52 protein-coding genes (2 of these 52 cut by a window edge) are annotated in these 56,554 nt (G+C 61.6%); 23 read left to right on the top strand and 29 right to left on the bottom strand.

All coding sequences use genetic code 11. The features are described from left to right. Positions 1–508 carry the 5' portion of a carboxymuconolactone decarboxylase family protein gene (locus ACCO56_RS16035; RefSeq protein WP_433641783.1) on the bottom strand. 68 nt of this gene lie to the left of the window's left edge, so 508 of the gene's 576 nt are visible here — the first part of the coding sequence; the start codon lies at positions 506–508; its stop codon lies off the left edge, out of view. A gap of 437 nt (positions 509–945) precedes the next feature. On the opposite strand from ACCO56_RS16035, the gene ACCO56_RS16030 reads away from it, so the two are divergent. After that, positions 946–1,266 carry a DMT family transporter gene (locus ACCO56_RS16030; protein WP_433641782.1) on the top strand — a complete coding sequence of 107 codons (321 nt, stop codon included), beginning with the start codon at positions 946–948 and terminating at the stop codon, positions 1,264–1,266. Positions 1,267–1,731: 465 nt separating this feature from the next. Here ACCO56_RS16030 and ACCO56_RS16025 read toward each other — a convergent pair whose 3' ends face one another. From ACCO56_RS16025 to ACCO56_RS15990, 8 genes are read right to left on the bottom strand one after another with little or no spacing between them, the layout of a single operon-like run. After that, positions 1,732–2,478, bottom strand: a complete 747-nt coding sequence (locus ACCO56_RS16025) for an SDR family NAD(P)-dependent oxidoreductase (protein ID WP_433641781.1) — start codon at positions 2,476–2,478, stop codon at positions 1,732–1,734. A gap of 3 nt (positions 2,479–2,481) precedes the next feature. After that, positions 2,482–3,321 (bottom strand): SMP-30/gluconolactonase/LRE family protein, encoded by an 840-nt coding sequence (locus ACCO56_RS16020; RefSeq protein ID WP_433641780.1) that lies wholly within the window; start codon positions 3,319–3,321, stop codon positions 2,482–2,484. Continuing rightward, positions 3,318–4,604: an acetyl-CoA hydrolase/transferase family protein gene (locus ACCO56_RS16015; RefSeq protein ID WP_433641779.1), complete on the bottom strand. Its 1,287-nt coding sequence runs from the start codon at positions 4,602–4,604 to the stop codon at positions 3,318–3,320. Before ACCO56_RS16015 ends, ACCO56_RS16020 begins: the two co-directional genes overlap by 4 nt. Then, the gene (locus ACCO56_RS16010; protein ID WP_433641778.1) at positions 4,597–6,243 is read right to left on the bottom strand and encodes a class I adenylate-forming enzyme family protein; all 1,647 of its coding nucleotides are present in this window, start codon (positions 6,241–6,243) and stop codon (positions 4,597–4,599) included. The genes ACCO56_RS16015 and ACCO56_RS16010 overlap by 8 nt, the downstream gene beginning before the upstream one ends. Continuing rightward, entirely contained in the window at positions 6,240–7,202 is a 963-nt protein-coding gene (locus ACCO56_RS16005; protein ID WP_433641777.1) for a hydroxymethylglutaryl-CoA lyase, read from the bottom strand. Before ACCO56_RS16005 ends, ACCO56_RS16010 begins: the two co-directional genes overlap by 4 nt. A 23-nt stretch (positions 7,203–7,225) precedes the next feature. Further along, positions 7,226–8,119 carry an HpcH/HpaI aldolase/citrate lyase family protein gene (locus tag ACCO56_RS16000; protein WP_433641776.1) on the bottom strand — a complete coding sequence of 298 codons (894 nt, stop codon included), beginning with the start codon at positions 8,117–8,119 and terminating at the stop codon, positions 7,226–7,228. A gap of 3 nt (positions 8,120–8,122) precedes the next feature. Then, positions 8,123–9,100, bottom strand: a complete 978-nt coding sequence (locus ACCO56_RS15995; protein WP_433641775.1) for a TRAP transporter substrate-binding protein — start codon at positions 9,098–9,100, stop codon at positions 8,123–8,125. 20 nt (positions 9,101–9,120) lie between these two features. Next, on the bottom strand, positions 9,121–10,419 hold the full coding sequence (locus ACCO56_RS15990) for a TRAP transporter large permease (protein WP_433641774.1): 1,299 nt from the start codon (positions 10,417–10,419) through the stop codon (positions 9,121–9,123). A 146-nt stretch (positions 10,420–10,565) separates the two neighbouring features. On the opposite strand from ACCO56_RS15990, the gene ACCO56_RS15985 reads away from it, so the two are divergent. Continuing rightward, positions 10,566–11,615 (top strand): LysR family transcriptional regulator, encoded by a 1,050-nt coding sequence (locus ACCO56_RS15985; protein WP_433641773.1) that lies wholly within the window; start codon positions 10,566–10,568, stop codon positions 11,613–11,615. A 45-nt stretch (positions 11,616–11,660) separates the two neighbouring features. Here ACCO56_RS15985 and ACCO56_RS15980 read toward each other — a convergent pair whose 3' ends face one another. Continuing rightward, on the bottom strand, positions 11,661–12,152 hold the full coding sequence (locus ACCO56_RS15980; protein WP_433641772.1) for a TRAP transporter small permease subunit: 492 nt from the start codon (positions 12,150–12,152) through the stop codon (positions 11,661–11,663). A 375-nt stretch (positions 12,153–12,527) separates the two neighbouring features. Between ACCO56_RS15980 and ACCO56_RS15975 the strand changes: the two genes are divergently transcribed. The 8 genes from ACCO56_RS15975 (at position 12,528) to ACCO56_RS15940 (ending at position 20,530) form a co-directional block, all read left to right on the top strand. Continuing rightward, complete coding sequence (locus ACCO56_RS15975) at positions 12,528–13,319, top strand: IclR family transcriptional regulator (protein ID WP_433641771.1); 792 nt, start codon at positions 12,528–12,530, stop codon at positions 13,317–13,319. A gap of 52 nt (positions 13,320–13,371) precedes the next feature. Continuing rightward, positions 13,372–14,508 (top strand): ABC transporter substrate-binding protein, encoded by a 1,137-nt coding sequence (locus tag ACCO56_RS15970; protein WP_433641770.1) that lies wholly within the window; start codon positions 13,372–13,374, stop codon positions 14,506–14,508. Between the two features lie 8 nt (positions 14,509–14,516). After that, complete coding sequence (locus ACCO56_RS15965; protein ID WP_433641769.1) at positions 14,517–15,410, top strand: branched-chain amino acid ABC transporter permease; 894 nt, start codon at positions 14,517–14,519, stop codon at positions 15,408–15,410. Positions 15,411–15,414: 4 nt separating this feature from the next. Then, the gene (locus tag ACCO56_RS15960) at positions 15,415–16,410 is read left to right on the top strand and encodes a branched-chain amino acid ABC transporter permease (RefSeq protein WP_433641768.1); all 996 of its coding nucleotides are present in this window, start codon (positions 15,415–15,417) and stop codon (positions 16,408–16,410) included. Next, positions 16,407–17,213: an ABC transporter ATP-binding protein gene (locus ACCO56_RS15955; protein ID WP_433641766.1), complete on the top strand. Its 807-nt coding sequence runs from the start codon at positions 16,407–16,409 to the stop codon at positions 17,211–17,213. Before ACCO56_RS15960 ends, ACCO56_RS15955 begins: the two co-directional genes overlap by 4 nt. Further along, positions 17,200–17,943, top strand: coding sequence for an ABC transporter ATP-binding protein (locus ACCO56_RS15950; protein WP_433641765.1), 744 nt, complete (start codon positions 17,200–17,202; stop codon positions 17,941–17,943). The genes ACCO56_RS15955 and ACCO56_RS15950 overlap by 14 nt, the downstream gene beginning before the upstream one ends. A 23-nt stretch (positions 17,944–17,966) precedes the next feature. Continuing rightward, the gene (locus tag ACCO56_RS15945; protein ID WP_433641764.1) at positions 17,967–19,148 is read left to right on the top strand and encodes a M24 family metallopeptidase; all 1,182 of its coding nucleotides are present in this window, start codon (positions 17,967–17,969) and stop codon (positions 19,146–19,148) included. Between the two features lie 134 nt (positions 19,149–19,282). Beyond that, on the top strand, positions 19,283–20,530 hold the full coding sequence (locus ACCO56_RS15940; protein WP_433641763.1) for a threonine synthase: 1,248 nt from the start codon (positions 19,283–19,285) through the stop codon (positions 20,528–20,530). Between the two features lie 29 nt (positions 20,531–20,559). Here the strand turns inward: ACCO56_RS15940 and ACCO56_RS15935 are convergent, their stop codons facing one another. The 3 genes from ACCO56_RS15935 to ACCO56_RS15925 are packed head-to-tail and all read right to left on the bottom strand — an operon-like array spanning position 20,560 to position 24,224. Beyond that, positions 20,560–22,695: a xanthine dehydrogenase family protein molybdopterin-binding subunit gene (locus tag ACCO56_RS15935; protein ID WP_433641762.1), complete on the bottom strand. Its 2,136-nt coding sequence runs from the start codon at positions 22,693–22,695 to the stop codon at positions 20,560–20,562. Next, the gene (locus tag ACCO56_RS15930; RefSeq protein ID WP_433641761.1) at positions 22,692–23,690 is read right to left on the bottom strand and encodes an FAD binding domain-containing protein; all 999 of its coding nucleotides are present in this window, start codon (positions 23,688–23,690) and stop codon (positions 22,692–22,694) included. Before ACCO56_RS15930 ends, ACCO56_RS15935 begins: the two co-directional genes overlap by 4 nt. Before the next feature lie 3 nt (positions 23,691–23,693). Next, positions 23,694–24,224: a (2Fe-2S)-binding protein gene (locus ACCO56_RS15925; RefSeq protein WP_433641760.1), complete on the bottom strand. Its 531-nt coding sequence runs from the start codon at positions 24,222–24,224 to the stop codon at positions 23,694–23,696. A gap of 908 nt (positions 24,225–25,132) precedes the next feature. On the opposite strand from ACCO56_RS15925, the gene ACCO56_RS15920 reads away from it, so the two are divergent. The 6 genes from ACCO56_RS15920 to ACCO56_RS15895 all read left to right on the top strand — a co-directional run bounded on the left by ACCO56_RS15920 (position 25,133) and on the right by ACCO56_RS15895 (position 34,467). After that, on the top strand, positions 25,133–26,272 hold the full coding sequence (locus ACCO56_RS15920) for a D-alanyl-D-alanine carboxypeptidase (RefSeq protein WP_433641759.1): 1,140 nt from the start codon (positions 25,133–25,135) through the stop codon (positions 26,270–26,272). 574 nt (positions 26,273–26,846) lie between these two features. Continuing rightward, on the top strand, positions 26,847–29,063 hold the full coding sequence (gene glf, locus ACCO56_RS15915; protein ID WP_433641758.1) for a UDP-galactopyranose mutase: 2,217 nt from the start codon (positions 26,847–26,849) through the stop codon (positions 29,061–29,063). Continuing rightward, positions 29,060–30,145 (top strand): glycosyltransferase, encoded by a 1,086-nt coding sequence (locus ACCO56_RS15910; protein WP_433641757.1) that lies wholly within the window; start codon positions 29,060–29,062, stop codon positions 30,143–30,145. The genes glf and ACCO56_RS15910 overlap by 4 nt, the downstream gene beginning before the upstream one ends. Beyond that, positions 30,142–31,149 carry a Gfo/Idh/MocA family protein gene (locus tag ACCO56_RS15905; protein WP_433641756.1) on the top strand — a complete coding sequence of 336 codons (1,008 nt, stop codon included), beginning with the start codon at positions 30,142–30,144 and terminating at the stop codon, positions 31,147–31,149. The genes ACCO56_RS15910 and ACCO56_RS15905 overlap by 4 nt, the downstream gene beginning before the upstream one ends. Then, entirely contained in the window at positions 31,142–32,236 is a 1,095-nt protein-coding gene (locus tag ACCO56_RS15900) for a zinc-dependent alcohol dehydrogenase (RefSeq protein WP_433641755.1), read from the top strand. Before ACCO56_RS15905 ends, ACCO56_RS15900 begins: the two co-directional genes overlap by 8 nt. Continuing rightward, positions 32,233–34,467, top strand: coding sequence for a glycosyltransferase family 4 protein (locus ACCO56_RS15895; protein ID WP_433641754.1), 2,235 nt, complete (start codon positions 32,233–32,235; stop codon positions 34,465–34,467). The genes ACCO56_RS15900 and ACCO56_RS15895 overlap by 4 nt, the downstream gene beginning before the upstream one ends. A 16-nt stretch (positions 34,468–34,483) precedes the next feature. Here the strand turns inward: ACCO56_RS15895 and ACCO56_RS15890 are convergent, their stop codons facing one another. Together ACCO56_RS15890 and ACCO56_RS15885 are read right to left on the bottom strand one after the other, a co-directional pair. Continuing rightward, a complete protein-coding gene (locus tag ACCO56_RS15890) occupies positions 34,484–35,176 on the bottom strand; it encodes an HD domain-containing protein (RefSeq protein WP_433641753.1) in 693 nt (230 codons plus the stop codon). Between the two features lie 409 nt (positions 35,177–35,585). After that, positions 35,586–37,976 carry a transketolase gene (locus ACCO56_RS15885; RefSeq protein ID WP_433641752.1) on the bottom strand — a complete coding sequence of 797 codons (2,391 nt, stop codon included), beginning with the start codon at positions 37,974–37,976 and terminating at the stop codon, positions 35,586–35,588. A 127-nt stretch (positions 37,977–38,103) separates the two neighbouring features. Between ACCO56_RS15885 and ACCO56_RS15880 the strand changes: the two genes are divergently transcribed. Next, a complete protein-coding gene (locus ACCO56_RS15880; RefSeq protein WP_433641751.1) occupies positions 38,104–38,580 on the top strand; it encodes an Lrp/AsnC family transcriptional regulator in 477 nt (158 codons plus the stop codon). Between the two features lie 62 nt (positions 38,581–38,642). Here ACCO56_RS15880 and ACCO56_RS15875 read toward each other — a convergent pair whose 3' ends face one another. From ACCO56_RS15875 to ACCO56_RS15845, 7 genes are all read right to left on the bottom strand, one after another. Then, positions 38,643–39,497 carry a fumarylacetoacetate hydrolase family protein gene (locus ACCO56_RS15875; protein WP_433641750.1) on the bottom strand — a complete coding sequence of 285 codons (855 nt, stop codon included), beginning with the start codon at positions 39,495–39,497 and terminating at the stop codon, positions 38,643–38,645. An 88-nt stretch (positions 39,498–39,585) separates the two neighbouring features. Then, positions 39,586–40,881 (bottom strand): TRAP transporter large permease, encoded by a 1,296-nt coding sequence (locus ACCO56_RS15870; RefSeq protein WP_433641749.1) that lies wholly within the window; start codon positions 40,879–40,881, stop codon positions 39,586–39,588. Further along, complete coding sequence (locus tag ACCO56_RS15865) at positions 40,878–41,372, bottom strand: TRAP transporter small permease (RefSeq protein WP_433641748.1); 495 nt, start codon at positions 41,370–41,372, stop codon at positions 40,878–40,880. The genes ACCO56_RS15870 and ACCO56_RS15865 overlap by 4 nt, the downstream gene beginning before the upstream one ends. Before the next feature lie 85 nt (positions 41,373–41,457). Beyond that, entirely contained in the window at positions 41,458–42,540 is a 1,083-nt protein-coding gene (locus ACCO56_RS15860; RefSeq protein ID WP_433641747.1) for a TRAP transporter substrate-binding protein, read from the bottom strand. Between the two features lie 328 nt (positions 42,541–42,868). After that, the gene (locus ACCO56_RS15855; protein WP_433641746.1) at positions 42,869–43,291 is read right to left on the bottom strand and encodes a cupin domain-containing protein; all 423 of its coding nucleotides are present in this window, start codon (positions 43,289–43,291) and stop codon (positions 42,869–42,871) included. Further along, the gene (locus tag ACCO56_RS15850; protein WP_433641745.1) at positions 43,288–44,454 is read right to left on the bottom strand and encodes an alkene reductase; all 1,167 of its coding nucleotides are present in this window, start codon (positions 44,452–44,454) and stop codon (positions 43,288–43,290) included. Before ACCO56_RS15850 ends, ACCO56_RS15855 begins: the two co-directional genes overlap by 4 nt. Further along, the gene (locus ACCO56_RS15845) at positions 44,454–44,837 is read right to left on the bottom strand and encodes an EthD domain-containing protein (protein WP_433641743.1); all 384 of its coding nucleotides are present in this window, start codon (positions 44,835–44,837) and stop codon (positions 44,454–44,456) included. Before ACCO56_RS15845 ends, ACCO56_RS15850 begins: the two co-directional genes overlap by 1 nt. Before the next feature lie 95 nt (positions 44,838–44,932). Between ACCO56_RS15845 and ACCO56_RS15840 the strand changes: the two genes are divergently transcribed. From ACCO56_RS15840 to ACCO56_RS15830, 3 genes are read left to right on the top strand one after another with little or no spacing between them, the layout of a single operon-like run. Continuing rightward, entirely contained in the window at positions 44,933–46,093 is a 1,161-nt protein-coding gene (locus tag ACCO56_RS15840) for an acyl-CoA dehydrogenase family protein (protein WP_433641742.1), read from the top strand. 8 nt (positions 46,094–46,101) lie between these two features. Beyond that, complete coding sequence (locus tag ACCO56_RS15835) at positions 46,102–47,463, top strand: acetyl-CoA carboxylase biotin carboxylase subunit (protein ID WP_433641741.1); 1,362 nt, start codon at positions 46,102–46,104, stop codon at positions 47,461–47,463. A gap of 17 nt (positions 47,464–47,480) precedes the next feature. Then, positions 47,481–48,593, top strand: coding sequence for a CaiB/BaiF CoA transferase family protein (locus tag ACCO56_RS15830; RefSeq protein ID WP_433641740.1), 1,113 nt, complete (start codon positions 47,481–47,483; stop codon positions 48,591–48,593). A 41-nt stretch (positions 48,594–48,634) separates the two neighbouring features. On the opposite strand, the gene ACCO56_RS15825 is transcribed toward ACCO56_RS15830, so the two are convergent. Then, positions 48,635–49,207 carry a DUF2889 domain-containing protein gene (locus tag ACCO56_RS15825; RefSeq protein ID WP_433641739.1) on the bottom strand — a complete coding sequence of 191 codons (573 nt, stop codon included), beginning with the start codon at positions 49,205–49,207 and terminating at the stop codon, positions 48,635–48,637. Between the two features lie 16 nt (positions 49,208–49,223). Further along, positions 49,224–49,997, bottom strand: coding sequence for an enoyl-CoA hydratase/isomerase family protein (locus tag ACCO56_RS15820; RefSeq protein WP_433641738.1), 774 nt, complete (start codon positions 49,995–49,997; stop codon positions 49,224–49,226). Between the two features lie 121 nt (positions 49,998–50,118). On the opposite strand from ACCO56_RS15820, the gene ACCO56_RS15815 reads away from it, so the two are divergent. After that, complete coding sequence (locus ACCO56_RS15815) at positions 50,119–51,069, top strand: hydroxymethylglutaryl-CoA lyase (protein ID WP_433641737.1); 951 nt, start codon at positions 50,119–50,121, stop codon at positions 51,067–51,069. A 12-nt stretch (positions 51,070–51,081) separates the two neighbouring features. Then, complete coding sequence (locus tag ACCO56_RS15810; RefSeq protein WP_433641735.1) at positions 51,082–51,540, top strand: MaoC/PaaZ C-terminal domain-containing protein; 459 nt, start codon at positions 51,082–51,084, stop codon at positions 51,538–51,540. Here ACCO56_RS15810 and ACCO56_RS15805 read toward each other — a convergent pair. The 5 genes from ACCO56_RS15805 to ACCO56_RS15785 are packed head-to-tail and all read right to left on the bottom strand — an operon-like array spanning position 51,537 to position 56,273. Then, the gene (locus ACCO56_RS15805; RefSeq protein ID WP_433641734.1) at positions 51,537–52,157 is read right to left on the bottom strand and encodes a TetR/AcrR family transcriptional regulator; all 621 of its coding nucleotides are present in this window, start codon (positions 52,155–52,157) and stop codon (positions 51,537–51,539) included. The genes ACCO56_RS15810 and ACCO56_RS15805 overlap by 4 nt on opposite strands. Positions 52,158–52,193: 36 nt before the next feature. Then, a complete protein-coding gene (locus ACCO56_RS15800) occupies positions 52,194–52,946 on the bottom strand; it encodes an SDR family NAD(P)-dependent oxidoreductase (RefSeq protein ID WP_433641733.1) in 753 nt (250 codons plus the stop codon). Then, positions 52,943–54,484 (bottom strand): class I adenylate-forming enzyme family protein, encoded by a 1,542-nt coding sequence (locus tag ACCO56_RS15795; RefSeq protein ID WP_433641732.1) that lies wholly within the window; start codon positions 54,482–54,484, stop codon positions 52,943–52,945. The genes ACCO56_RS15800 and ACCO56_RS15795 overlap by 4 nt, the downstream gene beginning before the upstream one ends. An 18-nt stretch (positions 54,485–54,502) precedes the next feature. Next, positions 54,503–54,718, bottom strand: coding sequence for an acetyl-CoA carboxylase biotin carboxyl carrier protein subunit (locus ACCO56_RS15790; RefSeq protein WP_433641731.1), 216 nt, complete (start codon positions 54,716–54,718; stop codon positions 54,503–54,505). A gap of 16 nt (positions 54,719–54,734) precedes the next feature. After that, positions 54,735–56,273 (bottom strand): acyl-CoA carboxylase subunit beta, encoded by a 1,539-nt coding sequence (locus ACCO56_RS15785; RefSeq protein ID WP_433641730.1) that lies wholly within the window; start codon positions 56,271–56,273, stop codon positions 54,735–54,737. A gap of 189 nt (positions 56,274–56,462) precedes the next feature. Between ACCO56_RS15785 and ACCO56_RS15780 the strand changes: the two genes are divergently transcribed. Next, on the top strand, positions 56,463–56,554 hold the beginning of the coding sequence (locus tag ACCO56_RS15780; protein ID WP_433641729.1) for an enoyl-CoA hydratase-related protein. 721 nt of this gene lie beyond the right edge of the window; 92 of the gene's 813 nt are visible here — the first part of the coding sequence; the start codon lies at positions 56,463–56,465; its stop codon lies off the right edge, out of view.

The raw sequence follows: 56,554 nt of genomic DNA, 5'->3' as shown, positions 1-56,554 counted from the left end.
GCTGGCCGAGATTGTTTGCGAAATTGCAGAGCGTGGCGAGGCTGACACCCAGCACCACCTCGAGTGCCTGCTGATCGTTATAGCCAGCCGTCTTGAACTCCGCCAGCGCCTCGTCGGAAACCGCGCCGCGCGTTGCTATGACAGCCTCGGTGAAGCGCGCGACGGCATCCAGGCGAGCGTCGGGCACCGTCGTCTTTGCGCGCAGCGCATCGACGACGCCCGCCTCGAGACCAGCCTTCTTGTAGGAGATCGCCGTGTGGCCGGCCACGCAAAAGCCGCATCCATGCGTGGCAGCGGCAGTGATCTGCACCGCCTCGCGTTCGGCGAGGGTCAGCGAAGCCCGCCCGTTGATGCCGCCTACCGTCAGGTAGGTTTCCAGAGCGACAGGCGCATTCGCGAGAACGCGCAGCAGGTTGGGCAGATAACCGTTGTTCTTCTCTGCGGCAACCAGCCTTTCCCTGGCCTCTTCGGGAGCGTCTTCGATCGTGCGTAGCGGCAGCCTGGACATGGCGTTTCCTTGCTTGTTCATTTTATAGGCAGACGCCTGGAGAAATAGCATTCCCGGACTTCGACTGCGCATGGCGCGGATCATAAAATCCGCCCGGACAGCGGAATTTTGTTCCAATTCCTGCGGGCTGATGGGAAGAACGTTCCAGAGTGCTCGAACCTCTCAGCTTGCCCGAGCGAGTTCCGTTCGTCGACCGGGCGGCTACGCCCTGGGAGGCCGGCGCGCTCCACTGGGCGCATCTGTTTGATAGGCGGCGTAACTTTTCGTTGGAATTGACCGTGTCAGGTCGGCGCGTTTGCAGCCTTATGGGAATGACGCGAGCTGCCCCTATCCCACCTTCAGCTCGTTCTTTATATGTCGGCGACCATTCACGCGCTGCTTCTTTCGGGTTTCCGGCACTCGCGTCCGTTCTCCTCAGCCCGGACAGGAGAAGCCCTATGGCGTGGATCTTTCTCGGCATTGCCGTCGTCATCGAAATTGCATGGGCGCTCAGCCTCAAATGGGCGGCGATGCGAGGCGGATGGCTTGCGGCGTCGGTGCCGGTGACGCTGAGCTTTCTGAATATGGGCGTGCTTGCCCTGGCTATGCGCGGCCTACCGGCCGGAACGGCTTATGCCATCTGGACCGGGCTGGGAGCAGCCGGCGTCACGATGCTCGGTGTGATCCTGTTCGACGAGCCCCTGAACGTTGTGCAGCTTTGCTTCATCGGACTGATTGTCGTTGGTGTTGTCGGAACCAAGTATTTCGCCGCGGCTTGAAAGCTGTCGATCCAGGCTGGCCGCCATGCCATTTATCGAAACATGCATCATGATGTCCAACCGCGACCTCTGCGGTCGTGCTTGAGGGTGGAGGAGTATACAGTGCACCTTAATTGACTCCAGCCGCACACACGGGGCAGTGAAGTGGAAACGGAGCGGCGGCGCGATCGCTACCCCCGACGATTTCCGACAATCGAACGTGCCTCGGTCAGTCGTAAATGCTGGCGGGGCCCCGTGGCGCCCTACTCCACGAGAATGTCCTTTTGGTTGAAGGTTGCGAAAAACACCTCGTGCGGTTTCGGTGTCGACATCACCGGACAACGCGGCCCCGCAGACACGCATCGCCGCTTTCTGTTCAGGGTTGCTGCCGCAATAGTCCTGATGGAGGAGTGGGTCTCGCCCGATAGGGTGATGCGTTCACGCTGCCCTTTTGGAGCGTGTTGGCGCTTTCCGTCGGTGACCGAGCTACATCGCTGAACGGCGCATCCCGCCGTCAACCGGTATGACTGCGCCCGTGATGTAGCGGGCGAGTGGCGAGGCAAGAAACGCCACCGTGTGTCCGATGTCGCATGGCTCGCCGAAATAGCCGGCCGGCACGTTCTCTTCGATGAATTTCTGACGCCGATCTTCATCAGGATGCAACTGCGTCAGTATCTGCCTACTATTAATGCGGCCCGGCGCAATGGAATTGACCGTGATGCCATGCGCGGCCAGGTCACAGGAAAGGCCCTTCGCCCAGACGTGGAGTGCCGCCTTCGCGGCCGCCGCCGCGTTGAGGCCACGCGGCTCCATCGAGCCAGAAATATTGATGATCCGGCCCCACCCTGCCTTTAGCATTCCCGGAATGAAAAGCTCGGAGAGGCGGCGTGCCGCATCAAAGTTCAAGGCGAAGGATTCCTCCCAGACCTCTTCGCCGGCATTCCATTTCGCCGGACGCGATCCGCCCGCGCAGTTGACGAGGATACCCGCCTCGCCAGTCGCATCGGCAATCCTGCGAATATCGCCAGGATTGGTGACATCGCCCTCGATATTCCTGACGGAGCCCTTGCCGAGCTCGCGCAATTCGGCTGCCAGCCGCTCAAGGGAGATGCCATCGCGGGCGGTTAGGACGAGATCGGCGCCCTCTGCCGCGAGGCAGCGCGCAACGCCCTCCCCGATGCCCGAGGACGCGCCCGTGATAAGCGCAAGTCTTCCCTTGAGACCGAGATCCATGGCTCAGAAAAGCGCAATGCCGGGTGTGTCGACTTCGGCTGCGATCAGCCGGCCGCCTTTCGGCGCCGTGACATAGAGCGTGGCCATCTCCGGTCCGCCGAAGCAAAGATTTGTCGGGAAGCTCGGCCCGAGTTCCAGAATGTGCAGCGGTTTGCCGTCAGGCTCGAAAACGATGATCACATCACCTGCTGAAGCCGCGCACCATAGCCTACCCTTCCGGTCGAACGCCAGTCCGTCGGGTTCGCCAATCGGGAGTTCCGCAAATACCCCGTCCCTGCGCCAGCCTTCTGCATTCTTTCGAAAGCGCACGATCCGATGACGCAGCGTTTCTGTCACGAGCAGCGTCTCGCCGTCTTCGGTGAACGCGATACCGTTCGGATGCATCATGTCGTCGGCGAGGACCTCGCGCTCGCCAGTCGCGGTGTCGAAAGCCCAGACGCGACCCGGAGCGGGCTTCTCAGCCTTGGTCGAACCACGGGGATCGCTGAAGTAGAGACGCCCATCCGGGCCGAAGGCAGTATCATTGGGCGCGAAATAGCCATCCGAAATGACAGCGACCTTGCCGACCTTCGAGACGGACTGGATCGAGGGGGAGCATGGCAATGTCGACTTCGTCGGCACAACGCCACCACCATTCTGTGCGACGAAGATTACGCCATCCCTGTTGTATGCCAGACCGTTTGGGCCACCACCCGTCTCACACACCTCGCGTATGCCGCCGGCATAGTCGGCGCTGAAGAGCTTCCCGCGATTGATACTCGTGAAAACAATGCCATCCCGCGTCGCAATGGGGCCTTCCGTGAAGCCCATGCCCGTCGCAACGTCGCGCCATAGGAGTTTCATGCTGTCCGCCCCTGTCCATTAATTCCGTGTGCGGCCTTCTCAAGCGGCTCCCGGTCGTCAGGATGTGCCACGCTTATCAGGGCGACGATGCGCTGGCGGAGCGTCTTGCCTGCCAACTCGGCCACGCCATACTCGGTTGCGACGACGTCGACGTCGGTACGCGCCAGCGTGACCGGAGCATCGCCCAGACTGGCCACGATGCGAGATTGCCCCCCAGCCGCTCGCGACCGGATAGCGGTAATCGAACGACCGCCCTTTGACAGGCGCGCCCCGCGGACGAAATCCACCTGGCCGCCCGGCGCGCCGACATAGCGGCCGGCAACGTATTCTGCATTTCCCTGACCGGTGAGATCGACCTGGATCGCCGAGTTGATGGCGATCAGCTTGTCGAGCCTCGCCATGGTAGACATATCCGAGATGTAAGGATTGGGAACGATGCGGAGCGGAGCGTAGGCTGCCCGCCGGTAGAAGTCCTGGGTACCGTAAAGCGCGCAGGTCACCGACAGGCCCGTGTCGATCGGTTTGCGTGCATTGGTCACGACGCCTGCGTCGACGAGGTCGAGCACAGCATCCGAGATCATGCCGGAATGAACGCCAAGATCCTTGTGACCGCCCAGGCTGTCGAGAATGGCGGAGGGCACACCACCGACGCCAATCTGGAAGGTTGCTCCGTCCTCGATGTAGCGCACGACATTGGCCGCGATCGCACGATCGGTATCGTCCGGCACCGCAAGCGGCATTTCCATAAGCGGGCGATCGGTCTCGATCATGACGTCGATCTCGTCAGCGCCGATGGTCGCCTCGCCCGCAATGAACGGGGTCTTCGCATTGACTTCGGCAATCACGACGCGCGCGTTGCGCAGGGCATCCAGCGCATAACCATGGTCCGTCCCGAAACTGTAGCGGCCATTCTCGTCCGGCGGCGAAAGCTGCACCATGAAAACGTCGACTTCGAAGGCGCCCGACCGGATGTCCTTGCAGAACATGCCGAAATGGGTCGGATAGACGTCGATAAGACCGTGGCGCGCGAGACGCGAATTGGTGCCGAGGCCGCCCAGGCCCTCGAAGGCGATGTGGTCGGCGTGTTCGGGCTGGAGCAATTGTGCAAAGGATATGGTGAGAAACGCCTTCACCCCACCGAGGCCGGCCCTTTGTGCGATAAGCGTCTCGATGAGGGTAAGCGGCTCAGCACCCCCCTGCCCCCAGAGAATCCGGTCGCCCGGCTTCACATAGACTGAAAGATCGAGGCTTTCGGCGGTGGTCTTCTTACCGGCCCTAGGCAACTTTGTCTGCCTTTCCTTCGCGCAGCATGCGCTGTGCGACTTCGCGCAACTGATATTTCGGAACCTTGCCACTCGCCAGCCGCGGCATATCCTCCTTCGCCATGAAGAACACGTAGGTCGGCACCTTGAAGCGCGCCGCGCGCGAGGAGACGAATAGCTTCACCTCGTCTTCGGTAAGTTTGGCCTTACCTGGATCGACGAAGGCCGCGATAAGCTCACCCTTGGTATCGTCGGGGATTCCGATGACATGGCATTCGGCAATATCCGGATGGGTGTCGATGACCTTCTCGACCTCGGCCGGCGAGATATTCACACCACCGACTTTGAGGATTTCCTTCTTGCGCCCATGGAAATGCAGGCGGCCGTCGGCGTCGATCTGCACAAGGTCGCCCGTGCGGAAATAGCCGTCGTCACAGAAGGCTTCGGCATTTGCGGCGGGATTGCGCAGGTAGCCCGGCATGGCGCGACCCTTGACCTCGAGAAGTCCCATCTGGCCGTCGGCGACGCGATTTCCATCCTCATCCACCACACGGTATTCCCAGCCTTCGAGAAGGTGGCCGGAAGAGGTCGTGCGAGTCTCGACCGAGTCCTGCCAATGGGTGATGAAGCAGTTGCCATAGGTCTCGGTCAGTCCATACATCGCGCAGCAATGTGTGATGCCTAACCCTTCTATGGCGATACGAAGATCCTCGGTCGAGAAGCCGGCAATGCCCTTCTTCAACGAAGAGATGTCGCGCTTGTGGAGATCGGGATGCTGGTAGAGCGCCCGCGTCATGTTGGCCAGACTGACATAGGTCGTCGGGCGGTATTTCTCGATAGCCTCCAGCGCTTCGCCCGGCTCGAATATCTCTTGCAGGAGGATTGCGCCGGCATGCGTCCAGATAGCGGGAATGGCATTGATCGTCGCCAGACCATAGAACATCGGGGTCGCGATCCAGGTGCAATCCTGTTCCGTTAGTCCCTGGCGCTCGCCGATCAGGAAGTCGTTCATCAGCGCATCGCCATGGCGCAACCGAACACCTTTCGGCACACCCGTTGAGCCGCTGGTATAGAGAACGTAGAGATCGTCATCCTTCGAGACCTTTGCCTCGGCTTCTGCCAGAGCGGCGTCGGAAACAGCATTTCCGCTGGCAAGCCAGCTTTTGAGGTCCATGGTGCCCGGGTGGCCATCGCCGCGTAGCTGCACCACCTTCTCCACCGTAGGGAAGCGCGAGAAGTGCTTCGGGGACGATTCCTTCAGCTCGGGCAGCAGCCGCTGCCACATCTCGCCATAGGTCTTGCGGCGAATGCGATCGACGATGAAGAGCAGGCGTGCCTCCGAATGGGCGAGCTGCTGTGAGATCTCGTCGTCCAGGTGGAACGTGTTGAGCGGCGAAAGGCGCGCACCGATGCGCGCACAGCCCATGGCGATGTAAAGCCATTCCGGGCGGTTTGCGGCATGGATCGAAACCATGTCGCCGTGGCCGATGCCCGAAGCGAGCAGAGCCTTGGCAAAGCGGTCGGCCGTGGCGTCCAGGTCGCGCCAGGTGATGGTTTCGCCTTCGAACAGGATCGCCCGGCGCTCGCCATGGTCGCGAGCATTGGCTCGAAGCAGACCCCCAAAGGTTAGGGCCGGAGGCGTTCGGGTGTTTGGACTCATGACTGCTGCTCCAGTAGTTTGCGGCCAATCCTGTTGAGATCGGCGAGAGTGCCGTTGGAGGCGATGCGCGAGCGCGGCGGTACGCCGACGAGGTCGGCAAACCAGCGGCCGGCCTTGCGGATCTTCTCTAGATCGATGCCGGTATCGACGCCCATCGAATGGAAGAGGTTGACGACGTCCTCGGTCGCGACGTTGCCCATTCCGTTGACGCTGATCGGCATGGCGATGCCGCCACCATAGCCCCCTGTGCAGGTTTCAAAGATCTTCGCGCCTGCCAGCCATCCCGCATAGATGTTGGCCAACGCCATGCCGCTGGAGTCGTGAAGATGCAGGCCAAGCGTGAGATGCGGGTGCCGCTGCAATATCGCGTCCACCCTCTCGCGGATGTCGATCGGGCTTGCATGACCGATGCTGTCGGCGATCGAGACCTCATCGATGCCGAAGGCGACGAACTGGTCGATCAAGTCCATGATCGCCTTGAGGGGGATCTTGCCTTCGTAAGGGCAGGCAAAGCAGATACCCATGCCGACGGACACGACGCGGTCCTCACGGCGTCCCAATTCCGCGATCCGTTCTATCTCCCGGACATTGTCTGCGATCGACATGTTGGAGTTCTTCTTCTGGTAGGTCTCGCTGCCCACGATGAGGCAGGAAAACTTCGGCACGCCCGCCTCCAATGCATTCAGCGCGCCCTTGTAGTTGGGCACGAGCGCCCGGATGACCGTGCCCTTCATGCCGGACACCTGGCGTGCGACATCGATCGCATCGGCCAGCGGCGGCACAGCCTTGGGATGCACGAAGCCGGTGATCTCAATCTCCGGCACACCAGCTTCCGCCGCCTTGCGAATGAAAGCGACCTTGTCGGCCGTGGTCGGAACGTGCCAGCCGCTCTCATGCACCATGGTCTGAAGACCATCGCGCGTCAGCAATTCGACAATGCGAGGTTTGGATTGAGACATTTGCAGCTTTCGCTATCTGTGATTCAGGATGACTGGCGAGGCGCGAGCAGGCCGGTGGCGCGGCCTTCCGCGGCAAGCCTTGCCTCGGCGAGTTCGGCCACGGGGTAGTCGACGAAGTGGCCATCTACCACGACCGCCGCCGTGCCGCTGGCAAGCGCCTCGACGAAAGCTTCGACCTTGCGCCGTTCGAGGCCGAGTTCCTCTTCCGAAGGGCGAAAGCCGGCAATCACTTCGTCAAGCTGGGTGGGATGTATGCAGAATTTGCCGCCGAAGCCCGCAGCCCGACCGCGGGCAATGTCGTCGCGCAACATGCCGATGTCGTCCAGACGTGGAATGACGGAATCGATCGGCTTGGCGAGCCCCGCCACTCGCGACGCAATGGCGACGCGACAGCGGGCGTGCTCGCTCAAGGGGCTTCCGGGTTCCCAGACAACCTGCATGTCCTTGGAGAAGTCGCCAAGCCCCAATGCCAGTCGTGCGATCCGGCCGGGCGCGGCGCGTGCGATCTCCAGCACTGCCTCGATGCCGATCGCAGTCTCCACGATCGGCACGAGAACGCTGTCCGCACCTACCGCATGGAGGGCACCGACCGCCAGATCGATGTCTGATTTACCCTGACATTTGGGCAAAACGATCACCGATGCCACGGGGGCGACCGCCAGGATATCCTCCCTGCACATGCCGGTGTCGACGCTGTTGACCCGCACCCACCGCTGCTGCCCCCTGTCGGGACCAAGATGCGCAACCCATTGCTGGGCTTCCGCCTTGCGGCTGTCGGCCGTCGCATCCTCGAGATCGATGATGACGGCCTGTGCGATGGCCATGGCCTTGGCAAGCTTGCGCTCGTCGAGGGCGGGGACAAAAAGCGGCGCGGTTACCCGCGAGACCGGGGCCGAAGCGGTGCGTGTCACGGTCATGGCCTACTTCTTGGGTCCGTATTCCTGGCGGATCTTGTCGAGGACACCGGGACCCCAGAGCTTTTCGGCAGCGTCCTTGCCGACATCGGAGACGAGCGGGATGAACGAAGCAGGATCGACCTCGTGCACGGTCATGCCCTTGTCCTTGAGCGTCTGACGATACTTTTCCTCGGACGTAAGAAGTTCCTTCTGCGTATCGGCAGCAACCTCGGCCGCCGCCTTGCGTAAGGCGGCCTGGTCTTCGGGGGTCAGGCGCTGCATGGCTTGATCGCTGATGAACAGGAAACGCGGCGCCTGGACGTGAGCTGTGAGGGAAAGTGCCTTCTGGACTTCGAACAGGCTGGTGCCCACGACGAAGTTGAGCGGATTTTCCTGCGCGTCGATCGTGCCGGTCTGCAGCGATATATACAGTTCACCCACCGGCATGGCGATGACGTTTGCACCCCACTTCTGGAAGGCGTCCACCATCGTCGGGAACTGCGGGACGCGGATCTTCACTCCCTGAAGATCTTCCGGCTTCAGGATGGGCTTGTTTGCCGTGATGTGGCGTGGCCCAAAGTAAATGTATTCGAGTAGATGGACGTTCCAGTCCTTCAACACGTCCTTCTTCCACTGATCTGCAATTTCACTTTTGGTGAAATCCATCATCTTGTCCTTGTCGAACAGGAACGGGATGTAGAAGAGCTGGAACTTGTCGTAGCCCGACAGGCCGACCTGGGCGATGTCGAGCGTGCCCTGACGAACCTGCTTGACGATGTCGGCCTCGCTGCCGAGCGCGGTGCCCATGGTCACCTGTACGGTGACGCGCCCTTGTGTGGCTTCCTCCACTTTTGCCGCAAAGGACTTCAGCCCGGTTTCATAGGCGGTGTTGGCCTGCACGTCCGCCGCCCGCAGCGTAATGGCATGAGCCAGGGAAGCATAGGACAAGCCGGCGAAGGCGATTGCCATCAGCGATGCCGACCTTACGATATTCCTGATCACGTTGTTTCCTCCCTTTAAAGCTAGAAGAAGAGCGATGGCAGCCAGAGCGAGATCCAGGGCACGAGTGCCAGGATGTAGGCGCCGATACCGAGCAGACCGACGAACGGCCATGATGCCCGCAACAGAGGCTTGAGCGGCACGCCGGAGGCCTGCGACACGGTAAAGAGGCTTATGCCGACCGGCGGCGATATCAGCCCGATCATCAGGGCCAGCGTCATGACGACCGAAAAATGCACGGGGTCGACGCCCATCCCACCGAGTTGCGGATAGATGATCGGCGTCAGGATGAGGATGAGCGGTATCGGCTCGAGCGCGAGGCCGAGAATGAGCAAGGCCGTGACGGTCACGAACCACATCAGCACAGGGGTGGCAGCCATCATCTGCAGAAAATCGCCGACATAGTTGCCAATGCCTTCGCGGGCCAGGATCCAGCCTATGGGCGCGCTGGCCGCGACCGTGATCAGGATCGCGCCGACGCTCGTGGCCGAGCTGACAAGGGCGCGATAGGTGGCTTTCCAGTCACGTACGTTGAACACGGTCAAAAGGCCGATCACCGCCAGTGCGCAGCCGATCGCGGCCGATTCCGTCACTGTCGCCGCGCCTGTCACCATCGAGCCGACGACGACGACCGGCAGCAGGATGGCGAAGGAAAGCTGGATCGCCGACAGAACGGGACCGGTACGTCGCGGAAAGATCTCTTCGACCTTGACTTTCGGAAGATTGCGGGCGCGGAAGCCGACCCACATGATCAGAATGAGGGCGACCAGCACACCCGGAAGGATGCCGGCTACGAAGAGCTGCCCGATCGAGACACCAGCCAGGCCGCCGATCAGAACGAAAGGGATGCTGGGGGGTGTTATTGGTCCGATCGTCGCCGCGGCCGCGGTCAAGGCACCCGCCTCGGCAGGGTCATAGCCGGTCCTGACCATGGGCCGCACAAGAATGGTGCTCGTTGCGGCAGCATCGGCGATCGCCGAACCCGACATGCCCGACATCACGATATTGGCCAGCACATTGACATATCCCAGCGGGCCAGGAAGCCGGTGCAGTCCCTTCAGCAGCGCGCGCATCAATGTCTCGGTTATGCCGCTGGTGTGCATCAGATTGCCCATCAGCACAAAGAGCGGTACGGCAAACAGCAGTTCGGCGTTTATGCCGTCGCCCATCAACTGCGGCAGGATGGAACTGAGGTTCTGACCTTCGGTGAGATAGGTGATCAGCACGTAAATCGCGGACGCCCCGATCATGGAGAGGGCTACGTCGAAACCCAGCACGATCAGGCCTATCATGACCACGAACATGACAAGCGCCGCCGTCATTCCGGCCTGCCAATTGACGGGTATGTGGATAGAGTTGCCGGTTCGACCCGCTTCGGGCAGCCACTCGTACAATGGATCGGGAATGGCGCTGCCGGCCGCAGTCGCATGCTCAAACCTCCCTATCGTCCGGATATTCGCCGGTACGTTTGCCGATCATCGTCGGCATTTCGGGAAAGACTAGCTTCGCGACTCCATTGCGACAAATTTTTAATCCGCATAAAAGATATAAAATAAACTCATCGCTTGGGCGCTTCCCGATGACACCTAAGCTACTGAAGTCATTTCTGAAACTTGCCGAGATGGGAAACCTGAGCCGCTCGTCCGCGCAACTGCATTTGACGCAGCCTGCATTGAGCAGGCAGATGCAGCTGCTCGAAGGCGAGGTCGGCGCACGGCTCTTCGAACGCCACGGTCGCGGCGTTGCGCTCACCGACGCAGGTCGAGTGCTGAGGAAACGTGCAGAGAAGCTGCTGCGCGATATCGATGAAATCCGCAACGAGATAACCGCGAGCGCGAGCGAGCCGGAAGGCGAGATCGCAGTCGGTCTTCCCACTCCGCTCAATGCGATGCTTGCCGCCGCACTCGTGGACCGACTGTGGGAAACGGCACCAAAGCTCCGATTGCGGATCTTCGAAGGCGCGCCACACCAGATCCGTGACCAGCTGAATCAGGGGCTGCTCGACCTGGGCGTTCTCTCGGCCGATGAATATGGTGCCGGCCTCACCCGGCTGCCCTTTGTCACGGAAAAGCTCTTCGTTGCGGGCGCACCACGTTTCGAACTGGATCGCAACGAACGCTTCGCCGTAGAAAAGCTGCTGGACCTCCCCCTCGTCCAGGCAAGCCCCCAGAACGGCGTGACCATGATCCTGGCGCGGCATTTCTCAAAGGCCCAGCGCGCGCTTGATCTCAGGATCGAGGCCAGCAGTACGCACCTGATGATCGCAATCGCCGCAACCGGCCGCTGCTTCACCGTGCTACCCTATTCCGCGCTTGCCGAGGACATAGCGAGAGGGAGAATCAGTGCCGCCCCGCTCACGCGCCTGTCCATGCACTGGGCGATGGCGCGGCGCGCGGACCATCGCGCGACCGTCGGCATGAAGGTCGTGGTTCAGATCCTGCACGACACCGCTCGCGCGCGGATAGAGGCCGGTCACTGGCCAACGGCGCGCTACGTATCGAAATCGGCTGAACTATAGAAGTGTTCGTACCGAAAGCTGGGTCTTGCTTATACCGAGCCGGATCTAGACTCTAGAAGGACCATCGCTCCGAAATGCGCGCACCATGCGCGCGGCGCTCAGGAGCGTGATCGCCAACGCGAACAGGAACACCGGCACATAGGGAGTGTTTTCCGGCAGTTGCAGGAGCGACATGGTGTCGGTCTCCCACCCTGTCGAATAGATGTACTGGCCGGTGAGCCAAGTCAGTACACCACAGATAAATGTACAGGCAGCCTGGTGTGTAGCGGAGTTCATCCGCCAGATACCCGGCACCACGATGTTCTGCACCCGCAGATAGGCAGCGATTGCGGAGAAGCCGACCAGATAGACGAACGCGACACGGGTCAATTCGAACAGGCGCGGATCGCCCATTCCGACGTGACGCATCATCGTTGAGCCCAGCAGCATCAGGCCGAGCGTGACAAGCAGGACGGCCGAAAGAGCCTCTGCGACTTTGGCAATGCCGTTATGGGCATTGGGATCGAGTTCGTTCAGGCTTTCATCGGTTGGCGTCATGTCTCTGGTTCCTCCACTGCCCAAAGGCTGGCGTGGACGCCATGCCTTGTCAAGCTTGCGACAGCATCCAGGCGAGCGTCCGGCACCTTCGTCTTTGCGCAGGTGGTGCCTCAAGTCCCGGGCCAGCTCGTTGGAGGAGTACCATTGCCGCGTTCACAAGGGGCTTCCCCTCGCGACGAGCGGCTTGCGCGTTGCGATCGACGCGCCGCGCATGCTCGCCGCAGACTGGGAAATTCCTCTCAAGCAAATGAGAGATAGGAAACAGCCCTACCCTCCAGATCGGATTTTTCGCCTCCGTCGGGATCTCCTGCCTTGACTCACCGGCGACTCATATGTTCAATAAAAATAGGAACGATGCTCCGATAATAGGAACACATGAAATCGATCAGCCAATCTCTTGCGCGCGGCCTGGACATCCTGATGGTGATCGATGCTTCCCCAGTTCCCATGGGCGTGCGCGAAATCGGCAGGCATCTGGAGCTCAGTTCGGCCATCGTGCAGCGACTGCTGAATACGCTGTCGTCTTACGGCTTCGTTGAGCAGGATCCTTCGACCCGGCGTTATCGGATTGGTCATCGATCGATGGCCCTTGGCGCGTCCAACCGCAACGCCGACGGTCTGATGCGCAGCGCCCACGACATTCTTCGCAAGCTGGCCGACGAGGAGAGCCTGAACGGCTATCTGGGCGCGATCTCGGGAGACCGAGGCATATATCTTCTTTCGGTTCCCAGCCGTCGGATCATTTTGCGCGTGGACGCCGGGGAGCCCCTCTCGATGCATTGCACGGCTTTAGGCAAAATACTCCTCGCTGCACTTCCGGTGAGGCAGGCCCGCGCACTCCTCGGCGACAGCCCGCTGCCCAAGAAGACAGAGCATACGATCATTGATCCGGAGACTGTCCTCGCGCAGCTCCCGAGTATCCGTCGGGCAGGTTATTCTCAGGTGCGAGAGGAGAATCTTCCCGGTGTGATTTCGGTTGCTGCGCCGATCGCCAACGAGTCAGGAGCGATCGTAGCAGGCCTCAGCCTCGCCTACGCGATGGGCACTATCAGCATCCCTCACGATCGCGTCGTCGAGCTTGCAATTGAGGCTGCGCACAAGATTTCGCGCAGTCTCGGCTGCACCACCGCTCTCATCGACCGCTGGAGAGATGAGCGGGCGGATTAGCCGCGGTGCCGGACGTTCGGCAAGCAACCACAATCAAGAAATGGGGACCAACATGCTACGAAACCTTACAATCGCGGGCCTTGTCGTATGTGCTGCTACTTTCGCAGCTCACGCGCAGGAAAAAATCCAGATCGGTGCCGCGATGCCGATCACCGGCCCGGTGGCGCACGGCGCGCTGCAGGAAAAGAGGGGGCTCGAGCTCGCGCTAGAGGAGATCAATGCGACCGGCGGTGTGCTGGGCAAGCCTCTGGAGCTCCTGTACGAGGACAATCAATGCAACCCTTCGCTTGCCGTGACGGTGACGAACAAGTTGCTTGAGGCCGGTGTTCCGGCCGTGCTCGGCCAGCAGTGCAGCTCGGCCGTTCTCGCGACCATGACGCTGTTCCAGCGGGCCGAAGTTCCGCTCATCTCATCGATTGCCACCAATCCCAAGATCTCGGAGCTTTCGGGCGCTGGCGGGAACCCTTGGGTGTTTCGTTTGAACCCATCGGATCGAGAACTGGCCGTCGCCAACGTCAATTATCTCGCGAGCTTGGGTAACATCCAGAAGATCGCGGTCGTGGCCGAAAGCACGGACTATGGCCGCGGCGGCGCGGACGCATTCGCCGAGGCGGCAAAGGGCAAGGGTTTCGAGGTCGTCTCGACGGACTTCCACCCGCTTGGCGCTCCCGACTTCACGACGATCATCGCCAGGCTGCTAAACAACGGAGCGCAGGCCGTGGCCGTCTACCAGGCGCATGCCGACAATGCGAACTTCGCCAGGCAGGCACACTCGATGGGTCTTAAGGCGATCATGACAGGCAAGCTCAGCCTCGATGGAGACACCTTTGCGGAACTTATCAAGCAGGGTGCCTACGACGACGCCGTCACGGCATTCCCATACTCTCCAACGGTCGATACGCCGGAGAACAAGGCTTTCACGGCTCGCGTTCTGGAGAAATACGGGGAGAGCGCGACGTACGAGACCTTCGCCGGGTATGAATCCCTGCATATCCTCGCCAAAGCGATTGAAAAGGCGGGCAGCACCGACCCTGCCGCCATTCGCGAGGCCCTCGCGAAGACCAGCTACAAGTCAATGATCGGCGCGATGGTGGATTTCGACGATCACAACCAGGCACACAACAATGCCGTCATCATCACGGTCAAGGATCGCGTGCTCGGCGTCAAAGACGTGTTCCCAACGAAGTAAGGGCGGCAATGAGCTACGAATTCCTTCTGCAGCTCATCGTGAACGGCATCGTGGTCGGCTTGATATACGGGCTGATCGCGACCGGCCTGGCACTGCTGTTCGGCATTCTCCACATCGTGAACTTCGCGCATGGCGAAATGGTCATGTTGGCGATGTACGCGATGGCTGTCGCAGTGCCGTTCCTCGGTGGGAGCTACATGGCGAGCTTTGCGCTGATCGTGCTCGCAGCAGCGTTGGTCGGCTGGCTTGTCTCCGGAGGCCTGCTGGCGGTCTTGTCGTCGAAGCGCGGCCAGATGGCGATATTCGAAAAAAGCCTTCTTCTGACACTCGGCCTCTCCATCATCCTCCTGAACGGGGTGCAGTACATCTTCACTGCAACGCCCATGATGGTAACGACTGATATCCCCACCGGGGCTCTCACCCTCGGCTCCGTCCGGCTGAGTTACGGACATGCGATTGCGGGCGCCATAGCCATTGTCGTCTTTGTCGGCCTCTATCTGTTCCTGACGCGGTCCAACAGTGGTCGTGCCTTGCGCGCAGTGGCACAGAACCGCGAGGCAGCGCTGATGATCGGTCTCGACCCGGAGAAAGTGGCACGCAAGGCAATCACGCTGAGCGTGGTTCTGTGCGCCATGGGCGGGGCAATCCTCATACCGCTTTACGTCTTCCAGCCGATCGTCGGCCAGGCGCTCCTGCTCAAGGTGTTCGCCATCGTTATCATCGGCGGCATGGGCAACGTGATGGGTGCCGCCGTTGTCGCCCTGGGTCTCGGGATTCTGGAGAGCGTGGTAGGGGGCTTCGCAAACATCGTCTGGCAGAACGCCATCGCGTTCCTGGGCATGATCGTCGTGCTGCTGATCCGCCCACAGGGGCTGTTTGCCCTCGCCATGAGAAAGGGCTAGGCCGATGACCAGCACGAGTTCGGTTTCCTGGAACGCACTGCTGGCCGCGCTCTTTCTGGCCGCCGGCATCATCGTGCCGTTCCTGACGCAGTCGTCCTACTTTCTGACGATCGGCATCACCGCCATGATCTTCACGGTCTTCGCAATGAGCCTCAACATCGTCTACGGCTATGCGGGACTGCTGTCGTTAGCCCAGGTCGGCTTCTGGGGGGTGGGCAGCTATGTGGCGGCCCTCGTCGTGACTCGGCTAGGCGGCTCGATCTGGGAGGGAATGATCGCGGCCGCCCTCGTCGCGGCTGCGGGCGCAATCCTCATCGGGGCCGCCGCTCTGCGACTGTCCAACCACGCATTCGTCATCGTGTCTCTGTGTTTCACGCTGCTCATGCAGATGCTCGCCCAGGAGTGGATCGATCTCACGAACGGACCAATGGGGATCCCGGGCCTGCCGGCGCCAAGCATAGGCTTTGGCGAAATTGACTTCAGCTTCGGCACGCCGACGCGCTTCTTCTATCTCACACTTGCCTTCGCAACCGTTTCGCTAGGCGCGATCTGGATCGTGGTCACATCGCGAATCGGCAAGACGCTTCGCATGATCAAGCATGACGAGACGCTCGCGCGCTCGCTGGGAGTGCGGGTGACGGTATGGAAGCTCGTCGCCATCGCGCTGGCATCCGTCTTCGCCGCTCTTTCCGGAGCACTTTACGTCTTCTACGTCACGATCGTCGATCCGCTTATCTTCGATGTCTACTTCACGCAGGTCATCCTCGTGATTGTGATCATTGGCGGCCTTGGCAGCTTCTGGCCAGTGGTGTTCAGCGGCCTTCTCATCACCGTCTTGCCAGAAATATTGAGAACGCCGAACGAGCTGAGGATGATCAGCTACGGGGTAATCCTGATGGCCGCAGTGCTGCTGATGCCGACCGGCATCGCCGGCCTGGCCGGAAAGGCGCGCACCCGTCGAACCACACCAGCCGCTGCCAGTGTGGAGGTCTCGCCATGAACGGCGCTGCAACCCCAGCCCTAGCAGCCGCCGGTCTGCTCCAGGTGAGAGATCTGCGGAGAAGTTTTGCAGGCGTCCATGCTGTCGACGGGCTGGATCTGGATGTCGCCCAAGGCTCCGTCACGGGCCTCATTGGACCGAATGGATGCGGCAAGACAACGTCGGTCAACTGCATCACCGGGTTCGACCGCAGCTTCACCGGTCATGTGGGAATGGCCGAAAAGCCGCTCGCCGGTCTGGCGCCCGAGACGATCGCAAGAGGCGGTCTCATGCGAACGTTTCAGGCCATCCGGGTCTTCGATTCCTTCACGGTGCTCGAAAACGTCAAGCTTTCCATGCAGAGCTTCGATGGTACGACGGCTTGGCACGCGCTTGCGCGAACGCGGCAATTCCGGCGCACTGAACAGGCAACAGAGGCGAAGGCTCATGATCTCCTCGAATTGGTTGGACTGGCGCCGAAGTCTCACGACCTGGCGGGCGAATTGTCCTACGGACAGAAGAAGTTGCTTTCGCTCGCCGGCATTCTCATGTCGAGCCCGCGCTTGGTGATACTCGATGAACCCGTCGCCGGCGTGAACCCCACGCGTGCGATGGAGATCGCCGACATCATCAAGGCAGTCAACGAGCGCGGCACCACGTTCCTCATCATCGAACACAACATCCCATTCGTAATGCGTCTGTGCGACAGCGTCGTCGTGATGGATCGCGGGAAGCGGCTTATCCAGGGGACACCGGAGCAGATCCGGAATGATCCCGCAGTACTGGAAGCCTATTTGGGAGGTGCTGCCAATGTCGGGGACTGATCCGCTGCTCCGATGCGAGGGGCTTGTCGCCGGGTATGGCGGGCCGCCGATCGTCCGTAAGGTCTATCTCGATATTCCGCAAAACGAGATGATGACGCTCGTGGGTCCCAACGGCGCCGGGAAGTCAACATTGTTACGCGCCTGCTACGGTCTGACCAAGACTTACGCCGGCCACATCGTCTTCGCGGGCAAATCCATAGAAAAGACCACACCTCTGGAGCGATACGCGGCCGGGATTGCCCTGGTCCCGCAGGGACGGTGCAATTTCGACAGAATGAGCGTGGCTGAAAACCTGGCGGTGGCGGCACACTCGGTGCCCGTCGCCCGACGACCCGAGGCACTCGACTACGTGCTCGGTCTCTTTCCCACCCTCAAGCCGCTGATGCCGTCCATGGCCGGAAACCTGAGCGGAGGCGAACAGCAGCTGCTTGAAATGGCGATGGTCCTCCAGACGCGACCCAAATGTCTCCTTGTCGATGAACCGTCACTCGGCCTGTCGCCCAGGATGCAAGCTGCCGTGTTCGAAAAGCTGGCCGAGCTCAGGGATGCGGGAATGACGATTATAGCAGTCGAGCAGAACGTGCGCGTGGCTCTCGCCGTGTCCAATCGGGCAGCCGTCCTGGTTCAGGGCGAGATCGCGTTCGAAGGACCGGCTGACCAGATCCTGGCCGACGATCGAATTCGAAGTGCCTATCTCGGCGCCGAACCGCTCAGCCAGCCAACCAATTAAGAGACAATCCGAAGTGAGGAAACATGACTGATCTCCCCGCCATGACGGAACTGGCGCGCGAGCTCCGAGGCAAGGTCTTTCGCGAGGTGTCGGATGATGTCGAGCTCATCGTGTCGTCCGACAGTGCCAACAAGGCCTACCTCTCTGGCTACGTCAGCATGGCACATGACGTGGCGCCGCACTACCGTTCAGCAGTGCTCGCGACACGCGAACGCGCCTCTCTCCTCGTCAGCGCTGCCGACGCGGGGCCTGCTTTCGAAGTGCTCGGGGACCCAAGCCTGATCCATCGCTATGGAGAGTTCTATTTCGAGACGGCCGGCGACAAAGAACCGAAGGGGTACAACCTACGTCCAACTGCGACCTTCGACGATGCTGCCGTGGACGTGTTTCGTACGCTACAGCCATCGCGCGGGCTCGTCGGAGTCGATCGCGCGGATGGGGACCTCCTCTGGAACCTCGGTCGTGAATTGCTGGGAGAGGCGAAGGTCGTCGACATTACGCGCAACCTTCAAGCATCACGCGCCACCAAGACCTCTGGCGAGGTGCAGCGCCTGCGCAGAGCGACAATGCTGGTCGAGGATGGTTTTCGCAAGCTCATCGACAATGCCCATGCCGGGATGACGGAAATCGATCTCGCAGCCCTTATCGCCGAACGCATGGTGGCTGGCGGAGGCGTACCCCGCTTCGTGTCCGTAACGTCCGGGCCACGATCGGCGCTGGCCGATGCATATGCGACGAACAGGCCAATCGCCAAGGGCGAACTGATCCGGATCGATGCAGGCTGCACCGTCGACGGATACTGGTCCGACATGGCGCGAACCTTTGTATTCGGCGAGCCGGATGCACGACAAAGAAAAACCTACGAGGCGCTCGCCATAGGCCTTGAAGAGGAGCTGGCGGCAGTCAAGGCCGGTATCGCGGCAAATGAGCTTTTCGCAATCGCGATGAAGGCCGTCAAGGAGAATGGCATTCCGCACTACAAACGCCAGCATTGCGGCCATGGGATCGGCCTGCGCACATACGATTCGCCCTTGATCAATTCGATCGACACGACGGAACTGGTCGAAGGCATGTGCCTGTGCGTGGAGACGCCTTACTACGAGTTGAATCTCGACGGGATGATGGTCGAGGACACAATTCGCGTCACAGCGAACGGATACGAGCCGATCACGACGATCTCGCGTGAGCTGTTTGTGCTCTCCTGATCGAGCAATCCAGCTAAAGCCAAGATAACAGGGCCAGAGCTGCCCAACGATTTCGCCCGGGCGGACTACCCGGGCAATCGGCTTCGAAGAATTGGAATTCCGCCGAAATCCACGGCAGCAACTGGAGAAACGAGATGTCGGTGACGAACGAAACGGTCTCCCTGGCGACAGGGCAGAGGTCATTTGGCCCTGGCAATCCTGTTTTTCCGCTGCTGCCGGCGCATTTGTCGGGCTGCCCCATCACCTCCACAGCGGAAATGCAATATCCGCTGGAACTGACCTTCGACTACGAGAAGGCGAACGGCTTGAGCTTCACGACCGCTGGGGCCTCGCAGAGTTGGCAGCGGCTTCTGCCTCCTCTTCATCCCGGTGCATCCATGCCCGTGGGATCGACGCCATTGGTGGATGTCTCCTCAATCGCTCCCGAACGGTTCAGAGATCGCGGCGTCTTCGTGAAGGACGAAAGCCGCAATCCGACGTGGAGCCACAAGGACAGGCTCAACAAATACACGACCAGCGCTGCGCTTCTTGAAGGCGCTTCGACCATCATAGTGGCCTCGTCCGGCAACCATGGGGTCGCCGCCGCGGCGATGGCAGCTCGTGCGGGACTGAACTGCATCGTCATCACGATGCCGGACGTCAGTCCGGCTTTCCGGGACATGATCATCGGCTACGGTGCCTATCCGGTCTTCTTGCCGGTCGAGGCCAGGTGGCCCGCAATGCGGGCGCTGCGGGAAGTGCCCGGCACCTATCCCGTAAGCAATCTCACCACTTTTCACACGGGCCATCCTTGGGGACCGGAAGGCTACAAGACGATCGCCTACGAGATCCTGGCCGCCTTTGACGGCGAGCCGCCGGCGGCCGTAATCGTGCCAACCGGGTATGGCGAGATGTTGTATGGGATCTTCAAGGGGTTCTGGGAAGCGAAGCACCTCGGCCTGACGAAAAGAGTTCCGCAGCTCGTCTCGGCCGAACCTGCCGCTAGGGGTCCGTTGTTCCATGCATTAAAGGCCGGCAAGGAGGCAACGACGGTCAAAGCGCTTCCCACCATCCAGTCAGGGACCGGATGTACGGTTAACGGCTTCAGGGCCGTGGTTGCCATTCGCGACAGCAATGGCATCCCGATGCTGGTGACGGACGAGGCGGCAGCCGTGGCCCATGCGGCGCTGGCACGGCAAGGCCTTTGGCAGGAATTCGCTGCGAGTGCGGCCTTCGCTGCGCTCAACGACATTCAGGAGTTCACGAACGAAGGTCCCGTGGTGGTCGTCAGTTCTTCCACTGGACTCAAGGAGCCTGCCGGGTCGGTGCAGATCAAGGAGGCGAAGCCGGACCTTGGATCTTTGCGCGCCTACCTGAAATCCGAGTACTCTTTCGCTCTGTAGCAAGCCTCGATATTGTCGCTGCGCCGGGATCACAGCAGCTTGTCCGGCGTGACGGGCAGCTCGCGGATGCGTTTGCCGGTGGCGTGGAAGACGGCGTTCGTGATGGCCGATGCGACACCGACAATGGCGATCTCTCCTAACCCCTTCACGCCGAGCGGGTTCACGTGCGGATCATGCTCGTCCACGAAGACGACGTCCATGACCGGCGGAGCATCGGCATGAACCGGCAACGCATATTCGGCCAGGTTGGCGTTCACAATCCGGCCGTTGCGCGCATCAACGACGGAATGCTCCATAAGAGCCATGCCAATGCCGCCGATCATGCCGCCGATGCATTGGCTGCGGCTCGTCTTGGGGTTGACGACGCGGCCGGCGCCGTAAGCGCCGACCATGCGCCGCACGCGCGTCTGCCCGAGATCCGGGTCGACGGCAACTTCCACGAACACGGCGCCGAAGGCATGCATGGAGTATCGCTCGCTCGCATCGCTCGGCTTCATGTCGGCCGAAGCCTCGACCGGCTGGGCGATGCGCCGCATGGCTTCGGCCAGGTCGTTCGCGCCGGCGCGTGCGAGCGCGTCCTCCCGCGCCTTGCGACACGCCGCCTGGACCGCGCTGCCGACGCTCGCCATGGTCATCGAGCCGCCATGGGGAGGCGTCTTGGGCAACCGACTGTCGCCCAACGTGAATTTGACGCGCTCAATGGGCAGGCCCAGCGTATCGGCCGCGACCTGCGTCATCGACGTCCACGTTCCCGGGCCCATATCGCTCGCCGCACTCGCCACCTCCGCGGTCCCGTCGGGCAGAAGCCGCGCCATTGCTGACGCGGGTGCGAAGTTCATCGGATAGGTCGCGCTTGCCATGCCCCAGCCTAACAGCAACCTTCCCTCGCGCATCGAGCGCGGCTCGGGGGTGCGCCGGCTCCAGCCGAAACGCTCGGCGCCGATCCGATAGCATTCCCGCGTCGAGCGGCTCGAGAACGGCAGCTTCTTGGACTCGTCCCGTTCCGGCTCGTTGCGCAGCCGGAGCTCGACGGGATCGATGTCAAGCGCCACCGCGAGCTCGTCGACGGCGGATTCGAGCGCGAACACGCCGCTTGCCTCGCCTGGGGCGCGCATCCAGGTCGGGGTGTGCACGTTCAGCCGCGCGAGGCGATGGCGGGTGTAAACGTTCGGGCATGAATGCAAGAACCCGGTCGCGTCGAGGAGTGCCTCCGTGTACTCCTCGAAAGTGGAGGTCTCCTGATAAGCGTCGTGGACGATGGCGGAGAGGCGGCCGTCGCGCGACGCGCCGAGGGCGACCCGCTGGATCGTATGGGGGCGGAATCCGGTGCCGTAATACATCTCGCGGCGCGACAGCATCAATTTCACGGGCCGTGCAGCAACACGCGCAGCGAGCGCAGCAAGCGTCACGTGCGACCAAGCCCGCAATCCTGAACCGAAGGCACCGCCAACGAAGGGCGAAACGACGTGGACATTTTCTGACGGAATGCCGAATATGGCGGCAATCTCCCCGGCCACCCCACTCACCCATTGCGTCTTGTCCCACAACGTCAGACGGTCACCCTCCCAAGCGGCTATCGTGGCGTGCATTTCGATCGGATTGTGGTTTTCGCGCGGGATCACATAGGTGGCGTCGACCTTTACCTCGGCGGCCGCGAGCGCGCCTTCGGGATCGCCGCGCCGCGTTTCCGACGGATGGCTCGAGCCTTGGTCGGTCTGTTGCCGTGTCGGCAGGGCCGGTTCAACGACGGTGAAGTCCGTCGATCCGTTTTCGGGCGCATAGCTGACATGCACCAATGTCGCCGCATGGGTTGCCTGTTCCAGCGTTTCTGCGATCACAAGCGCAATTGGCTGTCCCTGATGGTTCACCCGGTCGTCCTGCAATACGTGCAGACGCTCGCCAACTTTCGGATCCGTGAATCCTTTATGCGGAGCATAGGCGAGCTTGGTTGCATTGTGATGAGTGAGAACGGCGATGGTGCCGGGCGTCCGCTCCGCTATTCCCGTTTCGATCGAGGCGATGCGGCCGGACGCGATCGTGCTCCGCACAACCGCCGCGTAGGCTTGACCTGGCTGATCAAACTCGGCGGCATAGGCAGCCTGGCCGGTGACCTTCTGGCGACCATCGACCCGGCTGATGGGTTGCCCAATGATAGCGGTGGTCATGCGCGAGCTCCCGCGGTTTCGACCGCAAGCACGATGGCGCGCTGCATGAGTTCGATCTTGAAGTCGTTATGCCCGCGCCCTTGCGCGCCTTCTGCAACCCGGGCAGCCGCGGGGCGGAGCTCCGCCGGATCGAGGCTGACGCCGGCCAGGGCCGCTTCAACATCGGGCACGCGCCAAGGCTTGGGAGCAACGCCGCCAAGGGCAATGCGTGCCTGGCGGATGCGATCGCCATCCATGTCCAACACCACGGCCGCGGATACCACGGCGAACTCGAAAGATGCGCGGTCGCGCACCTTGAGATAATGCGAGCGCCGCGCTGCCGGGCTCGCCGGCACCGTGATTGCGGTAATCACCTCGCCTGCTTGCAATATCGTTTCGATGTGCGGGGTGTTGCCAGGCAATCGGTGCAAGTCCGCGAGCGGGACGCTGTGTTCCCCGCCGGCATCCTGAATCTCGATGGAGGCATCCAGCGCAACCAGCGCGACCGCGAGATCCGAAGGATGGACCGCGATGCAGTTCTCGCTGGTACCGAGCACGGCATGCCAACGGTTTTCGCCATCCATGGCGGCGCAGCCGGAATCTGGCGCGCGCTTGTTGCACGCGGCATAGCCCACATCTCGAAAATAGGGGCAGCGGGTGCGCTGCAGGAGATTGCCACCCATGGTCGCCTGATTGCGCACCTGGGGGCTCGCGGAGTTCAAGAGCGACTCGGAAACGACAGGAAAATGCTCGATCACGCCGGGATGGGCCGCCACCTCGGCCATCGTGGCCGCGGCCCCCAGCCGGAGGCCCTGCGGTCCTGCTTCGATGCGATTGTCGAGAAGACCTGCGAGGCTCACCAGCCGATCGGGCCGGCGCACGTTTTCCTGGAGAAGCTGCACCATATCGGTGCCGCCGGCGATGTATTCGACGGGCGCATCGTTGCGACCGGACTGCGCACCAAGCGCCACTGCGGCGTTGATATCGCGCGGACGTTCAAGAATGAATGGGTGCATGGTTCACCCCCTCGGCTGCGAAGAGGTTTCCGCCGCGTCCTGAATGGCGGCGACTATGTGGTCGTAGGCGCCGCAGCGGCACAGATTGCCGCTCATCCACTCGCGGATCTCCTCCGGCGAGCCGGCATGCCCCTCCGAGATGCAGGCGATGCCGGCCATGATCTGCCCGGAGGTGCAATAACCGCACTGGAAAGCGTCGCGTTCGATGAAGGCGGCCTGCAAGGGGTGGAGTTCATCACCCCGAGCCAGGCCCTCGATTGTCGTGATCTCGCGGCCTTCAACAAGTGCTGCAAGCGACAGGCAGGATTTTACGCGCTTGCCATCCACGAGCACCGTGCAGGCGCCGCACTGGCCAAGGCCACAGCCCTTTTTGGAGCCTGTCAAATTCAGGTGCTCGCGCAATGCGTCAAGCAGCGTCGTCCGAGAGTCGAGCGTCAACGCATGCTCGGTTCCGTTGACGCGCAAGACGACGTCGAGCTTAGCGGGCGGCGCGCCACCTTGCTGCGCAATGGCCTGCGGTATTGTTCCTGGCATCCAATGTCCTCCCGCAACGGCAGCCCCCGTGATCGCGGCTGTCTCGAGAAGCTCTCGGCGGGTAACATCGGCGGTGCGGATCCTCGAATGTCCTGCGCTTGAAGGTTTTTTCATTGCATTTCTCTCTCAATGAGCAGGCTTGGAGCAGTCCCCCCTTGAATTTTTGGATCGGCATCTCGGTCGCAACGCGCTTCATGATCGCCACGAGGAAGACCAATGAAGACGCGCGGAGTTTCCCGGCGACGTTCACTGTTTTGAGGTAGCGCGAGAGCGCAGCTTGACAAGAACCGCCTCTCGACCTTGGTGCAGATGCGGCACGGCGTGAGCAGATGAGACGATCGGAGAGGCGAGGACGCAAGCCTTCGCGCTGCGACTCATCGCTTCTAGCGATAACGGCTTGTGGTGAGAAGTTCTGCGTCCGGTCCGACCGCGACAAGATCTGAACCTCGTGCCTTGGAGATGCGGCGAGCCTGCCTCGTTCTGATCGACGACGAGGACCGTGTCTCAGGATAACGTCCGCGCCGTCGCCGCCGATGCGCTCAGTCTCCCGGGCTTCACCGCGGAGCTCGGCCGCGACACTCGGCGACGTTTGGCCGTGGGGAAGTTCGCATTCACAAGCTGAGAGCGGCTGTTCGACGGTCACGTCTCCTCTTCCTTTGCCTTGTCTCTCGAACTCGCTAGGCTGTTCATAATTTCTTAATCAAGATTCAAACCGATAAAATTTTAGCGTTCGCGTTGCCGAAATACGCCACTACAACTGTTCGAAAATACAAGGCGGTGTCAGGGCGGTTTAGGCGATGCATGGCGGATTCTGGAGTATATTTACGTCATTCCGAGCGCAGATATCGATTGCAATCGCAGCAACTATTACTTCCGTAGCGCCGGTCTATGCTGGATATGCTCACTTCTTGATTGATGCGAACACTGGAAAAGTTCTCAGCAGCAAAAATGCGGACGTTAAGAACTATCCAGCATCATTGACCAAGATGATGACGCTCTATGCGACTTTCGAGGCGCTGCACGACGGTCGCCTCACCTGGGATAAAAGGATCACGATGACAAAAAGGGGGGCCGCGACGGTTCCCACCAAGCTCGGCCTGCGGGCGGGCGAAAAGCTTACCGTGCGCGAAGCCGTTTTGGGAATGATCATCAGATCCGCCAATGACGCCGCGGAGGCCATGTGTGATCACCTGGCTGGACCACAGGGAAATTGTGGAACGTTTCTGACGCGAAAGGCTCGGGCGCTCGGCATGAAGCAAACCACTTTCCGGAATGGTTCCGGCCTGCCCGACAAGCGTCAAGTCACCACTGCGCGTGATATGGCCAAGCTTGGTATGGCCCTTCAGCGCGACTATCCAAAGGAGTACGCGCTCTTTTCGACGAAGTCCTTCAAGTTCCGCGGCCGCCACATCCGGGGACATAACAACCTGATGTACCGATACAAGGGTATGGACGGCATCAAGACGGGCTTCACCAATGCCTCCGGCTTCAACATCGTCACGGCTGTCAATGACAAGGGCAGGCACGTAGTCGGCGTGGTCCTAGGCGGAAAGACGGCGCGAAGCCGTGACAATCGCATGGCGGCCCTGTTGGATGCGGCGATGCCCAAGGCAACCATAGGAAACGGAGCCGCGATCGCCCAGTCGAACAGGAAACCCGGGATCACACTACCCAAAGTGAATATTCCGATCCCGATGCCGGCCGACCGGCAAGAGAATGTTCAGATCGCCTCATCTGACGACGGTGTCGCAGACATCATTCAGGCGTTTGCATCAGAGGAAGTGACGGCGGAGCGCAGTCCGTGGGAGGTGCAGATCGCGGCGACGGATTCGCGAGATTCAGCACTGGCGCTGCTGTCGGAGGCACAAACGGGTATCTCCGGCCGCTTCGAACACATCGCGCCTCACACGGAGGCGATTACAAATGGTGCGGCAACCCTCTACCGGGCAAGGTTCACCGGCTTCGATGCTCGGTCTGCCGCAGCCTCGGCCTGCAAAGAGCTACGAGCGCAATCCTACGAGTGCATGGTCGTTCAGAACAACGGGTGAGCGACGCTTTCGCGGAAATCGCGGGAAGCAGCCGAGCACGAAAGCGTGCGTTTGGGTGCGAATTTCTTGCTCGGTCGTCCATGCATAAACACGACGTCATCAATAACGTCCGGCAATGCGGAGCAATGCCGCGATAGCCGGAAGCTTGCTGCGCGGGGTCGTCTGAACAGCGCTGATTGATGGCGACGACAGCGATGCCGATGTCAGTCAGAAGGCGCGCACGCTGAAGCAATTCACCAAGAGGAAGATCGTTACCGTCACCGAATTGGTGGTAGCGAACGCGCCCCTTCGCTCCGGAAAGCCTAAAAATCAACATATGTTAAAAGGCGCTAAAATAAAAACCGCTTCCGCCTCGGATGCCCGGAACAAGCGACGTTCATCAAGGTTCTTGACCTGGAAAATTTCCAGCCCGCGACAGACCCCTGTCGCCTATCTAAGGTCGAGAATATTGAACGATTCCACCATTCCGGTCTCACCCTCACCTGTCGCGCTGCAATCAAATCACACAGTCTCACCGCTCATATGTTTTTCGCATCTGCGCTGGGATTTCGTCCTTCAGCGGCCGCAGCATCTCATGCAGCGTTTTGGCCGCGAGCGCTCCGTGTTCTTCTGGGAAGAGCACATCCCCACCGATCATCATCTGCCCTATCTGGAATTCCACGCGTTCGATGACACCAGCGTGATAGCGGTACGCCCTCGCGTTCCGCACGCTTGGCAGGGCGAACGGCTGCAAGCCGCCTTATCGCGGCTGCTCGACCAATTGCTCGTTCTGCACCGGGCCGATCGGCCGGTCCTGTGGTTCTATACGCCGATGATGTATCCTGTCGCACAGCACCTCGATGCAGCGGCAGTGATCTATGACTGCATGGACGAGCTGTCCGCCTTTCGCTTCGCACCACCGGAGCTGCGCAGCTGCGAGGCGATGCTCATGCGCCGCGCCGACGCCGTCTTCACCGGTGGCCACAGCATCTTCGAGGCGAAGAGACATCTACACGACAACATTCATCCGTTTCCCTCGAGCGTCGACGTCGCGCATTTCGCCGTTGCCCGAAGGCTCACCGATGCGGGCGCCGATCTGCGGCAGCTTCAAAAGCCGATACTCGGCTATTACGGCGTGATCGACGAGCGCATCGACCTAGACCTGATCGCGGCGCTGGCTGCGGCGCGGCCCAACTGGTCGATCGTCATGGTGGGACCCGTGGCCAAGATCGATCCTGCGGCGCTGCCCCAGGCGAGCAACATCCACTATCTCGGCCGCAAGGACTATGCGGAGCTCCCGGCCTGTCTGTCCGGCTGGGACGTCGCGCTCATGCCTTTCGCAATAAACGAGGCGACGCGATTCATCAGCCCAACCAAGACACCGGAATATCTCGCTGCCGGCCGGCCCGTCGTGTCGACGCCGGTCGCCGATGTTGTTCGCCATTACGCCGATGTCGAGGGCGTGTTGATCGCCCGCAATGCAGATGCGTTCGTCAACGCCTGCGAACGCGCACTTGCGTTGTCACACAACCCGGACGCCTGGCTACCTGCCGTCGATACGCTCCTGGCGCGCACCTCCTGGGACCAGACCTTCATGCGGATGTCTTCGATGGTTGACGAGGCGATCGCGAGGAAGGCCGAAAAGCCGGCGAGGCCCGTGATCTTCCGACCAAGCGGCCGAACCCCCTATGATTACCTGATTGTCGGCGCCGGCTTCGCCGGCTCGGTGCTGGCCGAACGTCTCGCCGCGTCCGGTAAGCGGATCTTTCTTTGCGACCAGCGCTCCCACATAGCCGGCAACACTTTCGACTTCCGCGACGAAGCCGGCATCCTCGTTCACAAATACGGCCCGCATATTTTTCACACCAACAGCCAGGAAATCTTTGACTATCTCTCGCGCTTTACGCGGTGGCGACCTTATGAGCATCGAGTGCTCGCGGCCGTGGCCGGCACCCTCCTGCCCATCCCGATCAACCGCACGACACTCAACAGGCTCTATGGCGTTGAGCTACAGGATGAGGCGAGCGCTGCCGCGTTCCTGGCCACCCGCGCCGAGCCGGTGGCAGACATCCGCACCTCACGCGACGTGGTCGTCTCCCAGGTTGGCACCGATCTCTACCGCACCTTCTTCGAGGGTTATACGCGCAAGCAATGGGGTCTTGATCCGTCGGAACTCGACAAATCGGTGACCGCTCGCATTCCGACTCGCACCTCGACCGACGATCGCTATTTCCTCGACACGTATCAGGCGATGCCCGCGGAAGGCTTCACGCAGCTTTTCGAAAACATGCTGGATCACGACAACATCCGTGTCGAAACCGGCGTCGATCATCGCGACACGCGACATGAGAAACTGGCGCGCCGAACGATCTTTACCGGCCCCATCGATGTGTATTTCGACCATCGGTTCGGGCCCCTTCCTTACCGAAGCCTCGTGTTTCACCACGAGACACTTGACTGCGAGCAGTACCAGCCAGTCGCGGTGGTGAATTATCCTTCGGAGGAGGTGCCTTACACCCGCGTAACGGAATACAAGCATTTGACGGGTCAGCGCCATGCCAGGACGAGCATTTCCTACGAATTTGCTCGCGCCGATGGCGATCCTTATTATCCGATCCCACGGCCGGAGAATCAGACGCTTTACAAACAATATGAAGCGCTGGCGCGTACACAGGACGATGTGATCTTCGTCGGCCGTCTTGGCACCTACAAATACTACAATATGGACCAGGTGGTCGGACAGGCTCTTGCCACCTTCCGCCGCCTGGAAAAGTCGGAGGCCGTCCAGACCTGGACCTCGGCGGCCGAATGACAGAGGATCCTCGCCTGATCGTGCTGGCCACGGACAGTGCCGTGCCCTCGGGCGTGGGCGAACACATGCTGACGCTCGCGGGCGTGCTCGTGCCCACATATGGCATCGTGCTCGCCTTCCCATCGCACGGCGACGGGCCACGTTTCCTCGCCCGTGCCGCCGATGCGGGATTTGAGACCATTGCGCTCGGAGAGCACTTCGCTGCATGGGTCAGGTCGCGACATCCCGCGCTCCTTCACGTCCACGCCGGCATCGGCTGGGAAGGCCACGAACTGGTCGAGGCCGGCCGGAAGGCGGGCATTCCCGTCGTGCGTACGGAGCACCTCCCCTACCTGATCACCGATCCGGAACAGAAATCCCGCCATCGCATGGCCGCGACCCTTGCCGATGCGCTCGTTGTCGTTTCGGACGCGGCCGCTGCAAGCTACCGGGCCGAAGGCTTCATCCACATCGTCACCATCAGAAACGGCATTGACGTGCCTGTCGCACGACGAGCACGCAGCGAAACCCGCGCGGCCCTTTCGATCCCGGAAGAGGCGCGGATCGTAATCACGGTCGCGCGCTTCACGGCACAGAAAGGGTACAATTCTTTGCTGCAGGCTGCGGCAACAGTGTCGTCTCAGTTGCCGCAAACTGTTTTCCTCTTGGTCGGCGACGGCCCTGAACAGACGGCAATGCGGGCCCTGGCCGCTTCCCTGAACCTGTCCAACGTCGCTTTTCTCGGCCGACGCGCGGACGTGCCGGATCTTCTCGCCGCCGCTGATCTGTTTGTGCTGCCGTCGCTTTTCGAAGGCCTGCCCCTTGTCGTGCTGGAAGCGATGGCGCTCGCCATTCCTATCGTTGCGACCCGGGTCGGTGGCACCGTCGAGGCGCTAGGACAGGACTATCCTTTTCTCGCACCTCCCGCCGATACCTCCCTCATCGCGGCAGCGATCATCAAGGCTCTGTCCGACCGACTTGCAAGTCGGGTTATCGGCATCCGAGCCAGGCAGCGCTTCGAAGAACGGTTCACGGCGGCTCGCATGGGACGCGAAATTTCGGCGCTTTACCGCGCGACGATGGAAAGGATGTGCGAAGCATGAAAGGAGGACACGAACGGCTCAGGATCGGCTTCATAGGAGCCGGAGGGATTGCTGCAAGGCATATCGGAGTTTTATCCGGTATGGACGACGTCGCTATCATCGGCATCGCCGATCCCGATTTCGCGCGCGCGGTCGATCTTGCCGGAAGGCTTGGCGCCCGTGCCTACAACTCTCATGAAGAACTGATCGAAAGTGAGCGCCTCGACGCGGTTTATGTCTGCATTCCGCCTTTTGCACATGGCGAGGTCGAAGCGACAGTCATCGCTGCAGGTCTCCCTTTCTTTGTCGAAAAGCCGTTATCACTCGACGTTGCAACCGCAGAGCGCATTGCCTGTCTCGTCGAGGAGCATCACCTCGCTACCGCCGTAGGTTATCATTGGCGCTACCTGGACACCGTCGAGGAAGCACGCGGCCTGCTTGCGGGCAACCCGGCCGCGCTGGTTATGGGACACTGGCTCGACCGGACGCCGCCGCCGCAATGGTGGTGGCGGCAGGACCGGTCCGGCGGCCAAGTCGTCGAGCAAGCGACGCACATCATCGACCTCGCCCGCCACCTCGTGGGCGAGGTGACCGAAGTCTATGCGCAAGGAGCTCACACGGTCCCGCGCATCGAATTTCCCGATCTCGACATCGCGACCGCCACCGCCGTCTCGCTGCGCTTCGCTTCGGGCGCAGTGGGCTCACTGGCGGCGACCTGTCTGCTGGACTGGGGCCATCGTACCGGCCTTCACCTTTTCTGCAATGGCCTAGCGATCGAACTGTCCGACCGAGAACTCATGGTCGATATTGGGCGGGGTCGCCCGGTGCGGCAGGCGATAGGGGATCCCGTCGAGCGCGAGGACCGAGATTTCCTGGATGCCGTAAGAGGGCTGCCGAATTGCGTCCGCTGCCCCTATGGCGAGGCGTTCAAGACGCACCGTGTCGCGCTGGCAATCGCACAATCGGTCGTGTCGCGACAGCCGGTTGCAGTTGATGATTTTCTGGGGGAGCCGGCTGGTGCCTGAATATCGAACCATCCGCTCTTTGGGGATCGAGGCGCCTGGAAAACCCTATTTCTTCTCCTATGAGGAAGGGCCGCCTGCGGAAGGGCAGGTTCGGCTCGAAGCCGTCTATAGCGGCTTCTCGGCGGGTACAGAGCTGACTTTCTTGAAGGACACAAACCCCTACCTGCATTCGCGCTGGGATAATGAGCGCTGCGTCTTTGTCGATGGCGAACCTAGCGCACCGTTTCCCGTGCCGTTCCTCGGCTACATGGAGGTTGGACGGATCACCGAGAGCCGCGCGGGCGGCTTCGTCACCGGCGAGGTGATTGCCGCGAGCTATGGTCACAAATCAGGCCACACCGCCGACCCCTTTCACGAGTTGCTGGTCGGAATGCCTGACGGTGTCGACCCGATGCTCGGCATCTTCGTGGCACAGATGGGCCCGATCGCCGCCAACGGAATCCTGCATGCCGACGCCGAAACCTTTGGTCCCGATGTCCGCCGTCTCGGCGAAAGCCTTCCGGGACGCCCGGTGGTCGTCTTTGGCTGCGGCACGGTGGGGCTCTTGACCGCGCTGTTCGCCCAAATGCTAGGTGCCGAGATCGTCGTTGCGGAACCATCTCGCTGGCGCCGGGAGAAAGCCGAATCGCTCGGGTTGACGGCCATGTCGGAGGCTCAGGCTTGGCAGCACGCCAAATCTCGCTGGCATCATGGCGGCCAGGACCGCGGAGCTGACTTCGTCTTCCAGACGCGGGCCCGATCTGAAAGCCTGCAGGACGCGCTCCGAGCGTTACGACCACAAGGCACGGTCATCGACCTTGCCTTTTATCAGGGCGGCGCAGACGGGGCCCGCTTGGGCGAAGAATTCCATCACAACGGACTGTCGCTACGCTGCGCGCAGATCGGCCGGGTGCCCCGCGGGCTTGGGCATCGGTGGGACCGTCGTCGACTTTCGGCAGAGACGCTCGCGCTTCTCGAAAGGTACGGCGAGGCGATCCGCCGCGAGATGATCACGCATATCGTGCCGGTCGATGAAGCACCTTCCTTCCTGTCGCATCTCGTTGCCGATCGCCCCGAGTTCCTCCAGATCGTGTTCAGCTTCGAATGACCGACAAAAATCCGACGCCTGTACGCATCTTGTTCGTCTTTGCCTGGTTGGTCGTTGGTGGCGAAGAGACAGAAGTTCGGCTGCTTGCTCGCGCGTTGGATCCGAAGCGATACCGCCTCGACGTCGTCGTATGTTTCCGCAAACCGGGCATGGCGGATCAGACTCACCGTCAGTTGGAAGCGCTCGGCGTCGATGTCGACTGCGTGCCATACGACCTCTCGTTCGAGGACACGGTCGATTATCTGGCGCACAAGATCCCGGCCTACGACGTGGTCGTTTCCTGCCAAAACGTTGCCGACATCTACCCTGCCCTCGAGAAGCTCCGTTGGCGCCCGCCGCTGATCGAGCATGGCGGCCTGGTATCCGAAGCTCTTGCGGGTCCCAAGCATTTCACCAGCCGCTATGTCGGTGTCTGCCGCACCATCCGGGAGGCCGCGGCCTTGAAGATGCCCGGCCGCGAACATTGCGCGCTGGAAATCCCTTCCATGGTCGATCTAAGCGAGTTCACACCATGCGATCGCGCCCGAATGCGTGCCGAACTCGGCCTGAGCGAGGATATGGTGCTCGTTGGTTGGGTTGGCAGGTTGGATGCCAAGAAACGCGTCGAGGACTTTATCGAGGCCGCCGCGATCATATGCCCCCGGCTGCCGCACGTCCGCTTTGTCATAGTCGGGGGCCCGGACGCCTTCATGCCGGACTACGCCGAAACGTTGCGGCGGCTTGCGAACCTGCATGGTCTCTCCGATACCATGACCTTCCTTGGCGACCGCCCGGACGTACCTGCCCTTCTTTCGGCGATGGACGTCTTCGTCTGGCTGTCCCGCGGCGAAGGCATGCCACATGTCATCTCGGAGGCTGGGGCGGCGGGCCTGCCGGTGGTCGCGACGGCCGACAATGGCTCGACCCAGCAGATGGAGCACGGTGTCTCGGGTCTGTTCGTGCCCCATGAAACCCCGGCGGACGTTGCGGCAGCAATCGAACACCTGGCATGCAATCCGACGCTGCGCGCGCGGTTAGGCCATGCACTGCGCAGGAAGGTTCAGACCAACTACGCGCTCGAGGTCGTGGCACCCCAGTGGCAGACGCTTTTCGAAACTGTTCTGGCCGAGCGGGTGCCCGCCCCTACTCCATCCATCCTTTCCAGTTTCATCCAGGGCGGCTTCGAATGCTCCACCCATAAACGACGCGACGGACGCCGTCTCGATCTGCTTTCGGCGACCGGCCACGACAAGCATGCAGCTGCCGACTATGCACAGCTCACCGCACACGGCATCAGTACAGTCCGCGATGGACTGCGCTGGCATTTTATCGAACAAGCCGCTGGCCGCTACGATTGGTCGAGTTTCCTGCCATTACTGCGCGCGGCACAGGGCCAGCAGGTACAGGTGGTGTGGGATTTGATGCACTATGGCTGGCCGGACGATATCGACATCTGGTCGCCGGATTTTGTCAGCCGCTTCGCGCGCTTTGCCTCCGCCGCAGCGCGGATCGTTCGGGACGAAACAGACGCGATCCCCTTCTATTGCCCAATCAACGAGATCTCGTTCCACGCCTGGGCTGGCGGCGACGTGGCTTATTTCAATCCTCATGCGCGCGGGCGTGGCTTCGAGCTAAAGGTTCAGCTCGCCCGCGCAGCCATTGCGGCGATGCACGAGATCCTGAACGTCGATTCGCGGGCGCGTTTGGTCCATTGTGAACCGGCCATCAACATCGTCGCTGATGAGTCCCGGCCGCAGCAGCGCGGCGAGGCCGAAGCGGCGCGATTGGCGCAGTTCCAGGCTTTCGATATGATTGCCGGACACCTCTGGCCCCAACTTGGAGGTGAGACGAAACTGTTGGATATCGTCGGCCTTAACTACTATCATGACAACCAGTGGCTGTTCGGAAGCACCTCGATCGCCGCCGACCATCCGCAGTCAAAGCCCTTTCGTTACTTCCTCACCGAAGCGTTTGCCCGCTACGGGCGTCCGCTGCTCGTCGCCGAAACCGGCATTGAAGGGGATGGACGCGTGGCCTGGTTCTCTATGATGGTCGCCGAGGTCGAGGCGGCACGCGCAGCCGGCGTTCCGGTCGAAGGCATCTGCCTTTACCCGATCATCGACCATATCGGATGGGATGACGACCGTGAATGCCCGAGCGGGCTTTTGTCCTGCCGGCCGGTGAATGGCCGGCGCGAGGAATACGCGCCACTCGCTGAGGCAATCGAGCACCGGCGCTACAACAATGTGTGAGACTTCGGCAGAGAGCTCATTGCATCGTCGGATCGAGGATTTCACGCGCAAAGTCCCCGACAAAGGCCCTCATGAGGTCGGTGCGCTGCCGACCAATTTCCTTGCCTGCCTTTGTCACCAGGCCGTCGGTCAACTTAAACAGCTTGGTCTGGAAGTGATCGATGGCAAAGCGTCTGTCGTCATAAGGGCGGCGCTCAGCGAAGGGGTCGTCCACGTCATAAAGCGGGGTTCCAAGCCTGCCAGCGACATAGAACACCCGGGCAATCCCGAGCGCACCGAGTGCATCGAGGCGGTCGGCATCACGAAGAATGGCCGCCTCGCGCGTTCTTGGCTCGATGCCAGCCGAGAAGCTGTGAGCCTCGATCGCGTGGGCGACGGCTTCGATGCGTTCCTCTTGCCAGCCGACCTGACGAAGCAAGCCGCGGGTAGCTTCTGCTGACAGGCGGGACGCCATGGCGCGCTGCGAGGAGTTCTTTTCGACAGAAACGCAGTCATGGAACAGCGTGGCGATAGCCAGGCTTTCCATGTCAACTTCAGCTTCCGTTGCCGATATCTGGCGGACGAGTTTCCACACGCGCATCAGGTGCGATTGGTCATGCGAGCCGTCGCCTTCCGCCATGGTGCCGTCCCAGCGCTGAAGAAGGCTGACGAGCAACGTTTCGTACGGCGCAAAGATGCTGGCGATTTGATCGATGTTCTGGCGGTTCATTACGCTTCCTTTGCTCCGGCTTTACCGTTTTCGACCAAAGGTTCTATCCGCTCTAACAATCCCGCCGGCGCGATCGGTACGATCGATGGTTCTGAGTTCGGTGGTCCATAGGTCCTTCGTAAGCGTGCAACTGATGTAGCCGTGGTTCTGGCTGTCGAAATGCCTGACAAGGCATATTGGCTGGAAACGCGTCGCCGGCATGGCGGACAAAATCGGGCACAAGGCTGGAATGGAGGTCACCGGCTATGCAGATCGGGTTGAAACCCTTGAAGCTTCGACGCGGTCGAGGATTTCGGTTGCGAGTCTCAGGATAGCAGTCCCAGGACTGAAGGTACCCGTCAGTTCGTGGCACGCCCCAGTCGTTGTTACCTTTTTCGCAGAAATGGTAACAAACGACGAGGGCGCCCGATCAAGCAAGTCGCAGATGACGGATCGGTCTTCCCGCCGCGATTGTCTGGGCGGCCGCCACAATGCCCTGGGCGTCGATGCCGTAGTGGCGATAAAGGTCGGCCACCGTGCCGGTCTGTCCGAAATGCTCGACTCCGAGCCCGCGGGTCTTGTGCCCGAACACGCCGCCGAGCCACGAAAGGGTGGCAGGATGGCCGTCCATCACCGTCACCAGGCCGCAATTGCCCGGAACATCCGCGAGCAGTCGTTCGGCGTGACAGCGCGCATGAACGAGACCGCGCTCGCGGGCGCGCTGGGCGGCCGTCCAGCCGGCATACAATCTGTCGGCGGAGGTCACGGCGAGCAAGCCGACGTCGCGCCGGTCTTCGCCCATCAATCCGATCGCCTCGATTGCCTCCGGCCCGACCGCTCCCATATAGGCCACAACGATCTGGGCATTCGGCCCCGGTCGCCGCAGCCAGTAACCACCCTTGACGATGTCCTCCGCCAAGGTCGGGTCCATGTCGCGCCGGGGCTGCTCGATCGGGCGGGTCGACAGTCGGAGATAGACCGATCCTCCGGCTGCGTCGCGCAGCCAGTCGACTTCGTCGGGAACCGATTCTCCGTCACGTTGGATATATTCGAAGCCGAAACGGAGGATGGCCGCAAGTTCGTCGACGAAGGCCGGCTCGAAGCTTGCGAGCCCGTCCTGCCCCAGGCCGATGAGCGGCGTCGCAATGGACTGGTGGGCACCGCCTTCCGGCGCGAGGGTGACGCCCGAAGGGGTGGCGGCGAGAATGAAGCGGGCGTCCTGATAGCAGGCATAATTCAGCGCATCGAGACCGCGCTCGATGAAGGGATCGTAGACGGTTCCGACCGGCAGCAATCTCTCTCCGAAGATGGAGTGCGAAAGGCCGAGCGCAGACAGCATGATGAAGAGGTTCATCTCGGCAATGCCGAGCTCCATATGCTGCCCTTTGGGCGAGAAGTCCCACGTGAAAGTCGAGGGAATTCGCTCACGCCGAAAGACGTCCGCCAGTTCGGATCTGGCAAACAGGCCACGACGGTTCACCCACGGTCCGAGATTGGTCGATACGGTAACATCCGGGGACGCGGTCACGAGGCGGTCGCTGAACTCACTGTCCTGCTTGGCGATCTCGTGCATGATGAGACCGAAACCCTGCTGGGTCGACATCACCGGCTGCGCGGTGAAATCGAGGCGCGATGGAACCGACAGTGTCGGCGATCGATAGCGGCGGCGCCCCTCCTTCGCAAACGGTACCTTTCCAAGGAAGGCTGAAAGCGGACCAGCATCGATCGACAGTCCTTCGAAAGGTTCCCATTCATGCCCCGTGCGCACCGCCATCCGGGCCTGCAACGCCTCGACCTGGTTCGGTGTCATCAGGCCGGCATGATTGTCCTTGTGCCCGGCGAGCGGCAGTCCAAATCCTTTAATCGTGTAGGTGATGAAACAGACCGGCCGGTCATGGTCGCGGGCCCGCTCGAACGCTTCCACCAGTGTGGGCAGGTCGTGGCCGGCGAGATTTGTCATCAGCCTGGCGAGTTCTTCGTCAGTCCTTCGTTCGATCAGTTTCGACAGCGGGCCTTGGTCGCCGAGTTCGTCGAGCAGGCGCTTGCGCCACGCCGCCCCACCCTGAAAGGTCAGCGCCGAGTAGAGCTGATTTGGACAATTATCGATCCATTCGCGGAGCCGTTCACCGCCGGGCTCTGCGAAGGCGGCCTGGAGCAGGGAGCCGTATTTGAGAACGACCACATCCCAGCCGAAATTCCGGAACATGACCTCGAACCGCTCCCAGAGGCCCTCGCGGACAACGGCATCGAGGCTCTGTCTGTTGTAGTCGACCACCCACCAGGTATTGCGCAGGCCATGTTTCCAGCCCTCGAGCAGGGCTTCGAAAATGTTGCCCTCGTCCATTTCGGCATCGCCGATCAGGGCCACCATTCGGCCTTCGGCGCGGTCCTTCAGCAAACCCTTGGCACCGAGATAATCTTGGACGAGCGCGGCGAAAAGTGTCTGCGCCACACCAAGCCCGACAGAGCCGGTCGAGAAGTCGACATCGTCGACATCCTTGGTGCGCGAAGGATAGGACTGGGCGCCCTTGTAGGCCCGGAAAGCCTCGAGCTTCTCCTGTGTCTGGTTGCCGAGAAGGTACTGAATGGCGTGGAAAACGGGGCTGGCATGCGGTTTGACTGCCACCCTGTCCTCCGGCCTGAGCACGGCGAAGTAGAGCGCGGTCATGATCGTTGCGAGCGACGCCGACGACGCCTGATGGCCGCCGACCTTGAGACCGTCCTCGTTCGGTCGTTGATGGTTGGCGTTGTGGATCATCCAAGTCGAGAGCCACAACACCTTCTTTTCGAGCTCGGCGAGGTAAGCCAGCCTCTCGTCCATTCCCAAAGTCCTCCAACTGGTCTGTTCGACCTTAGCGGGAGTGTCGGAGTGATCGTAGCTATTCTCGACGGCACGCTGGCGCTAATGTGGCTCTGCCAGCTAACATTTCTAGATTCGAGACCCTTCCATGCCAAAAGCCGAAATCGACGCCACTGATCGCAAGCTGCTCGTCGCCTTGCAGCAGGATGCCCGACTGACAACGGAACAGCTCGGTCAGAAAGCCGGGCTGTCGCCCTCCCCTTGCGCGCGCCGTGTCCGGCTGCTCGAGGCTGCCGGGGTGATCAAAGGTTATGTCGCCGTCGTCGACCAGACCAAGGTCGGGCTTCCGATTAGCGTCTTTGCCTCGATCAAGCTCGAGCGCCAGCGCGAAGAGGAACTCGACCGCTTCGCCGCGGCGGTGGAGCGCTGGCCGGAGATCGTGGATTGCTATCTCATGACAGGCCAGCGCGACTTCCTGTTGCGCATCGTGGTGAAGGACTTGCCCGCCTACGAGACTTTCCTCAAGCAGAAACTGACGCGGTTGGAGGGCGTGGCATCCATCGAATCGAGCTTCGCGCTGGGACAAGTGAAACAATCGACCGTCCTGCCCATGCTGGAGGCGTAGTTGCACGCCCTGGGCGAGGTTGTAGCCTGCCGGCCTGCCAGCCGATCGGGTCACGTCGAGCTTTAAATGTGTTCGTCAACGACGGTGTTTCGTAGAACTCCGACACAATCGATCTCGACTTCGACCGTATCTCCTTCTTTCAACCATTTAGGCGGTGTACGGAAGGCTCCGACCCCGGCTGGGGTACCTGTGATTATGACGTCCCCCGGTTGGAGCAGCGTAAACGCGGAGCAGTAGGATACAAGCTCCTGCACCCCAAAAATGAGATCCTCAAAGGTCGCCTGCTGGACCACATCGCCGTTCAAGCGGGTAACGATTCTCTGTGGGCCGATCTCACCGACCTCATCGCGAGTCACCAGCCAGGGGCCGAAAGCCCCGGTCGCCGGAAAATTCTTGCCCGGAGTAAACTGCGTGGTATGTCGCTGCCAGTCGCGGACGCTGCCGTCGTTATAGCAGCTGTAACCGGCGATACAGGCAAGCGCCTCCTCGGGACTGACATAGCGTGCCGTCCTTCCGATGACGATCGCGAGTTCCCCTTCAAAATCGAAGCGCTCCGAGACCTTCGGCCGCAGCATGGGTTGGCAGTGCCCGATCTGCGAGTTGGCAAAGCGCACGAACACCATGGGCTTGTCGGGCATTTCGCGGCCGGTCTCCTTGACGTGTCCGGCGTAGTTTATTCCGATGCACAATATCTTGTCCGGATCCGGTATCACGGGGAGAAACCGGACGTCCTCAAGCCGGTGCTCGGCGGCCTCATCAAGTTTTTCCAACTTGGATTGCCAGTCCGGTGCGGACATCAGCGCCTTTAGCGTCGGCGCTTCCGGAAACCGTGCCTTCAAGTCGATCAGCCCCGTCCCGTCGGCGGAGAGCAGACCATATGTGGTGGCGTCGGCCACGCTGTAGCTCGCGAGTTTCATGACATCATCCTGTATGAAGAGATGCCGGACGCGGCCATCGCGCGGCCGGCATGCTTGCGGTCAGCATCCGAAGGAATTCGCCAAGCCGCTAGTTGACCAGGTAGAGAACGACCTGTGGCCAGATAGCCATGATCGCCACGAACAGCAGCAGCCCTACAACGAAGGGAAGGCAGCCTCTGAATATCTGACCAAGCGGCACGTCGCGCGCCACCGTGTGGATCACGAAGACATTGACGCCGAGGGGCGGTGTCACGAGCCCGATCTCGGCCACGATCACCACATAGATGCCGAACCACACGGGGTCGATGCCAAGCTGCATGGCGAGCGGGAAGAGGATCGGAACCGTCAGGATAAGCATGCCGAACAGGTCGAGCACGCAGCCGAGGACCAGATACAGCAGCGTGATGGCTATGATAAACTCGACATAGGACAGATCGAGCGAGACGATCAGCTGAACGATCGAAGCGGTGAATCCGGTCTGGGCGAGAAAGCGGGTGAACAGCATGCCGCCGACGATGATCAGGAAGAGCATGGCGGTCACCAGCGCGGCGTCGGCCAGTGACGCGCGGATCGCCTCAACAGTGAGGCTGCGCGTGAGCGCGCCGTATATCAGTACGGCGACGACACCGAACACCGCAGATTCGGTTGGCGTGAAGACGCCGAGATAGAGACCACCGAAGATCGACGCGAAGATCGCCAGCACCGGCAGGATATAGGCAAGGGAATCGATGCGGTCGCGCCAGCTGACCGCTTCGGCCGGCTCGCGCTTGCCCCCTTGGGAGGGATCGATGATCGAGATCGCCAGCACGATCGCCGCAAAGATGCAGGCAATGAGGAAGCCCGGAATTATGCCGGCGATGAACAGCTTGCCGACGGAGGTTTCCGTGAGCAATCCGTAGAAAATCAGGATAATGCTCGGCGGGATAAGGATGCCGAGCGTGCCGGCCGACGACATCACCCCGGTGGCCAGGCGCATGCCGTACCCGTAGCGGCGCATCTCAGGAATGACGATCGCGCCCATGGTTCGGGCGGTCGCAGTGCTCGAGCCGCTGACCGCGCCGAAACCGGCACAGGCGAACACCGAGGCGATACCCAGTCCGCCCGGCAGCCAGCCCAGCCAGTTGGAGGCGGTCTTGAACAGGTTCCGCGCGATGCCGGTGTGGTAGATCAGATTGCCCATCAGCACGTAGAAGGGGAGCGAGACGAGAACGAACTTCGTCCCCTCCGACCAGAACGCGATGGTAGACTGCGTCATGGCTGTGTCGATGTTGCCGACGATCGCAAGGCCGGCGAGACCGACGACCATGAGGCCGAGTCCGATCGGGATGCCGGCGGCGATCATCGCGATGAGCGCCGCGAAGCCGATATATCCGAGATAGGTCACGGCTCTGTTCCTTCCGCCTCGTCGGCGATCGGCCGGCGGCTCAGCAGTTTGGCGATGGCGATGAGCCCGGACAATGCGGCGCCCAGTGCCAGCACTCCGCGCAGGTAGGCCAGCGGCACATAAAGTTCGGGCGTGCTCTCGTCGATCAGGACCATGTACTGGACGTCGCGCCAGCACTGCCAGAGGATCACGACGGATACGGCGAGGACGAGGAACCACGCCAGCCGCGCGAAGGCCTCCCGCGCAGCCATTGAGATGAGATGCTGAAGGAAGTCGGCCCTGACGTGGGCGCCCTTGATCCAGGATTCCGGCAGCGCCAGAACGATCGACACGAATAGCAGGATGGAAGCGAACTCCTGCGCCCACCTGATCGGCGAATTGAAACCGAAGCGCAGGGTGACGTCCGCCGTCAGCACGACCATGATCACTGGGAGGCACACGTAGGCCGATATCCAGAAGAGTACTCTCGAGATGCAGGCCAATGGTCTCACACCAGCCTCCTCCTTGCTGCTACCTGGTTGTTCCGTTCGGAAGGGATGAAGGGAGCAAGGGGCACAGGCCCCCTACCCCATCGGATCAGCGCAGGCCTTCTACAGGCTCGGAGTCCTTGACCTGAAGGATCTGCTCATCCGACATGGCGCTGTACTTCTCGGTGAGCGCACGGATGTCGGCCACCAGTTCTTCCGCCGACGCGCCCTCACGGCCGGCGTTGGCCTTGACGAATGCTTCCCACATCGGCGCGACCAGCTCGTTCACCTTAGCGAGATCTGTCTCGCTGGCTTCGGTGACTTCGACGCCTTCGGAGCGCATGGTTTCGAGCGCGCGCTCGGTCAGGCGCGTGTACATCATTTCATAGTTATAGGTGGCGTTCGTTGCCGCCTTGGCGAACACCTGCTTGAGATCGTCAGGAAGGCCTTCGTAGAACTTGCGGTTTACCGCATGGGGGATCGCCACGCGCACGACGCCGATGCGGTAGTTGTACTTGCCGACCTCGTGCATACGGTAGGCGACCATGTCGGCCGTGCTCAAGATGATTCCGTCGACCACGCCCTGCTGAAAGGCCGTGTAGGCGTCGGTGATGGTCATCGTCACCGGGATGGCGCCCAAGCGTTGGACGATCTCGGTGATGCCGCCGCCTGCCGCGCGGATCTTGAGGCCCTTCAAGTCATCGATGGACTTCACCGGCTTGGTCGTGAGAATGTCGTACTGCGGCGTCACAGCGTTGAACGCAAGCAGAATGCCCATCCGCTCATATTCGTCCTTCAAATATTTCGGGTAGAGCTCGTCGACCACCCGGGCCGCGGCAACGTCGCTGTTCGGCAATGCGAGCGGAAGCTCCGTCGCGTGGAACAGATGAAAACTGTTCGCCGAGTATACCGGCCAGGCCGAGGTGACGTCGGTGATGCCGGTGGCCGTTGCGCGGAAGCCGTCGCCCACGGTGTGAAGCACCTCTCCCGGATAGTGAGTGACCTTGAAGCGGCCGTCACTTTCGCTTTCGAGTTCGTCGCCGAAGACCTTGATCGCTTCCTTCCACGCAGGCGACGTCTCCGCCTGATTGAACGAGATACGGACTTCTATGGGATCCTGTGCCTGGGCGGCAACTGGCGCGAGCGCGATCGCCAGTCCGACGCAGATGCCCTTCACCTTCATGAATTTCATTTCAGCTCCTCCAGCTTGGTTGGCGGCGTGCGAACGGCACTTACCGATTTTCGGTCGGGAACGCGACGACTGCCATCGTCCCGCAATCCATGTTTGAAAAACTAACGGCCGTACGTTTACATGAGCGCAGACGTTGGTCAAGGCCCTTCCAAAGCGCCTTTTCGGGCCAATGTTCGCGGGTTTTGCAGGCGTGCGGCAACATCGGCGCGGCATGTCGATGCCACACATCCAGGAGCTGCGGCGGTGCCGTTATTCAGCTTTCCCGCCACGGTTTGCGCCGCCCGATCCCCCTGCGCCCCGCAGTTCTGGGCGCGGCGCGGACCTCGCGTCAGGCTCGCCGATAACCCTCGAGCTCGGAGTCGTCGACGTCGGGCAGGTTGATCACGATGTTGTTGGGCGTGCGGGTTGTGAGCCAGACGAGTTCGTCGGTGGTCGACATGTTGACTTCGACATGCGGCATGAACGGCGGAACGAAGACGAAGTCGCCCTCGGACATGTCAACGTATTCCTTATAGCCCTCGCCGAAGTAGATACGCCCGCTGCCCTTGAGGACATAACCGCCGGTCTCGGCCTCGCCGTGATGATGGGGAGGCGAACGATGGCCTGGTTCGTTGCTGACACGACCGAACCAGATCTTCGTCGCGGGCGTGTGCTGAGGGCTGACCCCGGAAACGCGCACGCAGTCCCCTGACTGGGCGGTGCCGGTATCTTCGGTGCCGGAACGGGTAACGACCGGCTTCACCTGTGTCATGTTGCTGCTCCTTTCAGTGGCGGCGCCAAGGCGGTCGGTGGCGCGTAAGTTGCATCGATGGATCCCTCGAAATCGGGGTAGTCGACATAACCGACCGGTCCCCCCGTATAGAATGTCGGACGATCCCACTCGGCCAACGGAGCGCCGAGACGCATTCTCCGCACCAGGTCCGGATTTGAGATAAATGGCCGGCCGAACGCGACGAGATCCGCGCGCTTCTCGACCAGCGCCGCTTCCGCGCGCACCCGGTCGTAACCGCCCGCGGCCACCAGGACGCCCGGATAATGGCGCCGCGCGATTGCAAGAACGTCGGGAGCGCCGTCGCCAGCCACATTGCGCCGGCTGCCATCGCCGGACACTTCGGGTTCGATGACGTGCAGGAAACCGATGCGCTGCTTCGCGACCAAGTCCAGAACGTCGCGCAAAACGCGATCTGGATTTCCATGTCGTATGCCGTTGAAATCACCATAGGGGGAAATCCTCAGGCCGATTCTATCGAGCCCGCCACATGCGACGGAAACTGCCTCGAGGAGCTCGGACAGGAAGGTCAGCCGCCTTTCAGACGAGCCTCCATAAGCGTCCTCGCGGCGGTTCGCCTCGTCCGACAGGAACTGCTCGATCAGATATCCGTTGGCGCCGTGCAGCTCCACCAGGTCGAAACCCAGATCCAGCGCCCGCTCGGAAGCGCGTGCGAAATCCGCGACAGTCGAGCGAACCTCCTCGCTCGTGAGCGCGCGCGGCACTGGGAGATCCTGCCAGCCACCCCGCGCATAGATCTTTCCCGACGCAGCCACCGCCGAAGGCCCCACGGCATCGACCCCCTGCGGGTTGTTGTCACGCGAGAACACGCGACCGACATGCCAGAGCTGCGCCCCGATCCTGCCGCCGCGAGCGTGCACGGCCTTCACGACTTCGGCCCAGCCGCTTGCCTGTGCGTCGGACCACAAGCCCGGCGTATAAGGATATCCGTGCGCCTGCGGGCTGACGCCGATGGCTTCGGTCAGGATCAGGCCGGCGGTGGCGCGCTGGCCGTAGTACTGGGCCGCGTGCGCGGACACGTCCCCTCCGAAGCTCGCGCGGCTGCGCGTCATCGGCGCCATGACCACGCGGTTGGCCAGTTCGATGCCGCCGAGCCTGAGCGGCTGAAAGAGAAGATCTTTCATTATCGCGAGCCCGCGGCCGGAATGACTTCGCGCTCCTCGCCGACCCATGGCGACATCGCTGTGGCGGCGAATCGCTTCTCGTCCTCGAGCAGCTCGCGGTAGGCCCGGCGTGCGCCGCGATCCTCGAAGGAGTATTCGAAATCCGCGCGGCTCGCCCAATAGATCTCGGCCATCCCCAGCGGGATTTGCAGCACGGCGCCTCGCGCGGCGGCCATGGTTTGCTCGAGCGGATGCGTGACGTGCGGCGTCTGGACATAGCGCGCGACGCGAAGAGTGGAGGCGTGCTTTTCCATGAGCGCGCCATGGTCTTCCATCCAGCGCCTGCGAGCCTCCTCGCGATCGAGATCGTCTCGCGGAAAAATCATATATGTGAGCTTGATCATCGTTTCCTCCGCATTTATAAAAACAAACGATTGTTCCTTTGTCAACTGATGCGTGCTATCTCGCTCGCCTCGGATTCCATCAGGGAGAACGGCCCGTGCTGCCGCAGATCGCAAAGCTTTCGGAAGAATTGGAAATGTTCCGTGCCGCGCTGGAAGGCACGATCGACCGCGTCTCGCCCGTTGCCCGGGTGCAGAAGCTGGACAACGCCAAGGAGTTCGACGCCGAGCTGCATCGGGCGCTCGCCGAATTGGGCGTCATGGGCCTAGGTGTTCCCGAGGAACACAGCGGCGGCGGCGGACACGCGCTAGAACAGGTGGTCGCGCTGGAGGTGCTCGGCCGGAAGGCGACCTCGATGGCCGTGTTCATGGTCGTGCACTACATGATCACGCGGCTCCTGCGCGAGAACGGCACCGCGGAGCAGAAGGTCCGGTATCTCGGGCCACTGGCCGCCGGAACGATCAAGGCCTCCTTCTGCCTTACCGAGGCCGGCGGCGGCACGGACATCCTTGCCGCGATGAAGACGCGCGCGGTCCGAGAGGGGGACGGCTGGGTCCTGAGCGGCAACAAGATGTGGATCAGCGGGGCGTCGACGAGCGATATCATGATCGTGCTCGCCCGCACCGGCGAGCACCGCAGCCGCGGCATCACCATGTTCCTCGTGCCCACCCGTGCCGAAGGCGTTACGGCTCACGAGGTGCCTACCTTCGCGATCAACGGCTACGACACCAACGAACTGGCGCTCGACAATGTCCGGCTGCCGGCGGACGCCGTTCTCGGCGAAGTCGACCGGGGCTTCAGCCAGGTCGTCGCCACGCTCAACGGCGAGCGCATGAACGCCGCGGCGGTGGCAGTCGGGATAGGACGCGGAGCGCTCGAGGTCACTAGGCAGTACGCGCTGGAACGCCAGGCTTTCGGCAAGGCGCTGGGGCAGTTCCAGGCCGTCCAGCACCAGATCGCCACGGCCGGCATCGCCATCGAATCCGCGTGGTTGCTCACGCTCGAGGCGGCTCGCAGCGATGCCGAGGGAAGGCCCACCGACGTCGTGAGCTCCATGGCTAAATGGGCTTCGGCCAAGGCCGCAGTACAATGCACCGACACCGGGATGGAGATCTTCGCCGGTGCCGGCTTCGACACCAACCTTCCCATCCAGAGATATTATCGGGACGCGCGGCTCTATTCCTTCGCCCCGCTCAACCAGAACATGGCGCTCAACATGATCGGCGAGCGCTGGCTCAGCTTTCCCCGTTCCTTCTGAGAGTAGAGATGACCACCAAGATCCTCGTCGCAAACCGGGGCGAAATCGCCTGCCGGATTATCCGGAGCATCAAGAGCCTAGGGCTGACCGCCCTCGCCGTCTATTCCGACGCCGACGCCACGGCGCGCCATGTCCGTCTGGCCGACGAAGCCCACCATATCGGCGGCTCGCGAGCGACCGAAAGCTATCTCGACGCAGCCAGGATCCTGGACGTCGCGCGCAAGGCCGGGGTCGCGGCGATCCATCCCGGCTATGGCTTCCTTTCGGAGAACACAGCCTTTGCCGAAGCGTGCGAATCCGCCGGAATCGTGTTCGTCGGGCCTGACGCTGGCACGATCCGCCAAATGGGCGACAAGCATCAAGCTCGCGCCGCCGCGGTTGCAGCCGGCGTGCCGGTGCTTCCCGGCAGCGACAAGCTAGACCCTGAGGACGACGCTGCCATCGAGGCGGCGGGCGCCACGCTCGGCTTTCCCTTGCTTGTCAAAGCCGCCGGCGGCGGCGGGGGTATCGGGCTGCGTCCGGTCGCCGATGCGTCGAAACTGGTCGCCGCGGTCAAGAGCACCTCGGCCCAGGCCGGACGCGCCTTCTCAGATCAAGCGGTGTATCTGGAGAAGCTGATACGACGAGCACGCCACATAGAGGTGCAGGTCTTCGGGCTGGGAAGTGCCGGCGCGGTGCACCTTTTCCTGCGCGAGTGCTCCGCGCAGCGACGATATCAGAAGATCCTGGAAGAGGCCTGTCCGGCACGGTTGGCTCCGGCGGCCGCCGAAGGCATGCTGGAATCGGCGCTCAGGCTGGCTCGTTCGACCCGATACAAGGGAGCAGGCACGGTCGAATTCCTCTATGACGACGAGACTGGGAACTACTACTTCATGGAGATGAATACGAGGCTGCAGGTCGAACATCCCGTGACGGAAATGGTCACCGGTCTCGATCTCGTCGCCTTGCAGCTTCGCCTTGCCATGGGCGAGGACCTGAGAGGCGAACTGACGCAAGGCGAGATCAAGGCACAGGGCCATTCGATCGAACTTCGCGTGTGTGCCGAAAATCCCGCTAAGCACTTCGTGCCCTCGCCAGGACCTCTGGACCTCATCGAACTGCCGGAAATCGAGGGAGTGAGGTTCGATTCGGGCTTCGAAACGGGCGACGCGGTCACGCCCTTCTACGACAGCCTGGTGATGAAGATCATCGCGCACGGGAACGACCGCGACGAAGCGATCACGAGACTGCAGGACGCGGTCGCGCGGACGCGCATCGAGGGCATACAGTCCAACCTGCCCTTTCTCGGCAAGCTGATCGAGCATCCTGACTTCATTGCCGACAGGCTGCACACCCGCTTCGTCGAGGAAAACCTCGACTCCCTCGTTTAGCACCGGCCAAGACAGCGATGCTTCCGCTCGACGATGTAAGGGTCCTGGATTTCAGCTTCCATCTGCCCGGGCCCCTCGCCTCACTGATTCTGGCCGAAGCCGGGGCCACGGTGATCAAGGTGGAACGACCGGGCACCGGCGACGAACTGCGCCTGTTCCCGCCGATGAAAGAAGGTGAAAACCTTGGCTTCGCCATGCTCAACCGCGGCAAGAGGTCGGTGGCGCTCGACCTGAAGTCTCCCGACGCGGTAGCAAGACTGGAACCGTTGATTCGCGAGGCGGATGTGGTCGTCGAACAGTTCCGGCCCGGTGTGATGGACAGGCTGGGGCTCGGCTACGAGGCTATGTGCGCCATTAATCCCGCTATCATCTACTGTTCCATCACCGGCTACGGACAGACCGGACCGGACAGGATGAAGGCCGGCCACGACCTCAACTACTGCGCAGAGACCGGCCTGCTGTCGCTTGCAGGCGACACGCAGGGCATGCCGGTCGTGCCGCCTACTACGTTCGCCGACATAGCAGGCGGCAGCTACCCGGCCGTCATGAGCATCCTCATGGCGTTGCGGCGGCGGGACCGATCGGGGGGAGGCATCCACCTCGACATCTCCATGAGCGCGAACCTCTTTCCCATGCAGTATTGGGCGATTGCTGAGATGGCGGTGTCAGGCCGAGCGCCCGGTCCGGCAGCTTCGCTCCTGTCCGGAGGATCACCGCGTTACGCGCTCTACCGCGCCGCCGATGGGCGTTTCATAGCGGCGGCCCCGCTCGAGGACCGTTTCTGGGCCGTCTTCTGTGATCGCATCGGCCTGCCCGATCCACTGCGCAACGACGGGGCAGACCCGCTGGCAACCCGTGCGGCGATCGCGAAGCGAATAGCCGACCGACCGGCGGGCGCCTGGCTTTCCGTGCTGGGTGACGACTGCTGCTGCACGATCGTCGCGTCGATGGACGAGGCGCTCGGGAACCAGCATTTCCATGCCGCCGGCCTGTTCGCGGGCAGAGTGACTACGCCCGCCGGCCAGGAACTCACGGCGATCGATGTGCCGATCCCGGCCTGCCTGCGCAGAAGCGACACTTCCCTGCCGGCTCCCTCGGTTGGAGCCGACAACGGCAGCCTGCTCGGATAATTAGCCGCGCAAGAATCGGAACGCTCGCGTATGAACCGTCCTCAGGCGGTCTCCCCGCCCCCGCCTCCGGGCTTGCGATGGAATTGCGGCATGTAGCGCTCCACGATAGGACCCTCGCGGGACCATGAGTGGCACCTGCCGATGAAAAACGGCTCCTCCGCTCGGTGCGCGTCATTGGCGCCAGCCCCGAACATGCGCTGGTCGCGCAAAGCGGAGATCGTCTGGAACGCGACCGTTCCCATGCCGAAAACCAGTTCGCGCAAATGCGTGCATCCGCCCAGCGGTCCGAATGCTTCTGTCAGGGACCTGCGCCACGAACGACGAATGGAAGCGCCGATGAGCCGCGTCGGATCGACTGCGCCTTGGCAGTAGCCGAACGGCGTCGCACGCAGCTCATAGCTGAAATCACGCACCCACATATCTACATCGATCGTGAGCATCGCGAAAATGTCGTGTACCGGACTGCCGGGCGGCAACATTCCGCGTTCTCTGTCACGATAGTCGTAGCCCTTCGCGTCCTTCAGGGTTCCTTCGATTTCGAACAAGCCGTCGTCGCGCTCGAAGCTGCGATAGCTGATCGTTCGTTCGTGGTTCAGGGGCTTGCGTAATGCCATGGCTCGCGTCTCCCAATCAGCGACCGGAAAATTCGGGCTTTTCGCCCGCGGTGAAGCTTGCGATGCCGATCCCGAAATCCTCGCTTTTCGTGGACCGCCTGAAGGCTTCCCGCTCGATATCCAGTGCCTTGTCCAGCGCCAGGCCGTCCGTTCGGTCCATCACCTCGCGGCTTAGAGCGATAGCCTTCGGGGAATTTCGCGCGACCAGCCGCGCGATGTCATCTGCCGTAGCATGCAAGGCCTCGAACGGCACTATTTCGGATACGAGTCCGAGCTGATGGGCTCGCGCGGCGGAGATCGGCCTGCCCGTCAGGATCATGTCGCGCGCGACGGCAGTCGGAATAGCCCTCGGCAGGCGGGTGACGCCACCAGCGCCGGCAATCGCGCCGATGCGGACTTCCGGAAGGCCGAAGGTCGCATGATCGGCCGCGATACGAATGTCGGCGGCCAGTGCCAGTTCGAGGCCGCCGCCGAACGATGCGCCGTTGATCGCAGCGACCACCGGCTTGGCGAGGGCGCGATGGGTCAGTCCGCAGAAATCTCCAGGGTCCTCGCCGGCAGCTATCCTTTCCCTGAGATAAGGCAAAAAAGAGCGGATATCAGCGCCGGCGCAGAAGGCGTCCCTGCCGCTCCCGGTCAAAATGATGACGCGCACGCCTGGGTCGCTTTCCAGACGAGGCCAGAGCGCGCGCAGGGCTTCGTGCGTCTCGACATCCACCGCATTGCGCTTTTCCGGCCGGTTGATGACAACCCTCGCGATCCCTTCGCCGATCGTTGTTTCGATGGACATCGATTTCTCCTTCGAAAATTGTTTCACGGCGCCGGCCAGATTCCCGTTGAGCGGCCACATGAACTCAATTATAAAAACAAATGTTCGTAATTAAAAGTGCCCCATTCCGTTGAGAGGTACGATGACCGATCTTCCACGCCACGTCCATATCCACGAAGAAGGTCCCAGGGAGGGTATTCAGATCGAGCCGGTGAACCTGTCCGTCGCAGACAAGGTGCGGTTCATAGAGGCCCTTGCGGAAACGGGTGTAAGGCAGATCGATTGCGTCTCCTTCGTCAACCCCAAGCGCGTTCCGACCATGGCCGACGCCGACGAGGTGGCGCGGGCTATCCGGAAAAGGCCCGACGTCCGCTACACGGGCCTGTGGCTCAACCAGAAAGGTCTTGATCGAGCCCTGACGCTGCCGCTCGATGTCGTGGGCTCCATACGCCTGACGGCGTCGGAGACCTTCTCGGTCCGCAACACCAACCGCACCATTGCGCAAACCATTGATGAGCAGAGAAGCTGGCTCGCCACCTATCGCCGCCACGACGTGCCGCTCGAATGGGGATACGTGATGACGGCGTTCGGATGCAGCTTCGAAGGCGAGGTCCCGGTGGACAACGTCGTGGCTATGGTGCAACAGAGCATCGATCTCGCCGCCGAGTTCGACTACGCGCTAAAAGGAATCTACCTCGCCGACACGGTGGGTTTCGCGACCCCTGCCGACATCGAACGCCGCATCGGCATCCTACGGGAGAAATGGCCGGACATGAAAGTTGGCTTGCACCTTCACGACACGCGCGGCACCGGCGTCGCAAATGTCTACGCGGCGCTGAAGATGGGCGTGGACCAGTTCGACAGCTCCGTCGCGGGCCTCGGCGGTTGTCCCTTTGCCGAGCACAAGGGCGCGGCCGGCAATGTCTGCACCGAGGATCTGGTCTTCATGTGCCACGAGATGGGCATCGACACCGGCATCGACCTCGAAGCTCTCATCGAATGCGCGCGCATGGCGGAGGAGTTGTTCGGCCACGCCCTTCCCGGCAAGGTGATGCATGCGGGAAGCCTCTCCCGCTTCCGCAAGGCCGCCTGACGAGAGGAACCGATGGGCCTCGATGAACCGCTGTATTGGGACGACTTCACGATCGGCAGGAGTTGGCGTTTCGGCAGCTACCTGGTGACGGCGCAGGAAATCGTCGAATTCGCGAAGCGCTACGACCCGATGCCCATGCATGTGGACCCGCAACTTGCGCTCGAGACGCCGCTCGGGGTTTTCTGCGCCAGCGGCATCCACACCTTCGGCATGACCCAAAAAATGCTGTTCGACCACCTATATAGGTACACGAGGCTGATCGCCGGAGGCGAGATTCGGCGCTTCGTCATGCGCAAGCCGGTCGTGCCCGACGATGTCCTGCAGGCAACGATCGAGGTGGTTTCCCGGATGAAGCACCACAAACGTACTAATGCCGGTTGGGTAGAACTCCACGTGGAAACGACACGCGGTCAGGACGAGACGGTTCTTGAATTCGATTCTCGGATCCTCTTCGAGAGAACCCCGAATTAGGCCGCGACGATGGCCTCCGAGGTAGCTTTTTCTGCCCGCAGCATCAGGAAGATCAAGTCGGTGTATTCGGCCGTCAGCGTGTCGATGCGTCGGCGCCCTTCGGGCTTGTACCAGGAGGCGATCGCCGTCAGCATGGTGATGATCGCCAACTTGGTGATGGTCGGGTCCGAACAGTGAAACCTGCCGGCCTTTACCCCGTCCTCTATGATGCCGCCGAGGATTGCCTCGTACTCGTCGCGCATCCGCTGGATCACCTTGAAGTTCTCCGCGGTCAGGCTGCGCAGCTCCATATTGCCGATGAAGACTTCTTCCTTGCGCCGTGTATGGAAGTCGATGTGTCGCTTTATGAAGGCCCGTAGCCGCTCCGGCGGGTCGGTAAGGCCGTCGAGCTCCTGAGTCATCTCCTCGACGAGATCACGGATGATCGAAGCGAGCAGATCAAACAGAAACTCCTGTTTGTTGTTTATGTAATTGTAGAGCGAGCCCGCCTGAATACCCACTTCCTTCGCAAGCATTCGCAAGCTCACGGATTCGTAGCCGTATTTGGCAATGAGCCGGACACCGGCCTGCCTCAGCATCAATTCAGTGGTTTCGCCCTTTGATCCAACTGTGCGCAATGAACTATCCGTGCAAAATTCACGATACCGTCTGTCCTAAACGCTCAGATAGCCTCCATCAACAGGCAGCATCACGCCTGTGACATAGGAAGCCAGATCGGAGGCCAGGAAGACGGCCGGCCCCGCGAGTTCCTCCGGCTCGCCTGGGCGCGCCATGGGGATGTGGCGCAGCAACGCGGTCCGGACATTTTCCCGCGAAAGGCTCTCGACCGTCATCGGCGTGCGCATGACGCCCGGCGCGATCCCGTTCACGCGTATGCCGCGCGGCGCGAACTCGGCGGCCAGCGCCTTGGTAAGCTGCACCACCGCTCCCTTGCTGGCGGTATAGGCCGCGGAATTGGGCGTCGCGACAAATGACTGGATCGATCCGATGTTGATGATGCTGCCTTGGGTCTCGACAAGGTGCGGGAGGAAGGCGTGCACCATGTTATAGGTTCCGCCCACATTCACCGAGATCGTGCGGTCCCAGTAGTCCGGCCCCTCAGCCAGGTCGAACTTGCCGCGCAGCAATATGCCGGCATTGTTAACGAGACAATCGATCGCCGCGCCTTCGGCCAGCAGCGCCTGCGCGAGCGTCACGCAGGCTTCACGGTCGGAGACATCGAGCCGGTGCGCCTGGCCGACGGCACCCGCCAGCTCCAGAGTCTCCAGGCATGCTTCCCTGTTGAGGTCGGCAAGCACCAGCGTTGCGCCGGCGCACGCCATGCCGACAGCTATCGCCCGTCCATTGCCCTGTCCGGCCCCAGTAACCAGGACACGCTTTCCCTGAAGAAGCCCTGCCGGGATCATGACGCAATCCTTCCAGCTTCGCACGCCTCCAGGAATCTCCTGCGGAGGTCGCGCTTGATGATCTTCCCGCTGTAGTTGATCGGCATCTGCTCGTAGGGGACGATATGGAACTGCTTGGGTACCTTGTAACCCGCCAGCTCCTTCTTGGCGAAGGCCGTGAGCTCGGTTGCATCCGCCGGAGCGCCGTCGTGCAGCACGATCACTGCCGTCACCTCCTCGCCCCAGGCGTCGCTCGGCAGCCCGATGATCGCAGCCTCGCGAACGGCGGGATGACGCAGCAGCACCTGCTCCACCTCTTGCGAATAGACGTTGAGCCCGCCGGTCTTCACCATATCCTTGAGGCGGTCGTGGAACTGGACGAAACCGTTCTCGTCCATCACGCCCATGTCGCCGGTGCGCAGCCAGCCATCATGAAACACTGCGGTCGTGGCCTCGGGATTGTTGAAGTAGCCCTGCATGACCGACGGTCCGCGAACCACAATCTCGCCGACTTCGCCCAGGTCTGCCGGCGTCAGATCCTCACGCAGGATACGCACATCGAAATTGAGGAACGCGCGGCCGATCGAGCCAGGCGCCTTCTCGTAGTCCTTTTCCTTGAGGACGGTTACAATAACGCCCGCCTCAGTCAGTCCATACTGGTAATAGATCTGCACGCCCGGGATCAGCGCATGCATGGCCTCGCGATCCTTGCGCGAAAGATTCGCGCCGCCGACATACCACCGTTGAAAGGAACTGAGGTCGGACGTCCGGGCGAGTGGATGACTGAAGATATCGCGCGCCATGGAAGGCGGCGTGAACGCGTTGGTGCAGCGATAGGCCTCGATGGCGCGGATCATCGCCTCCGTCGAGTATTTCGGCAGGATCGTCGCCGTCGCGCCGAGATAAAGATGGGGCAACAGCCAACAGTTGAGCGCGGCGGCATGATGGAGCGGCGTCGCAAGAAGTGTGTTGTCGTCCTCGTGCATGCCGGTATCGAGCGCCTCGTGGATCGAATTCCAGAAGACATTCTCGTGCGACAGCATGGCGCCCTTCGAGCGTCCCGTCGTGCCGCCGGTATAGAGGATCGCCTGGATGTCCGACGGCCCCGCGTCGATTCCGGGCGCCGTATCGGAGGCGTCGGCCACGAAGGCGCTCATGTCCGCGTCGTCGGCGATCACGATGTCCTGCACCAGCCCATCCGGCGGCGTCAGATGCAGAAGGTCCGCGCCCAGGAAAAGCAGCCGCGATTTGCTATCCTCCAGGACCACGGCGATCTCCGCCGCGGTGAGTCGATAGTTGAACGGCACCGCCGTACACGCCGCCTTGCCGATGGCGACGTAGAGGACGACCCATTCTATGCACGACCCCATGAGCACAGCGATGCGCTCCCCAGGCTTTATCCCTCGCGCGATCAGCGCGTTGGCGATCCGGTTGCTGCGGGTGTCGAGTTCCGCGTAGGTCAGCTTGCGGCCCTCCTGGATAAGGGCCGTCTTGTCCGGGAAGCGCGACGCATTGTGGGCCACATGCGACGCGACCGTCATCCCCATCTTGCTCATCATCGTCCTCCCGAGGTGGCGTTACTTGTAGCTTAGCAGCGGCGTGCCCGCGTCCACCGTGTCGCCTTCCTGGACCAGGATCTTCTCCACCACTCCCGCGCCATCGGCTTCGATGGGAATTTCCATCTTCATCGATTCAAGAATCGCGACCACATCGCCGAAGTCTATCGTGTCGCCCACATTGACCTCGATCTTGAAAAGCGTTCCTGCCATTACGGCGTCTATCGTGTTTGCCATCGTGGTACCATCCTGTTTAGACGGGGTGAACTGCCGAGCGCCTCTGGATCGTCGAGGCATTGCGTCGGCTGTAGATGCGGAAGCGTTTGACGAGATCGTCTCGCAGCAATTCCGGCGCCACGACATCCTCGGCGGCGAAGGTATCAGCTGCAGCCTTGTAGACATCGATATCTGCCGCGTACTCGTCGCGCTTGGCAGCGACGAAGGCGGCCCTCTCGGCTTCCGGCAGTTCCATGATCTGGTTGTAGTGGATTGCATTGACGGCTGCCTCCGGCCCGACCAGGGCGGGCATGGCAGTCGGGAGAGCCAGCATCGCGTCGGGATGCGTGGGCGCTCCGGACATCGCAAGATAACCGCCGCCATACGCCTTACGGACCAGCACGCAGATGCGGGGAACGGTCGCCTCGCATACGGCCGAAAGCAGCTTCGCTCCGTGACGGATGATGCCGGCCTTCTCGACCGAGCTTCCGATCATGTAGCCGCTGATGTCCTGGAGGAAGAGCAGCGGAATATTGAACGCGTTGCACATCCAGATGAAGCGGGCGGCCTTATCGGAGCTGTCGTTGAAGAGCACGCCGCCCTTGTGCTTCGAATTGTTGGCCACGATGCCGACGGAGAGGCCGCCAAGCCGCGCCAGCCCGGTCGTCATCTCCTTTGCAAAGTTGGCCTTCACCTCGAAGAAGCTGCCCTCGTCCACAAGGGCGTCGATCAGCTCATGCACGTCATAGGCCACGTTCTGGTGGTGCGGTACGATCTCGCCAATCGGCTTGTCCCCCACCACCGGCGCCACAGGGGTCACGGTCTCGGGCTTTTCGGTCCAGTTCGGCGGGAGATAGCTCAGATACCGCCTTGCCATCTCGATGCCCTCGGCATCGTCCTTCACCAGAACGTCGCCGACTCCCGACACCGAGGTGTGCAGGCGGGCGCCGCCCATCTGTTCGTCGGTCACGTCCTCGAAGATGGTCATCTTCGCCATGCGCGGCGAACCGAGATAGGCCGAAGCCTGCTTGTCGACCATGATCGTCAGGTCACACAGCGCCGGCACATAGGCAGCACCTGCCGGTGAGGGTCCGAAGAGCACGCAAACCTGCGGAATGACGCCGGACGCCTGCACCTGATTGTACCAGATGTTGCCCCAGCCGTTGCGCCCAAGGAAGAGCGTCTTCTGCTCATCGATACGCGCACCCGCGGAATCGACGAGAAAGAGCAGCGGCAGCCCCATATCGCGCGCCAGATCCTGCATCCGGTTGAACTTCAGGAGCGCCTGACGGCCCCATGTCCCCGCTTTAACTGTCGCGTCGTTGGCGATGACGGCGATGTCGCGGCCGTTGACCTTGCCGACACAGGTAACGATGCCGTCGGCGGGCAGGCCAGTCTCGCTCGCCGCGAGCAGACCGTCCTCGAATTCGAAACCGTCATCGAACAGGAGTTCGAGGCGCTGGCGCACCAGAAGCTTGCCCGCAGCCAGGTGACGCTCCCGCGACTTTCCCTGGCCGCCTGCGAGCGCGACTTGCCTGCGCCTCTGCAACTCCTCGGAATTCCTGCCATACGCCATCGCTATGCCAACCTCTCCTCGCCGAACGCGCCTTAAACTAACAGTTGACCGTTTTTATGCCGAGTGCGCCTTCCCGTCAATCCGTCCGGCCGAATGTCACGCATTTTCGTTTCCGACAAATATGCCCTTGCGAAGTTATATATCTTCGTACGATATAACAAACGTTTGTTTTTAACCGGAGAGATTTTGATGTCCAGCCTCGGCCCGTTCGAAACCATTCAGGTCGATGTCGACGCGCGCGGCGTCGCGACCTTGACCCTTGATCGACCGGAGGTGCGCAA

Origin of the sequence: Mesorhizobium sp. 1B3, assembly GCF_050958605.1 — a bacterium.
Classification (GTDB): Bacteria; Pseudomonadota; Alphaproteobacteria; order Rhizobiales; family Rhizobiaceae.
Note: the sequence above shows the minus strand (reverse complement) of the source record. Positions and strands in the feature narration are given on the sequence as shown.

Excerpts from the sequence above, each read along its gene's own strand:
- ACCO56_RS16030 (WP_433641782.1), top strand. The coding sequence starts at position 946 with ATGGCGTGGATCTTTCTCGGCATTGCCGTCGTCATCGAAATTGCATGG.
- ACCO56_RS16025 (WP_433641781.1), bottom strand. The coding sequence starts at position 2,478 with ATGGATCTCGGTCTCAAGGGAAGACTTGCGCTTATCACGGGCGCGTCC.
- ACCO56_RS16020 (WP_433641780.1), bottom strand. The coding sequence starts at position 3,321 with ATGAAACTCCTATGGCGCGACGTTGCGACGGGCATGGGCTTCACGGAA.
- ACCO56_RS16010 (WP_433641778.1), bottom strand. The coding sequence starts at position 6,243 with ATGAGTCCAAACACCCGAACGCCTCCGGCCCTAACCTTTGGGGGTCTG.
- ACCO56_RS16005 (WP_433641777.1), bottom strand. The coding sequence starts at position 7,202 with ATGTCTCAATCCAAACCTCGCATTGTCGAATTGCTGACGCGCGATGGT.
- ACCO56_RS16000 (WP_433641776.1), bottom strand. The coding sequence starts at position 8,119 with ATGACCGTGACACGCACCGCTTCGGCCCCGGTCTCGCGGGTAACCGCG.
- ACCO56_RS15990 (WP_433641774.1), bottom strand. The coding sequence starts at position 10,419 with ATGACGGCGGCGCTTGTCATGTTCGTGGTCATGATAGGCCTGATCGTG.
- ACCO56_RS15980 (WP_433641772.1), bottom strand. The coding sequence starts at position 12,152 with ATGACGCCAACCGATGAAAGCCTGAACGAACTCGATCCCAATGCCCAT.
- ACCO56_RS15975 (WP_433641771.1), top strand. The coding sequence starts at position 12,528 with ATGAAATCGATCAGCCAATCTCTTGCGCGCGGCCTGGACATCCTGATG.
- ACCO56_RS15970 (WP_433641770.1), top strand. The coding sequence starts at position 13,372 with ATGCTACGAAACCTTACAATCGCGGGCCTTGTCGTATGTGCTGCTACT.
- ACCO56_RS15965 (WP_433641769.1), top strand. The coding sequence starts at position 14,517 with ATGAGCTACGAATTCCTTCTGCAGCTCATCGTGAACGGCATCGTGGTC.
- ACCO56_RS15960 (WP_433641768.1), top strand. The coding sequence starts at position 15,415 with ATGACCAGCACGAGTTCGGTTTCCTGGAACGCACTGCTGGCCGCGCTC.
- ACCO56_RS15955 (WP_433641766.1), top strand. The coding sequence starts at position 16,407 with ATGAACGGCGCTGCAACCCCAGCCCTAGCAGCCGCCGGTCTGCTCCAG.
- ACCO56_RS15950 (WP_433641765.1), top strand. The coding sequence starts at position 17,200 with ATGTCGGGGACTGATCCGCTGCTCCGATGCGAGGGGCTTGTCGCCGGG.
- ACCO56_RS15945 (WP_433641764.1), top strand. The coding sequence starts at position 17,967 with ATGACTGATCTCCCCGCCATGACGGAACTGGCGCGCGAGCTCCGAGGC.
- ACCO56_RS15940 (WP_433641763.1), top strand. The coding sequence starts at position 19,283 with ATGTCGGTGACGAACGAAACGGTCTCCCTGGCGACAGGGCAGAGGTCA.
- ACCO56_RS15935 (WP_433641762.1), bottom strand. The coding sequence starts at position 22,695 with ATGACCACCGCTATCATTGGGCAACCCATCAGCCGGGTCGATGGTCGC.
- ACCO56_RS15930 (WP_433641761.1), bottom strand. The coding sequence starts at position 23,690 with ATGCACCCATTCATTCTTGAACGTCCGCGCGATATCAACGCCGCAGTG.
- ACCO56_RS15925 (WP_433641760.1), bottom strand. The coding sequence starts at position 24,224 with ATGCCAGGAACAATACCGCAGGCCATTGCGCAGCAAGGTGGCGCGCCG.
- glf (WP_433641758.1), top strand. The coding sequence starts at position 26,847 with ATGCAGCGTTTTGGCCGCGAGCGCTCCGTGTTCTTCTGGGAAGAGCAC.
- ACCO56_RS15910 (WP_433641757.1), top strand. The coding sequence starts at position 29,060 with ATGACAGAGGATCCTCGCCTGATCGTGCTGGCCACGGACAGTGCCGTG.
- ACCO56_RS15905 (WP_433641756.1), top strand. The coding sequence starts at position 30,142 with ATGAAAGGAGGACACGAACGGCTCAGGATCGGCTTCATAGGAGCCGGA.
- ACCO56_RS15895 (WP_433641754.1), top strand. The coding sequence starts at position 32,233 with ATGACCGACAAAAATCCGACGCCTGTACGCATCTTGTTCGTCTTTGCC.
- ACCO56_RS15890 (WP_433641753.1), bottom strand. The coding sequence starts at position 35,176 with ATGAACCGCCAGAACATCGATCAAATCGCCAGCATCTTTGCGCCGTAC.
- ACCO56_RS15885 (WP_433641752.1), bottom strand. The coding sequence starts at position 37,976 with ATGGACGAGAGGCTGGCTTACCTCGCCGAGCTCGAAAAGAAGGTGTTG.
- ACCO56_RS15880 (WP_433641751.1), top strand. The coding sequence starts at position 38,104 with ATGCCAAAAGCCGAAATCGACGCCACTGATCGCAAGCTGCTCGTCGCC.
- ACCO56_RS15875 (WP_433641750.1), bottom strand. The coding sequence starts at position 39,497 with ATGAAACTCGCGAGCTACAGCGTGGCCGACGCCACCACATATGGTCTG.
- ACCO56_RS15860 (WP_433641747.1), bottom strand. The coding sequence starts at position 42,540 with ATGAAATTCATGAAGGTGAAGGGCATCTGCGTCGGACTGGCGATCGCG.
- ACCO56_RS15855 (WP_433641746.1), bottom strand. The coding sequence starts at position 43,291 with ATGACACAGGTGAAGCCGGTCGTTACCCGTTCCGGCACCGAAGATACC.
- ACCO56_RS15850 (WP_433641745.1), bottom strand. The coding sequence starts at position 44,454 with ATGAAAGATCTTCTCTTTCAGCCGCTCAGGCTCGGCGGCATCGAACTG.
- ACCO56_RS15845 (WP_433641743.1), bottom strand. The coding sequence starts at position 44,837 with ATGATCAAGCTCACATATATGATTTTTCCGCGAGACGATCTCGATCGC.
- ACCO56_RS15835 (WP_433641741.1), top strand. The coding sequence starts at position 46,102 with ATGACCACCAAGATCCTCGTCGCAAACCGGGGCGAAATCGCCTGCCGG.
- ACCO56_RS15830 (WP_433641740.1), top strand. The coding sequence starts at position 47,481 with ATGCTTCCGCTCGACGATGTAAGGGTCCTGGATTTCAGCTTCCATCTG.
- ACCO56_RS15825 (WP_433641739.1), bottom strand. The coding sequence starts at position 49,207 with ATGGCATTACGCAAGCCCCTGAACCACGAACGAACGATCAGCTATCGC.
- ACCO56_RS15820 (WP_433641738.1), bottom strand. The coding sequence starts at position 49,997 with ATGTCCATCGAAACAACGATCGGCGAAGGGATCGCGAGGGTTGTCATC.
- ACCO56_RS15815 (WP_433641737.1), top strand. The coding sequence starts at position 50,119 with ATGACCGATCTTCCACGCCACGTCCATATCCACGAAGAAGGTCCCAGG.
- ACCO56_RS15810 (WP_433641735.1), top strand. The coding sequence starts at position 51,082 with ATGGGCCTCGATGAACCGCTGTATTGGGACGACTTCACGATCGGCAGG.
- ACCO56_RS15800 (WP_433641733.1), bottom strand. The coding sequence starts at position 52,946 with ATGATCCCGGCAGGGCTTCTTCAGGGAAAGCGTGTCCTGGTTACTGGG.
- ACCO56_RS15795 (WP_433641732.1), bottom strand. The coding sequence starts at position 54,484 with ATGATGAGCAAGATGGGGATGACGGTCGCGTCGCATGTGGCCCACAAT.
- ACCO56_RS15790 (WP_433641731.1), bottom strand. The coding sequence starts at position 54,718 with ATGGCAAACACGATAGACGCCGTAATGGCAGGAACGCTTTTCAAGATC.
- ACCO56_RS15785 (WP_433641730.1), bottom strand. The coding sequence starts at position 56,273 with ATGGCGTATGGCAGGAATTCCGAGGAGTTGCAGAGGCGCAGGCAAGTC.